Source organism: Peristeroidobacter agariperforans (assembly GCF_004138335.1).
GTDB lineage: Bacteria > Pseudomonadota > Gammaproteobacteria > Steroidobacterales > Steroidobacteraceae > Steroidobacter > Steroidobacter agariperforans.
In genome coordinates this window covers 1-57,177 of the sequence record NZ_RYFW01000009.1, presented here as the reverse complement: position 1 = coordinate 57,177, position 57,177 = coordinate 1, and the positions used below count along the sequence as shown (strand labels likewise).

Annotated in this window: 53 protein-coding genes and 3 tRNA genes (1 of these 56 only partly in view); 29 read left to right on the top strand and 27 right to left on the bottom strand. The window is 61.6% G+C overall.

The window, feature by feature from the left end; translation table 11 throughout:
* Positions 1-420, top strand: partial view of a right-handed parallel beta-helix repeat-containing protein gene (locus EK373_RS32590; protein WP_129649553.1) — the 3' portion only. 603 nt of this gene lie to the left of the window's left edge; only the last 420 of its 1,023 coding nucleotides appear in the window; its start codon lies beyond the left edge, outside the window; the stop codon is at positions 418-420.
* Positions 421-494: 74 nt separating this feature from the next.
* Positions 495-584, top strand: a tRNA-Ser gene (locus tag EK373_RS32585).
* Positions 585-597: 13 nt separating this feature from the next.
* On the opposite strand, the gene EK373_RS32580 is transcribed toward EK373_RS32585, so the two are convergent.
* A complete protein-coding gene (locus EK373_RS32580; RefSeq protein WP_129649552.1) occupies positions 598-1,185 on the bottom strand; it encodes a PEP-CTERM sorting domain-containing protein in 588 nt (195 codons plus the stop codon).
* 182 nt (positions 1,186-1,367) lie between these two features.
* The gene (locus EK373_RS32575; protein WP_157994645.1) at positions 1,368-2,276 is read right to left on the bottom strand and encodes a M55 family metallopeptidase; all 909 of its coding nucleotides are present in this window, start codon (positions 2,274-2,276) and stop codon (positions 1,368-1,370) included.
* A gap of 140 nt (positions 2,277-2,416) precedes the next feature.
* Between EK373_RS32575 and EK373_RS32565 the strand changes: the two genes are divergently transcribed.
* Positions 2,417-4,012, top strand: coding sequence for an N-acyl-D-amino-acid deacylase family protein (locus EK373_RS32565; protein WP_157994644.1), 1,596 nt, complete (start codon positions 2,417-2,419; stop codon positions 4,010-4,012).
* 96 nt (positions 4,013-4,108) lie between these two features.
* Complete coding sequence (locus tag EK373_RS32560; protein WP_129649548.1) at positions 4,109-5,929, top strand: DUF885 domain-containing protein; 1,821 nt, start codon at positions 4,109-4,111, stop codon at positions 5,927-5,929.
* Between the two features lie 45 nt (positions 5,930-5,974).
* On the opposite strand, the gene EK373_RS32555 is transcribed toward EK373_RS32560, so the two are convergent.
* On the bottom strand, positions 5,975-7,183 hold the full coding sequence (locus EK373_RS32555) for an RtcB family protein (protein ID WP_129649547.1): 1,209 nt from the start codon (positions 7,181-7,183) through the stop codon (positions 5,975-5,977).
* A gap of 404 nt (positions 7,184-7,587) precedes the next feature.
* On the opposite strand from EK373_RS32555, the gene EK373_RS32550 reads away from it, so the two are divergent.
* Positions 7,588-8,103 carry a hypothetical protein gene (locus EK373_RS32550; RefSeq protein ID WP_157994643.1) on the top strand — a complete coding sequence of 172 codons (516 nt, stop codon included), beginning with the start codon at positions 7,588-7,590 and terminating at the stop codon, positions 8,101-8,103.
* Here the strand turns inward: EK373_RS32550 and EK373_RS32545 are convergent.
* The 4 genes from EK373_RS32545 to EK373_RS32530 form a co-directional block, all read right to left on the bottom strand.
* On the bottom strand, positions 8,043-9,329 hold the full coding sequence (locus EK373_RS32545) for a cation:proton antiporter (protein ID WP_129649545.1): 1,287 nt from the start codon (positions 9,327-9,329) through the stop codon (positions 8,043-8,045). The two genes, EK373_RS32550 and EK373_RS32545, sit on opposite strands and share 61 nt — an antisense overlap.
* Before the next feature lie 130 nt (positions 9,330-9,459).
* On the bottom strand, positions 9,460-10,950 hold the full coding sequence (locus tag EK373_RS32540) for a tryptophan halogenase family protein (RefSeq protein WP_129649544.1): 1,491 nt from the start codon (positions 10,948-10,950) through the stop codon (positions 9,460-9,462).
* A 6-nt stretch (positions 10,951-10,956) separates the two neighbouring features.
* Positions 10,957-11,928, bottom strand: coding sequence for a hydrogen peroxide-inducible genes activator (locus EK373_RS32535; RefSeq protein ID WP_129649543.1), 972 nt, complete (start codon positions 11,926-11,928; stop codon positions 10,957-10,959).
* 143 nt (positions 11,929-12,071) lie between these two features.
* On the bottom strand, positions 12,072-14,027 hold the full coding sequence (locus EK373_RS32530) for a hypothetical protein (RefSeq protein WP_129649542.1): 1,956 nt from the start codon (positions 14,025-14,027) through the stop codon (positions 12,072-12,074).
* Positions 14,028-14,344: 317 nt separating this feature from the next.
* Between EK373_RS32530 and EK373_RS32525 the strand changes: the two genes are divergently transcribed.
* From EK373_RS32525 to EK373_RS32505, 5 genes are all read left to right on the top strand, one after another.
* Positions 14,345-14,572, top strand: a complete 228-nt coding sequence (locus tag EK373_RS32525; protein WP_129649541.1) for a hypothetical protein — start codon at positions 14,345-14,347, stop codon at positions 14,570-14,572.
* A complete protein-coding gene (locus EK373_RS32520; RefSeq protein ID WP_129649540.1) occupies positions 14,569-14,946 on the top strand; it encodes a helix-turn-helix domain-containing protein in 378 nt (125 codons plus the stop codon). The genes EK373_RS32525 and EK373_RS32520 overlap by 4 nt, the downstream gene beginning before the upstream one ends.
* Positions 14,943-15,137: a hypothetical protein gene (locus EK373_RS32515; protein ID WP_129649539.1), complete on the top strand. Its 195-nt coding sequence runs from the start codon at positions 14,943-14,945 to the stop codon at positions 15,135-15,137. The genes EK373_RS32520 and EK373_RS32515 overlap by 4 nt, the downstream gene beginning before the upstream one ends.
* Positions 15,138-16,080: 943 nt before the next feature.
* Positions 16,081-16,980 (top strand): integrase domain-containing protein, encoded by a 900-nt coding sequence (locus EK373_RS32510; RefSeq protein WP_198683838.1) that lies wholly within the window; start codon positions 16,081-16,083, stop codon positions 16,978-16,980.
* A gap of 420 nt (positions 16,981-17,400) precedes the next feature.
* Positions 17,401-18,336, top strand: a complete 936-nt coding sequence (locus tag EK373_RS32505) for an SDR family oxidoreductase (protein ID WP_129649537.1) — start codon at positions 17,401-17,403, stop codon at positions 18,334-18,336.
* Between the two features lie 54 nt (positions 18,337-18,390).
* Here the strand turns inward: EK373_RS32505 and EK373_RS32500 are convergent, their stop codons facing one another.
* The 6 genes from EK373_RS32500 to EK373_RS32475 all read right to left on the bottom strand — a co-directional run bounded on the left by EK373_RS32500 (position 18,391) and on the right by EK373_RS32475 (position 23,925).
* Positions 18,391-19,965 (bottom strand): PQQ-dependent sugar dehydrogenase, encoded by a 1,575-nt coding sequence (locus tag EK373_RS32500; protein ID WP_198683837.1) that lies wholly within the window; start codon positions 19,963-19,965, stop codon positions 18,391-18,393.
* A 236-nt stretch (positions 19,966-20,201) separates the two neighbouring features.
* Complete coding sequence (locus EK373_RS32495) at positions 20,202-21,410, bottom strand: tyrosine-type recombinase/integrase (RefSeq protein ID WP_129649535.1); 1,209 nt, start codon at positions 21,408-21,410, stop codon at positions 20,202-20,204.
* Positions 21,411-21,573: 163 nt separating this feature from the next.
* Positions 21,574-21,648: transfer RNA gene (locus EK373_RS32490), tRNA-Asn, on the bottom strand.
* Between the two features lie 153 nt (positions 21,649-21,801).
* A complete protein-coding gene (locus tag EK373_RS32485) occupies positions 21,802-22,251 on the bottom strand; it encodes a MerR family transcriptional regulator (protein ID WP_129649534.1) in 450 nt (149 codons plus the stop codon).
* Positions 22,248-22,673 carry a nuclear transport factor 2 family protein gene (locus EK373_RS32480; protein WP_129649533.1) on the bottom strand — a complete coding sequence of 142 codons (426 nt, stop codon included), beginning with the start codon at positions 22,671-22,673 and terminating at the stop codon, positions 22,248-22,250. The genes EK373_RS32485 and EK373_RS32480 overlap by 4 nt, the downstream gene beginning before the upstream one ends.
* Before the next feature lie 55 nt (positions 22,674-22,728).
* Entirely contained in the window at positions 22,729-23,925 is a 1,197-nt protein-coding gene (locus EK373_RS32475; RefSeq protein ID WP_129649532.1) for a pyridoxal phosphate-dependent aminotransferase, read from the bottom strand.
* A 192-nt stretch (positions 23,926-24,117) separates the two neighbouring features.
* Between EK373_RS32475 and uvrB the strand changes: the two genes are divergently transcribed.
* Both uvrB and EK373_RS32465 read left to right on the top strand, forming a co-directional pair.
* Positions 24,118-26,154, top strand: a complete 2,037-nt coding sequence (gene uvrB / locus EK373_RS32470) for an excinuclease ABC subunit UvrB (protein ID WP_129649563.1) — start codon at positions 24,118-24,120, stop codon at positions 26,152-26,154.
* Between the two features lie 75 nt (positions 26,155-26,229).
* Positions 26,230-26,304, top strand: a tRNA-Val gene (locus EK373_RS32465).
* Between the two features lie 184 nt (positions 26,305-26,488).
* Here EK373_RS32465 and EK373_RS32460 read toward each other — a convergent pair.
* From EK373_RS32460 to EK373_RS32430, 8 genes are all read right to left on the bottom strand, one after another.
* Complete coding sequence (locus EK373_RS32460) at positions 26,489-27,214, bottom strand: MOSC domain-containing protein (protein ID WP_129649531.1); 726 nt, start codon at positions 27,212-27,214, stop codon at positions 26,489-26,491.
* Positions 27,215-27,544: 330 nt separating this feature from the next.
* A complete protein-coding gene (locus EK373_RS32455; protein WP_232831452.1) occupies positions 27,545-29,509 on the bottom strand; it encodes a peptidase domain-containing ABC transporter in 1,965 nt (654 codons plus the stop codon).
* Entirely contained in the window at positions 29,502-31,658 is a 2,157-nt protein-coding gene (locus tag EK373_RS32450) for a peptidase domain-containing ABC transporter (protein WP_198683835.1), read from the bottom strand. Before EK373_RS32450 ends, EK373_RS32455 begins: the two co-directional genes overlap by 8 nt.
* Positions 31,655-31,864, bottom strand: coding sequence for a hypothetical protein (locus tag EK373_RS33565; RefSeq protein ID WP_198683834.1), 210 nt, complete (start codon positions 31,862-31,864; stop codon positions 31,655-31,657). Before EK373_RS33565 ends, EK373_RS32450 begins: the two co-directional genes overlap by 4 nt.
* Before the next feature lie 14 nt (positions 31,865-31,878).
* Positions 31,879-35,142 (bottom strand): lantibiotic dehydratase, encoded by a 3,264-nt coding sequence (locus EK373_RS32445; RefSeq protein WP_129649528.1) that lies wholly within the window; start codon positions 35,140-35,142, stop codon positions 31,879-31,881.
* A 3-nt stretch (positions 35,143-35,145) separates the two neighbouring features.
* Positions 35,146-36,423 carry a lanthionine synthetase LanC family protein gene (locus tag EK373_RS32440; RefSeq protein ID WP_129649527.1) on the bottom strand — a complete coding sequence of 426 codons (1,278 nt, stop codon included), beginning with the start codon at positions 36,421-36,423 and terminating at the stop codon, positions 35,146-35,148.
* 51 nt (positions 36,424-36,474) lie between these two features.
* Entirely contained in the window at positions 36,475-36,663 is a 189-nt protein-coding gene (locus tag EK373_RS32435; RefSeq protein ID WP_129649526.1) for a hypothetical protein, read from the bottom strand.
* Positions 36,664-36,890: 227 nt separating this feature from the next.
* Positions 36,891-37,595 (bottom strand): NYN domain-containing protein, encoded by a 705-nt coding sequence (locus EK373_RS32430; protein WP_129649525.1) that lies wholly within the window; start codon positions 37,593-37,595, stop codon positions 36,891-36,893.
* Positions 37,596-37,822: 227 nt separating this feature from the next.
* Here EK373_RS32430 and EK373_RS32425 point away from each other — a divergent pair, with 227 nt between their 5' ends.
* The 4 genes from EK373_RS32425 to pth2 all read left to right on the top strand — a co-directional run bounded on the left by EK373_RS32425 (position 37,823) and on the right by pth2 (position 40,087).
* Entirely contained in the window at positions 37,823-38,146 is a 324-nt protein-coding gene (locus tag EK373_RS32425; protein ID WP_129649524.1) for a hypothetical protein, read from the top strand.
* Positions 38,147-38,273: 127 nt separating this feature from the next.
* Positions 38,274-38,834 (top strand): GNAT family N-acetyltransferase, encoded by a 561-nt coding sequence (locus tag EK373_RS32420; protein ID WP_129649523.1) that lies wholly within the window; start codon positions 38,274-38,276, stop codon positions 38,832-38,834.
* 163 nt (positions 38,835-38,997) lie between these two features.
* Positions 38,998-39,435, top strand: coding sequence for an acetyltransferase (locus EK373_RS32415; RefSeq protein ID WP_129649522.1), 438 nt, complete (start codon positions 38,998-39,000; stop codon positions 39,433-39,435).
* 286 nt (positions 39,436-39,721) lie between these two features.
* Entirely contained in the window at positions 39,722-40,087 is a 366-nt protein-coding gene (gene pth2 / locus EK373_RS32410) for an aminoacyl-tRNA hydrolase (RefSeq protein ID WP_198683832.1), read from the top strand.
* A gap of 4 nt (positions 40,088-40,091) precedes the next feature.
* Here pth2 and EK373_RS32405 read toward each other — a convergent pair whose 3' ends face one another.
* Genes EK373_RS32405 through EK373_RS32395 form a run of 3 tightly spaced genes read right to left on the bottom strand, consistent with a single transcriptional unit; the run spans position 40,092 to position 41,988 of the window.
* On the bottom strand, positions 40,092-41,012 hold the full coding sequence (locus tag EK373_RS32405; protein ID WP_129649520.1) for a LysR family transcriptional regulator: 921 nt from the start codon (positions 41,010-41,012) through the stop codon (positions 40,092-40,094).
* Between the two features lie 14 nt (positions 41,013-41,026).
* Positions 41,027-41,653, bottom strand: a complete 627-nt coding sequence (locus EK373_RS32400; protein WP_129649519.1) for an FMN-dependent NADH-azoreductase — start codon at positions 41,651-41,653, stop codon at positions 41,027-41,029.
* Positions 41,650-41,988: a DMT family transporter gene (locus tag EK373_RS32395; RefSeq protein WP_129649518.1), complete on the bottom strand. Its 339-nt coding sequence runs from the start codon at positions 41,986-41,988 to the stop codon at positions 41,650-41,652. Before EK373_RS32395 ends, EK373_RS32400 begins: the two co-directional genes overlap by 4 nt.
* Positions 41,989-42,177: 189 nt before the next feature.
* Between EK373_RS32395 and EK373_RS32390 the strand changes: the two genes are divergently transcribed.
* Positions 42,178-43,089, top strand: a complete 912-nt coding sequence (locus EK373_RS32390) for a hydroxypyruvate isomerase family protein (RefSeq protein ID WP_129649517.1) — start codon at positions 42,178-42,180, stop codon at positions 43,087-43,089.
* Positions 43,090-43,106: 17 nt separating this feature from the next.
* Here the strand turns inward: EK373_RS32390 and pdxR are convergent, their stop codons facing one another.
* The gene (pdxR, locus tag EK373_RS32385; protein ID WP_129649562.1) at positions 43,107-44,528 is read right to left on the bottom strand and encodes a MocR-like pyridoxine biosynthesis transcription factor PdxR; all 1,422 of its coding nucleotides are present in this window, start codon (positions 44,526-44,528) and stop codon (positions 43,107-43,109) included.
* 93 nt (positions 44,529-44,621) lie between these two features.
* Between pdxR and EK373_RS32380 the strand changes: the two genes are divergently transcribed.
* Both EK373_RS32380 and EK373_RS32375 read left to right on the top strand, forming a co-directional pair.
* Positions 44,622-45,104 (top strand): carboxymuconolactone decarboxylase family protein, encoded by a 483-nt coding sequence (locus EK373_RS32380; protein WP_129649516.1) that lies wholly within the window; start codon positions 44,622-44,624, stop codon positions 45,102-45,104.
* A gap of 14 nt (positions 45,105-45,118) precedes the next feature.
* On the top strand, positions 45,119-45,763 hold the full coding sequence (locus tag EK373_RS32375) for an HD domain-containing protein (protein WP_129649515.1): 645 nt from the start codon (positions 45,119-45,121) through the stop codon (positions 45,761-45,763).
* Between the two features lie 46 nt (positions 45,764-45,809).
* Here the strand turns inward: EK373_RS32375 and EK373_RS32370 are convergent, their stop codons facing one another.
* Both EK373_RS32370 and EK373_RS32365 read right to left on the bottom strand, forming a co-directional pair.
* Positions 45,810-46,805, bottom strand: coding sequence for an AraC family transcriptional regulator (locus EK373_RS32370; RefSeq protein WP_129649514.1), 996 nt, complete (start codon positions 46,803-46,805; stop codon positions 45,810-45,812).
* Positions 46,806-46,908: 103 nt separating this feature from the next.
* Positions 46,909-47,946, bottom strand: coding sequence for a proline racemase family protein (locus EK373_RS32365; RefSeq protein WP_129649513.1), 1,038 nt, complete (start codon positions 47,944-47,946; stop codon positions 46,909-46,911).
* 378 nt (positions 47,947-48,324) lie between these two features.
* Here EK373_RS32365 and thrS point away from each other — a divergent pair, with 378 nt between their 5' ends.
* From thrS to EK373_RS34510, 10 genes are all read left to right on the top strand, one after another.
* Positions 48,325-50,250 carry a threonine--tRNA ligase gene (thrS, locus tag EK373_RS32360; RefSeq protein ID WP_129649512.1) on the top strand — a complete coding sequence of 642 codons (1,926 nt, stop codon included), beginning with the start codon at positions 48,325-48,327 and terminating at the stop codon, positions 50,248-50,250.
* Between the two features lie 3 nt (positions 50,251-50,253).
* Entirely contained in the window at positions 50,254-50,778 is a 525-nt protein-coding gene (infC, locus tag EK373_RS32355) for a translation initiation factor IF-3 (RefSeq protein ID WP_129649511.1), read from the top strand.
* A gap of 139 nt (positions 50,779-50,917) precedes the next feature.
* On the top strand, positions 50,918-51,115 hold the full coding sequence (gene rpmI / locus EK373_RS32350) for a 50S ribosomal protein L35 (RefSeq protein WP_116810930.1): 198 nt from the start codon (positions 50,918-50,920) through the stop codon (positions 51,113-51,115).
* A gap of 11 nt (positions 51,116-51,126) precedes the next feature.
* Positions 51,127-51,495 (top strand): 50S ribosomal protein L20, encoded by a 369-nt coding sequence (rplT, locus tag EK373_RS32345; protein ID WP_116810929.1) that lies wholly within the window; start codon positions 51,127-51,129, stop codon positions 51,493-51,495.
* An 89-nt stretch (positions 51,496-51,584) separates the two neighbouring features.
* Complete coding sequence (pheS, locus tag EK373_RS32340) at positions 51,585-52,613, top strand: phenylalanine--tRNA ligase subunit alpha (RefSeq protein ID WP_129649510.1); 1,029 nt, start codon at positions 51,585-51,587, stop codon at positions 52,611-52,613.
* 34 nt (positions 52,614-52,647) lie between these two features.
* Positions 52,648-55,029, top strand: a complete 2,382-nt coding sequence (gene pheT, locus EK373_RS32335) for a phenylalanine--tRNA ligase subunit beta (RefSeq protein ID WP_129649509.1) — start codon at positions 52,648-52,650, stop codon at positions 55,027-55,029.
* Between the two features lie 15 nt (positions 55,030-55,044).
* Entirely contained in the window at positions 55,045-55,344 is a 300-nt protein-coding gene (ihfA, locus tag EK373_RS32330) for an integration host factor subunit alpha (RefSeq protein ID WP_066919939.1), read from the top strand.
* Complete coding sequence (locus EK373_RS32325) at positions 55,325-55,681, top strand: MerR family transcriptional regulator (RefSeq protein ID WP_129649508.1); 357 nt, start codon at positions 55,325-55,327, stop codon at positions 55,679-55,681. The genes ihfA and EK373_RS32325 overlap by 20 nt, the downstream gene beginning before the upstream one ends.
* 308 nt (positions 55,682-55,989) lie before the next feature.
* Complete coding sequence (locus tag EK373_RS32320; protein WP_129649507.1) at positions 55,990-56,544, top strand: RNA polymerase sigma factor; 555 nt, start codon at positions 55,990-55,992, stop codon at positions 56,542-56,544.
* A 93-nt stretch (positions 56,545-56,637) separates the two neighbouring features.
* The gene (locus EK373_RS34510; protein WP_129649506.1) at positions 56,638-57,048 is read left to right on the top strand and encodes a transposase; all 411 of its coding nucleotides are present in this window, start codon (positions 56,638-56,640) and stop codon (positions 57,046-57,048) included.
* Positions 57,049-57,177: the final 129 nt, after the last annotated feature.

Sequence of the window (57,177 nt, the reverse complement as noted above, 5' to 3'; positions counted from 1 at the left end):
CTGGATGAGCATGCGCATCTGCGCCTTGCCAACGCGCTCATTCGCGGGAACGATTCGGCCGGCATCGCGGCGTATAACAACGCATCCGCTCATGTCGAGAACTCGGTGTTCGATCGCAATCTCGATGACGGGCTCTATGGCGAGCAGGAGGCAACCATCTACGCGACGAATTCCATCTTCCTGAACAACACGCCGTACGTGGCGCGCGCGACGGAGAACAGCAAGATCTGGGTCGGATACAGCGCGCTGTTTGGCAACGAAGGCGGGTTGGTTGCGAAGGATGCGGCAGTCGTGCGGAAGGGCGACAACGTCATCGAGCAGGATCCGAAGTTGGACGCCGAATATCGGCCGCAGGCGGGATCGCCGCTGGAGGGGAAGGGGGATCCGGAGTTCGGCGGGGCGACGATCGGCCTGCGCTAGGTCCCGGCGCTCACCCCCGATCCATGCTAGGATGCGCGCCCTCCGGCTCCTCGCCCGGGGGCGCCGTCATGCGTGGAAGGGTGGCAGAGTGGTCGATTGCACCGGTCTTGAAAACCGGCAGGCTCTCACGAGTCTCGTGGGTTCGAATCCCACCCCTTCCGCCAAATCACACCACTCTCACGAGTTTGGACGCAGCCGTCGATCAGCGAGTCCAAACAGCATCAATGCCAAGCCAAACAATCCAAGAGTGGCAGGCTCCGGGACCTTGATCTCGCGTGCAGCGGTGATGGTTCCGAATACGATGATGTCCTCGAAGTTTTGATTCAGGATCCAGAAGATGTCCCAATTGCCGAGCAGGGCCGACGGTGCGAGTGATTCCTGCAGCACGGAATCGATATCGATAGCCCACGCAAGTTCTGAGGACAGCCAGGAAGGGTCAGTTACATTCGAGAAAGGGTTGAACTCCATGATGCCCCCTCCCACACAGCCCCGCGGGTCGATCGACTGGATGACCACCTCATCGATGTTTAACTCATAACTGAATGCGTTGTCCATGCAAGTGCCGGCGACCACCGTAGCCGATTCGGGCGTATAGACCAGCGTCCCAGACACAAGGTCTCCTGCAACGATAGGTACCGTCTCACCACTGGCGCTCGGGATGACCTGGCGAATGAAGCCGGAGATTTCGAAGACCTGTATTGCGTTCGCCTGGCTCGCAAGAAGTGACATCGAGCCGAAGGCGACCAACAGCTGTGCGATGTTCATGACAACACTCCTCTGTTTCTGGCCAGCCGTTCTCGCAGTGAGAGATGCTCAGGCGCTGAGGGTGCAAGAAGCGTGACATCTCCGCAGAACAGCGACTTGCGAAACAGCGTTATGAAACATGTAAGCGCAGCCGGCATGCCTCACCGCAGCTAGATGCGGTGCGGTCGGCGGTTCGGGGCAGCTCATGGATCCATGTCTGCTTCGTACGTCACCGCGAACTCGACGAACTTGGACGCGGCGGGCATGTCCTTCGCGATGTAACGAACCGTGTGCGAGTCGATGCGCTCGACGATGGGTAGATAGCTCAGCATGTCGGCCTGGCGATAGCTCTTGAAACGCAGGTCGAAGCGCACGGGTGTTGCGACCTTGTAAGGCTTGAAGCTCTTGATTCGTCCGAGCGCGCGTTCCGTCGCCGCGCGAATCACCTCGTTCGCTTCGGTGGGGGTGAGCGTACGGGCGGAATGGAAGCCATGTGCCCATTTGACGACCGCGCCTTCGACGTTGCCGAGTGAGCCTTGCAACTCTTTCACGAGCTGATCGTCGCCGGTGACCAGGATGACGGGCACGCCAAAGTGTCCCGCGATGGCGGCGCTGATCTCGCCTTCGCCCACTTGCCTGTCATTGATGCGAACCTCCGTCAGCCGCGCGCTCGAGAGCGTATGCGCGCGCACGCCGGCCTCATTGTGGGTGCTGGTGTGATAGCCGAGCAGCACGACGCCCGCGAAGGACTCATCAATACCTTCCATCATCATCAGTGGCCGCGGCCACGAGCGCACGACCGAGACCTTCTTTGGAAATTTCTCGATCAGCAGGTTTTGACCGTTGCCATGGGAATCGCTCACGACAATTTCGGTGGCGCCGGCCGCGAAGGCGGCGTCGATGACGGTGTTCACTTCGGCCGTCATGAACTCGCGAAAGCGCGAGTATTCGAAGCCGCTCGGCAGGATCTGCTGCTCGGAGACGACGCCGGCGACACCTTCCATATCGGCCGAGATGTAAAGTTTGAAGGGCGTCTGTGCCGCGGCGGGGCCGGGCAGCAGCGCGAATGTGAGCAGGGCCAGCAGGGTGTATAGAGATGGGCGATCTTTCATCGTCGGACCTCGATGCGGGTGGTTGGTTATCGGTGGCCGCCGGAGCCACCCATCATAAAAGGGTGAGGCTCGTGGGCACATCCCCACGGCTGGCTGCGTTTAGCATGCTGGGGCTAGTCACGGGGTAATTCGTGCAATCGATGACATTACAGTTCGCGCTTGCCATCGGCTGCCTGCTGCTCGGGGTCGGATCGCGCGCTTCGGAGGAGGCACCTGCCTATGATTTGTTGATTCGTGGCGCTCGCGTGCTCGATGGCACGGGCACGCCTTGGTACTACGCGGACGTCGCGGTCGCCGGTGATCGAATCGCCGCGGTCGGCAAGCTGCCGGCGAATGCCGCATCGAAACGGATGATCGAGGCGAACGGCCAGTACCTGGCGCCAGGCTTCATCGATCCACACTCGCATGCGTGGCCCGCCATTGGCGAGGATGCGCTCGGGAGCGCCGAGCCGCTGCTGACCCAGGGGATCACCACGATCGTGCTGAACCCCGACGGCGGTGGGCCGGTGGACCTTGCGACTCAGCGCCTCCGGATCGAGCAGGCGAGGCCGGGTGTGAATGTTGCGCTACTCGTGCCTCACAACTCGATTCGCATTCAGGTGCTGGGCTATCGCAATCGAGCGCCCACCGCGGAAGAGCTCGCACGGATGCAGTCGTTGGTGCGCGCGGGCATGGAGGCGGGCGCGTTGGGGTTATCGGCCGGGCCGTTCTATCCACCCGGCAACTTTTCCAAGACGGATGAGCACATTGCGCTCGCGCGGGTGGCCGCGCAATTCGACGGCATCTACACCAGCCACATTCGCGATGAGAGCCGCTACAACATTGGCTTGATCGCCGCGGTCGATGAAGTCATTCAAGTCGCGCGTGAAGCCCGGCTGCCCGGCATCGTGACTCATATCAAAGCGAGCACGCGGGCGTGTTGGGGCATGTCTGCCGAAGTCATTCGCAACATCAACGCCGCGAGAGCCGAGGGTGTGGAGGTGTTCGCCGATCAGTATCCCTATGATGCATCCGGCACGTCATTGTCCGCGGCGCTGATCCCGGGCTGGGCCATGGAAGGCGGCGAGAGCAAACTGAGAAGGCGCCTCAAGGATCGGGCGCTGCGAGCGAAGATTCGTGCGAGCGTCGCGGCGAACCTGGAGAACCGGGGCGGCGCGGAGTCGATTCTGATCAGCTCCTATCGGCCCGACAGGCGGCTCGAAGGTCTGCGGCTCGATGCTATCGCGAAACAACGCAAGGCCGAAGCCGTCGATGTGGCGATCGAGCTGATTGCCAGCGGCTCGCCGACCATCTTCTCCTTCAACATGAATGAAACTGACGTGCGCGCCTTCATGGCGCAGCCATGGACGATGACATCGACGGATGGGTCGCTGTTATCCGAAGACAACGGCATGCCTCATCCGCGCGCCTACGGAACATTCCCAAAGAAGCTACGGCGCTACGCCATCGACGATCCGGTGCTCACGCTCGAGCGGGCGGTTCATTCGATGACGGGCTTGACGGCCTCGATCATGCGACTGCGGGATCGTGGTGTGATCCGCGCGGGCGCGCGAGCGGATCTCGTTGTCTTCGATCCGAAGACGCTTCGAGACAATGCGACCTATGAGAATCCGAGGCAGCTCTCAACGGGCGTGACGTTCGTGGTGGTGAACGGCGTGGTTGCAGTGAGTGCCGGGAAGATTACCAAAGATCGCGGTGGACGAGTGCTCGGCCGCGCTCGAGGCACCCTCATGTAAACCAACGGGGGTGAGCGTGCGTCGAACTCTTCAACGTGCTATTGGTAACTGATACCGTTGACGAGGAGCTTTGCGTTGAGCGACCGGCGTTCGTTTTTGAGATCCGCTGTATACACTGCAGTCGTAGCTAATTTGCCCACGCTTGCGTTCTCACAGAGCGCGCCGGCGAAGACCAAAGCCGAAGCAGACCTGCACGCCCTCATGGATTACATCTATGAGGAAGAAGTGATGGCCAATCCGGAAGCACGCACCACGTACGGTACGGACAAAGGAGCGCATGCGAGTGCGAAGCGCAAATTGCTCGATCGCTCACCCGCCGGCATCGAGCAAGATCACAAGGTCATCCGCACGGCCTTCGATCGATTGCAGGCGATCGATCGCAACGCCTTGTCGGCGCAGTCCAAAGCTGACTACGACTCCTTCGAGTATCTGTTCCGCGTGATCGTGAGCGGGTACGACAATTTCAACTACGGCACCTTCAGTTGGCCTGAGCCGTACAGCGTGCACCAGCTCGGTGGCACGTATCGAAGCATTCCGGACTTCCTGCACAACCAGCACACAATAGAGAAGCGTGAGGATGCCGAGGCGTATGTATCTCGCGTCGTTGCTTTCGCGAAGGAGCTCGACAATGAGACGGGGCGGCTGAAGTCCGAGTACGCCATGGGCGTCATTCCGCCCAACTTCGTCGTAGATCGCACGGTCGCGTTGATGGATGGCATGCTGGCCCAGAAGCCGGCAGAAACGAAGCTCGTGACGTCCATTGACACTCGTACGCGTGCGAAGGACATCTCTGGCGACTGGGCCGCGCAGGTGACGCGAATCGTCGAGCAGCAAGTTCATCCGGCCTTGCAGCGTCAGCGCGAGTGCATCGCTGGCATTCGGCCGAAGTCGACGAGCGATGCCGGCGTTTGGAAGCTGCCCAAGGGAGATGAGTACTACCAATACGCCTTGCGTTACTCGACCACGACGCAGCTCAATGCCGAAGAGGTCCATCGGCTGGGGCTCGAGCAGATGGCGGAGCTGAGCGCTCGCGCGGACAAGATTCTCAAGAGCCAGGGCATGACCCAGGGCTCGGTGGGCGAGCGGCTGCGGGCGCTCGCGTCCGACAAGCGTTTCGTTTATCCCAACACCGATGCGGGCAAGCAGGAGATACTCGACTATCTCAATGCCGGCATGGTCAAGATCCAGGGACAGCTGCCGAAGTATTTCGGTCGTATTCCGAAATCCAAAGTGGAGATTCGGCGCGTGCCGCCGGATATCGAGGCGGGCGCGACCGCCGGCTACTATCAACCGCCGGCGCTCGATGGCTCGAGGCCGGGCGCCTATTACATCAATCTTCGCAATACGGCGGAGACGCCGAAGTGGGGCTTGATGACGCTGACGGCGCATGAAGCCTCGCCGGGGCATCATCACCAGATTGCGCTGGCGCAGGAGTCCACGGCCGTCCATCCAGTGCGGCGCCTGGGCTGGTTTATCGCCTACAGCGAAGGCTGGGGACTGTACGCCGAACAGTTGGCGGACGAGATGGGCGTCTACGAAGGCGATCCGTTCGGCCAGATCGGCTACATCAAGTCTTATATGTTCCGAGCGGCGCGACTCGTCGTGGATACCGGCCTGCACCACAAGCGTTGGACGCGAGAGCAGGGCGTCGACTACATGGTCAAATCGCTCGGCGAGCTGCCATCAACGATCACCACCGAAGTGGAAAGATACTGTTGTTGGCCTGGTCAGGCGACCAGTTACAAGATCGGCCAGACGCAGTGGCTGAAACTGCGCGAAGAGGCGCGAAAGAAACTCGGCGCACGCTTCGACATTCGTCAGTTTCATGACGCGGCCCTTGCCCAGGGCACCGTGCCGCTCGCCGTGCTGGAACGTCTCGTCAACGAATGGGTGGCGAGCAAACGAACCTCAGCTTAGGCCGGTTCGTGCGGCTGGCTCCGACGTTCGGAGCCAGCCCTTTTCCTATCCCTTGATGCACATCACCTGCTTCAGCGTGTGCACCACATCGACCAGGTCCGACTGGTTGGCCATCACCCCGTCGATGTCCTTGTAGGCTGCCGGGATCTCATCGAGCACGCCGCCGTCCTTGCGGCACTCCACGCCTTCGGTCTGCTTGGCCAGATCGAAACGGTTGAAGCGGCGTTTCGCCTCCGTGCGGCTCATGCGACGGCCCGCGCCGTGCGAGCATGAGCAGAACGACTCGGGATTGCCCTTGCCGCGCACGATGTACGACTTGGCACCCATGCTGCCGGGGATGATGCCCAGCTGTCCTTCCTGTGCGCTGATCGCACCCTTGCGAGTGATGAACAGCTTCTCGCCGAAGTGGCGTTCCACCGCCACGTAGTTGTGGTGACAGTTGATCGCCTCCCCATCGAGCTTGAACGGCGGCAGGTGCGGCGCGAGTGCATCGAGCACCAGCTTCATCATCATGCTGCGATTCAAGAGCGCGTAGTCCTGCGCCCAGTCGACCGCCTCGACGTAGTCGTCGAAGAGATCGGAGCCTTCGCTGAAGTAGGCGAGGTCGCGATCCGGCAGATTGACCTGATGACGACGCATGTCCTTGCGCGCGGCTTCGATGAAGTAACGGCCGAACACATTGCCGACACCGCGCGAGCCGGAGTGCAACATCACCCAAACGCGCTGCTCCTCATCCAGGCACAGCTCGATGAAGTGATTGCCGCCACCGAGCGTGCCGAGCTGACACACCCAGGTCTGCGCGAACCGACGTTGCATCTTCATCACCCCAGGGTGCTTGCCGACGATCTTGTCGAGACGATCATCGAGCACGCGGCCTTGCCGGGCGTGCGCACTGCCACGCACCTTGTCGGAGTCGTGCTGATTGAAGCCCACCGGCACGCGCGCCTCCACGGCGCTGCGCAGCTTCGCGAGGCTCTCCGGCAAATCCTTCGCGTGCAGCGTCAGGCGAACGGCATTCATGCCGCAGCCGATGTCCACGCCGACCGCTGCAGGAATGATCGCCTGCTTGGTCGGGATCACGCTGCCTACGGTCGCGCCGATGCCGTGATGGACGTCAGGCATGGCGGCCACATGGCCGTGAACGATGGGCAGCTGCGCCACATTGAGCAGCTGCTGGATGGCGTCGTGCTCGATGTCCTGGGTGAAGACCTTCACCGGCACCCGAGCCTTGTTCAACGTAATTTGCACTGGCATGAGATTTCTTCCTGAAATGAAAAAGCCCCTGGTCGGTTTCCCGGCCAGGGGCTTTTAAGCGGAGCCTAAGCTACGCACCTGACTTGGGGAGCAGGCGTGCTCCGCAAGTCATCTTGCGGATCAACGCGCGTTGTTCATATTCGTTTCAAGATTTTGGGGTGCGAGCATGTCCGACTCCGGTAGACCCGGGTACAGCCCGGGGGCGCGCATATTACTCGGCGTCGGCGTGGTGTCAACAACTGCAGAAGTTTGCTGACATCGCCTTAAGCGAATGAAGACAAACCCACGCGCTGTCACCCGGCTGCCGCAATGATGACCATTACATAACCGCGATCCGACTGACATGAGATGGCGCGCCGACGCATCCTGAACCCACTGCCGAAGTGGGCGATTGGAGGAGCGAGATGCTGCAAATGTCAGTCAACCGTGAATACGGACTGGATGCCATCCATGCGATCGCGTTGTCTTCGACCGAGCGGCTGCGCCGCTGGTTGGGCGGACGCTGGTCGCTGCTGTTCTCACATCCGGAGGACTTCGCGTCTCACGGCTTCGAGGCGGATCGTTGGGTGTCCTGCCTGTCCGAGGAGCTCGAACGATTGGACCTCGCGGTGGTCGCCTCGGGTGGCAGCTATCGTCGCAGCTGGGTTTCGCACGTGGGCGGACGTTTCCTTCCCTCGTACGAAGTAGATGAGCTGTTGCCGGGCGACTGGCGCGTAAACCCGTACGAGCACTTCGTGACGATCCTGGACGGCGACATGCGCGCGCGTCGTACGATCGTCTATGCAGCGGGAACGGCGCTGCCTTCGCCGATCGACCTGGCGCAGACCGCTGCCGGTCTGCGCGCTCGCGGCCTGCCGCGTCAGTTGGCTGCGCTCTGTAGAGCGTCGAGCTCGCCACGCGCGCGAGCGTCGCGGCCGTAGACGTGCTCGAAGAGTGGCGATGCCATCAGCGTTGTGACGATCGCCATGAGCACCAGGATGGAGAAGAGCGCGGGGCCAATGACGCCGGCCTGCAGGCCGATGTTGATGATGATCAGCTCCATGAGGCCCCGGGCATTCATCAACGCGCCGATGCCGAGCGCCGTGCTGTTGTCCTGACCGGACAGGCGCGCCGCCGCCCAGCAGGCGCCAAACTTCGCAAGGACGGAAGCAGCCAGGATCACGGCGCCCATCAGCAACAGCTCGACGCTGTTGACCATGGCCAGTTGGGTGTTGAGGCCGGAATACGTGAAGAACATCGGCAGCAACACCACGACCGTGAACGGTTCGAGCAGGCGTCGCAAATTGTCGGCGAGGGCGCCGCGAGGCATGACGGTGCCCAGCAGGAAACCGCCGAATACCGCGTGCAGGCCGATGAAGTCGGCAACGTAGGCGGACAGCATGAACAGCATCAGCACGATCGAGAGCAAGGTGGGACTCAGCGACTGGGTGATCGCCTGTTCGCGTTCAGCCGTGCGCCCGAGCCGGGTGAGCAGCTTCGGCACGATCAGAAGCATGCAGCCAGCGAACACGATGCCGCCGCCGATGGCGGTGAACGCGACGCCCGAGCCTGCGCCGAAGCTCGCAAGCACGATCGCGAGCACGCACCAGGCGGCGGCGTCATCGATCGCACCGGCAGAAAGAGACAGCGTGCCGAGCGATGTATGACTCAGTCCTCGCTCGTGAATGATTCGGGCCAGCATTGGAAACGCCGTGATCGCAATCGCCGCGCCCATGAACAAGGTGGCGTCGAAGCGCGTCGCGGTGTCGGCGAACAAGCCGGGCACGGTCATCAGCCACGGCGTGCCGATGATCGCGATCAGAAATGGCGCCGCCATGCCTGAGATGGAGACCGCTGCAGCCTTGCCCAGGCTGTGCCGGAAATGATCTGTCCTGAAGCCGAGCCCGACCAGGAACATATAAAGCCCGACGCCCAGCTGCGCGCCGACATACAACACACCCTTCGTCTCGGTTGGAAAGACGGCTTTCTGGATCTCGGGCAGGAACAGACCGAATAGCGAAGGACCGAGAATCACGCCGGCGATCATCTCGCCGACGACCTGCGGTTGTTTCAGATAGCGGCGGCCGATCCAGCCGACCACGCGACAGGTCGCGAGGATGACAAACATCTGCAGAAAGAAAGCCACCGACAGCTTCGCGACCGACATGCAAGCCCCCGTCTTTGTTATTGGTGGGCGGCAGGCCAGTCGGCAGTACGCCCTCGGAGGCGGGTTTTATAGAAGAGCGGCGCGGGGCGCTCAATCGAACGCCGATTGATTCTCGCTATGACAGCGCGTGTCAGCTGGCCTGGCCGCCCAGGAACTGCTCGTGGGTCGGCAGGTGTTCGACCATCCCCGCGATGGCGGCCTTGGCCGTGCGCAGCGTCGCTTCGATGTGCGCGTAGTCGATGTTGTCGACACGCGGAGAGTAGGCGCGCGGGCGAATGCCCATGCCCTCGAACACGGATTGCCAGCTCGATGCACGAAACAGCTCATCGACACCTTCGCGCATGGCGCCCTGACTCTTGAAGAGCTCGATGCGCTCTTGCAGGGAATCGGGCAAGGGCAGGTGCTGACAGGCCTGCCAGAAGGGGGAATCGTCGCGATTTGTCGCGCTGTAGTGGAGGACGATGAAGTCGCGCACCTCTTCGTAATCGGCCGTCATGCGACGGTTGTACTCGCGGGCGAGCGCCGGATCGCACTCGCGATTCGGGAAGTAACGCAGGAAGAAATCGATGCCACGCGCCATCAGATGGATGGCAGTGGCCTCCAGCGGCTCGATGAAGCCGCCGGCAAGTCCAATCGACAGGCAGTTGAGCTTCCAGAACTCGCGGCGATGTCCGGTCGTGAAAGGAATGATTCTGGGCTCGTCCAGGCAGGCGGTATCCACGTTGCGCAGGAGCGTGGATCTTGCGTCCGCATCGGTGCTGAACCGACTGGAATATACGTAGCCCTGGCCAACCCGGGATTGCAGCGGAATGCGCCACATCCATCCTGATTTCTGCGCGGTGGCGCGAGTGTAGGGAACGAGCGGGCCGCTGTTTTCTGTTCTGACGGTGACGGCGCGATCGCACGGCAAGTACGGCGCCCAGTCGATCGACTCGACGCCCAGCGTCTTGCCGATCAGCAACGCGCGCGCGCCGGAGCAGTCGATGAAGAAATCTCCCTGGACCTTCGTGCCATCGGCGAGCTCGATGTGATCGATGAACCCATCGTCGCGCCGGCGCACGTCGGTGACGAGACCTTCGGTGCGTTTGACACCGCGGCCTTCGCTGAAGTGGCGTAGATATTGGGCGACCCGGTTTGCATCGACGTGCAGCGCATAGTTCGCGCCCCCGATGGGCGTGTTACGTGCGCGAGACGGAGGAAAGAAACGGCCGTTTTCCGCCATGACATGGCAAGGGGAGAAATCCTGCAGGGCGGAGCTGTCGCCCTGGGCGCGGGCTTTGAGCCAGCACTGATAGAAGTCGTGCGTGCCGATCGGTTTGCCGATGGCGCCGAACGGATGGAAGTAGGTGTCCGTGCGCCGCTGCCAGCCGACGAACTGGATGCCGAGCTTGTAGGTGGCGTCGGTGGCGCGAATGAATTCCCGCTCGTCGATGCCGAGGCGATGGATCAGCCCGACGAATGGGGGCACGGTGGACTCGCCGACACCGATCGTGCCGATTTCCTCGGACTCGACCAGCTCGATCTCACACAGCTCGCGCTTCAAATGATGGCGAAGCATGGCCGCGGCCAGCCAGCCCGACGTGCCACCTCCCACCACCACGATTTTGGACAACGGTCGCATCCGGCGTTACCAGTCCCGGTTCTCGATCATGACGCCGGGCGTTGCCGGCTCGCGCGCCGTATTGTAATTCCAATAGGCGGCGCTGCTGGCCTGAATTGCCCTTCGGAGCACGTCGATGGCCTTGTGCCGGGGATAGCTTACACGCCAGGCGAGCACCAGCGTGCGCTTCGGCGCGGGTTCGGTAAAAGGCCGGGTCACCAATATATCGGACGAGTAGAGCGGGGCATGCGCAGCCGTCTGCGGCAGGAGGGTGATGCCCAGGCCCGAGGCCACCATGTGGCGCAGTGTTTCAAACGTGCTGCCCCTCATGGAACCGCGCAGATTCGGCTCGGCATCGGCGGGCCGAAGTTGTGGAAATGCCGCGAGCACCTGCTCGCGAAAGCTGTGCCCCTCATCCAGGAGCAGCACCTCGGACGGGTCCAGATCGTTCACGTCGATGCTGGTTTTGCTGGCGAGCCGATGTCTCGCCGGCAGCATGACGGCGAAGGGTTCATCGAAGAGCGGCTGCGTCACGATATCCGGTTCGCTGAACGGCGCCGTGATCAACAAGACATCGAGATCGCCATTGCGCAATTTCGCCGCCAATGTTTGCTGACCGGCCTCTTCGACGAAGAGCGGCATGCCGCTCGCCATTTCTCGCAGTAAAGGAATGAACTGGGGCAGCAGATACGGCCCGACGGTGGGCAGCGTTCCCAAGGCCAGGGGGCCTTGCAGCTGATTGGCGTCGCCCGCGGCCACGTCCTTGATCTCGGCCGTCCGTTCCAGGACGGCGCTCGCCATCGCAATGATCCGTACCCCGAGCGGGGTGACCAGCACGCCTTGCTTGGCGCGCTCGAACAAACTGACGCCGAGCTCGTCCTCGAGCTTTTTCACCGCGATGCTCAGGGTCGGCTGACTGACATTGCAGCGCTCGGCCGCGCGGCCAAAGTGCTGTTCCTGCCCGAGGGCGACGATGTAACGAAGTTCGGTGAGCGTCATGGCCGAGATCGTTGGTGGTTGGCTGGATCATACAATCCTGCCGGGGACAGCGCCCATCGATCTCGTGCCGCTACGGGGCTTTCTGGCGGGATTTCTTGCGTCGATGTGGGCAGCTTGCGCCTGCCGCATCAATAACGGGTGCGTCAGCGCTCGAATGAGAGTTGCGGTCGCGCAGCGCGAGTTCGGCCGGATATTTCTTCCAGCCAGTGTCGCAGTCGCTCCGGCACGATCAGCCGGTGCTGGGCCCGCGTGACCGCCACGTAAAGTGCAGCGCTCGCGGCCGCATAGTCTTCTTTGCGCGCCTCCCATACGCCATCGACCAGTTCCGGCACCAGCATGACGCCGGCGAACTCGCGGTTGCGCACATCTTCGATCAAACCGAGCGCGAACTTGCCCTGGGCGACGAAACGATCGGCCGTCCTCGCCCAATCCTTGATGTCGTAGCCACGCTGGAGCATGCGATCGATGCGTTGAAAGCCGGGGCTTTTCTGATTGTTCTCGGCCAGTGTCTGCCACGATTCGTAACGGAAGATCTCGCCATGGCGCGGGCGGACGCCATTTCGACGCAGCTCGATACAATCGCTGACGAACATGTTCAGCTGTTGCCGATTGCTCAACAACTCGACGTCCAGATTCTCCGCCGCCAGCCGCTGCGCCCACTCGAACAAGCCCCAAGTGTCGCTCACCAGGATCGCCGCGGGATGCTCCGGTATGCGGGGGCGATCGTAGTAAACGATCTCCGTCCGGTGCAGCGGATTGCCGAGAAAGCGGTCTTTCGTGGCGCTCGGGTGCGCAGCGATGATCGGGTTGACGACGGCTTCGAGCAACTGACCCGAGCGCACCGACGAGGTGACGGCGCGCTGTCTCACGACATGGGTGCGTCGCTGTGGGAAGCCTTGCAGATTCTGATATTCATCGCCCAGGCTGATCACTGCCTGAGGGCTGCCATCGAGAATCTGCAGCATCGGCTTCTTCAGGTCGTGACATTCATCGATGAGCACATGGGTGTAGCGCGCTGGGATCCGCCAGCCGCGCAGCGCGGCCCATTTGATTCGATGCTCTCGTCGGATGGGCGGCTGGAAGTCGCGCGATGTCGGCATCAAGATCGCGTTCCACAACTCGGTTGCGTGGTGAAGCACGAGGCGCCTTTCGGTCGGCTCCAGCGCAGGGAGGTTGCGAACCGGAATGTGAACATCGTCGATCTCGGCATCGCTGCTGGCGCAGAAGCGCGCGACCGTGCGTCGGACGATCGCAACGAGATCGCGTTCGAGAAGGGTTCCGCTCGCGCGGATTCCCAGATGTCGGATGATGAGCTCATCGGAAATGGGTGCGGCCGCGGAGTAGGGCTGACTCATGCGAAGGTTGGTTGGATCGGTCAGATCCGCCGGCACCATCTCGCGCGCCAATACATCGAAGCGCCGAGGGTAGACGTGAGGCAGGTTGCCCATGCCCGCGAGCAATGCCTGCAGTTGTGTTTGTCGCTCCGCCAGCACCAGCACGCGCGCGTTACGCAGCGTCCCGAGCAGGGACTTGATCAGATAGGACTTGCCCGTCCCGGCATAACCCTGCACATGGATGTGATCGTCGGCCTGCGCCGAGATTTCCCGATAGATGCGCGTCTGCTCCCGCGTCAGGAAGCTCATCGCGCCAGAAGGCAACACGACTTGCTCGCGCACCTCGTGATCGCGGGCGTGATAGCGATCGCGACTGCTGCTGTCCCACGCGTCATCGGCCGTCAGGAAATTCTGCTGACCAATTTGCTCATCGCTCAGAAGGGAGATTCCGAGATCGCCGAGCAGACCATGACCCGCTCGAATTTTCGCACGCTCCAACGACCCGATGGCTTCCTCGACCAACGCGCTCGCGCCTTCTCGCGCGACTTTCGCCTGGCCGGCCTTGATCGCCTCCATGAGGATGCGCTCGGCGACCACCGCGCCGTGTTGCGCCATTTTGGGCAAGGACTGCAGGAGCATGAGCGCCCCGAGCTCGGGCGCTTTCAAGCCGGCGAGGGTGGTCGCGAGGCTGTGCGCTTCATTCAATATCCGACTCAGCGCTTGTTCGCTAATGGGCAAGTACAGCGCGGGATCGGTTCTAGCCATGCGACCGCGTGGTGCGCTTGAGCGCTTGAGCCGTTGTGGCTTGAAGATTAGGTGGCTCCCGGGCCGGACGCCAAACGACGCACAACCTATTGATCAGAAAGAACTGAGCTGGGCGTTCTCGTTTTAAGTACCCCCAGTAATACCCCCGCATCCTACCAGTGGTCGCAAGAGCGCCGCCAGCCATGGGTGCAACCACGGCTGGCGGCTAACCAAAACCTGCACATCTGAGAGGTGCAAGTCATGGCTGCTGGAGATTCTATCCCGTCGCCGCTGACTGCCTGCGCGCCGTCCATCGTCGGGCGGCGAGGCGGGCCGGCATGAGCGATCAAGAGGTATCCGTTCGGGAACGCCTAAACGGTCAGCTTCGGCGTCTGCAGAGAGCTGCCGCTGTCCTGGCGTGTATTCAGTACGTCGCGGAGTACGAGGAGGACTTTAAGTTCAGCTTGGCCGACGCGGTCAGCGTCGTGGTGGAGATGATCGAGGACGTGGCGGACGCGGTGAGCTTCATCGCGTCCGAGGTCGGCGACACGGAGGTGCGGCCATGATTAAGCATGAAAGCCGCGCCTACTTCAAAGCACTGGGCGCGCACGTCACGGCGCTCCGCAAGTCGCGAGGCATGACGCAGGCCGAGCTGGCCCGCGGTCTCGGTGTCTCACAGCAGGCCGTGTTCGCGTACGAAATTGGCGAGCGTCGCATCTCGGTGCTCGTGCTTGCCAAACTGGCGAAGGTGTTCTCGGTCTCGGTCGAGGAAATGGTTGGCCTGTCAAAGCCCATACGCGTTCCAAAGGGGCGACTGTCTCCGCGTTGTATCAGGCACGCGGGGCGGTTGCAGGCACTGTCGAAGACGCAACAGCGCTTCGTCATCAGGATCATCGATGTACTCGAAGACAGCAACGGCCGTCGGGGGTACGCGCGATGACACCCCGGCCGATTACGGATGAGCTGGTCTGTCTGAAGCAAGCCGTCGATCTCCTCAATGTTGCGGAGGACTTGGTGCAACCGGAAAACATCGAGAACTACCCAGGTGCTATCGCGTCCGTCATCCGGACGGCTCGAACCCTCGTCGAAGAGGTCATCGAGGCGCTGGCTGCACACTTCGCGAAACGGTGAGTCATAGACCGCGCCGATGGCGGTCAATGGCAGGGTGGCTCCGTCGCGTGGCGGGGCCGCCCTTACTTCTGCCAGCGAGCGGTTCTCGTATTGAGCACCGAGCCTTGCCGCAGCCGGAACCAAGAAGGTTTTCCAGGGCAGAGAGTCGCTAATTGGTCCACGCCGCGGCTGTGGCCTAACGCAGCGCCTGCGCAAAGTCTGGCGAGCTGACTCGCCAATTGCCCGCCGTGCGGTTTCCATGGAACTCAACAGACGCAGAGCGCGCGGACTCACGATGATAGTTTGCAGATGGCTCGTCGCGGGTGCATTCTCGGCGCTGAACGGATTTCTCCCTGACGACGATGGCATCGTCGTAACCCCCGCCTGCGTTGCAGGCAACCCCTAAGCAGCTTCAGGCCAGGCAGAGCTGCGCAGCCGATCAGGTTGTGGTCATGACTCATCACTCGGGCGCTGACGCCTTTCTTCTCCAATCCGCTGTCCAGCGGTCGCATCCTGCGGCAACCATTCTTCTAACGACGTAAATACACAAAGCTGCGCCAAACGCAGTATTCCTCCACGCGTGCGTCACTGTCTTCGGCGAAGCCGAGAAAGTGACGCACACGGCCCACTGCCGCAACTCCTTGTCACAGCAGCGTATCTCACCGACACCGAGCATGTGACACCGCGTCCGCAACGGACGCAATCAATCAAAGCTTCGCAATGAAGCTCCCTTCGTCGATGTCAGCCACCGCGAGCGGCCCTCTATGGGCAGCCTCGATCTCGCGCTCACGCGCGAGCTGCAACACATGCCACCGGCACGTGCTGCGGTGAGGCCACGAAACTAACCCGACCGGATCAATGCACGTCCGGCCGCTCGCGATGGAGAAAGGCGGGAATGTTTCCTGCTGGGAATGTCCGGATGTGCGCGTTTGTGAATTGGCGGAATCGCTGTGGAACGGGAGTGATGAGCAGAAAGACCGAACTTCGAGCCGATCTCCATCGGATCGGATATGAGCTGAGCGGTGCGCATCTCACGCGTGAAGCCCGCTGCGGCACGTTCAATACGTTCGCTCGAATTATGCGTGAGCTGGGCTATGGCATCCAGGCAGCATCTCAGATCGGTGGCCGGCATTTGCAGGCTTTTACCCAGCGCCGAACTTCCGAGGGGATCGCCGCGCGAACGCTCGCTAATGAGATGAGCCACCTGCGCGCCGTGCTCAAACACATAGACAAGCAGGGACTGGCGACCAATCCCGCTTACAACAATCGGGCGTTAGGCATCGGTCGTGGTTCCCGTCTGGGCACTAAGCAGCCGCTTTCCGATGACGCCATTCGCGCGTTTCAACAGCGGATGGAGCGACTCGGGCGTCCGAGCCTCGGCGTCCTTCTGGAACTCCAACGTTCCCTTGGCTTGCGCGAGGTGGAGGCTATCCGCGGGGGCCAAATGGAACCGCTGACCCGCTGGCAGCGCGAATTGGAGGAGCATGGCTCCGTGCGCGTGATCGCCGGCACCAAGGGCGCGCGACCGCGAGATGTGCATCCGGCGAATGTTGGTCGAGCTCTGGCAGCAGTGCGGGCCGCCCTAGCATTCCTGGAAGCCAGCGGACAACGATATCTTGTAACGCGCGTCGATGGTGCAGGCACCACGGGCCTTAAACAGGCGATTAGTGTTTATAAAAATGTTTGCGATCGCGCCGGCATTCAAAGTCACAGTGCCCGTTACGCATTCGCGGCCGAGCGCATGCAGGCGTACCGCGCCGAAGGATTTAGCGAGCGCGAGGCCCGCGCGGCAACATCTCTGGACTTAGGTCATGGCGACGGGCGAGGGCGCTACGTTGCTAGTGTTTATGCGCGCAGTCTATGAGTAGGCGAGGTTTTAAGCTAAGGCAGCGAGCGGGCTTTTTTTTTGCATGAACCAAATATGCGCAGTTTGACACGCACTGGTGATCTTAGTCCGGCTGCTATGTCTTTCGCTCTCTCTACTACGCAAATCCTTGGCGACACTGCGGCATTCTTCGATGAGATTCGCTGCCGTGCCGGCGCCGTAGACCGTTGCCGCTTGTGAGCATGATGTGCCAGGGCGACCATGTCTTGGCGCCATCAAGGAGCAGCTATGGTACACGACTCGGTTTTCAGTCGCGCGCGTCGCGCCTTCTTGGTGCGCGCATCTCTCGTCAGTGCGGGAATTGGGCTGGTGAGTGTCGCGAATAGGGCGGCGGCACAGGGCGAGCCCGAGCCAAACAAGCCTCGATCGCAAGAATGCGCAGCGAACGCACGGGCACCCATGCGAGACGTGAAGGGAAAAGTGGCGTTCATTACCGGTGGATCGAGTGGCGTCGGTCTGGGGATTGCGCGCGCATTTGCGGAAGCTGGGATGAAGATTTGTATAGGCTATCGAACCCAACGTCACGCGGACACGGCACTCGAGATTCTTCGGTCAGTGACTGATGCCGTTCATGCCATTAACGTCGACGTAACTGATCGTGGCGGTATGGAAGGAGCGGCAAAGGAAACTGCACGAGTGTTTGGAAAGATTCATGCACTGGTGAACAACGCAGGGGTGGCGACACTTGGGCCGCTTAGCTCGGCAAGCTATAAAGACTGGGATTGGGTGATGCGTGTGAATGTCGACGGAGTATTCAATGGCGTGCATTGCTTTCTTCCGTACCTTCGATCTCACGGCGAAGGCGGGCAGATCATCAGCACATCATCGATCGCGGGACTGGCTGCCGGCACTGGCACTGGAAGTTATTCACTCTCGAAATTTGCGGTCGTTGGAATGATGGAATCGCTGCGAATGGGGTTCGACGATACTGATATAGGTGTTTCCGTATTCTGTCCAGGTGTGGTGAGATCAGATATGCCAAACGCAGATCGCAATCGTCCAGAAAATCTGACAAACCCAAAAACGCCATTGAGTGATGAAGAGAAGGCACGGCAGGTTTTATTTGTTAAGAGTCATCAGAATGGTATAGATCCGCTCGTTGCTGGACGATTGGTATTGGCCGGGATGCGAACCAACAGTTTGTATATATTGAGCCATCCCGAGCATGGCGAGGTAATCCGCGCTCGCGCAGATGCGATGTTGGCTGCTGCGGCTGTGAGCGGGAGCGTAGACGAAACACAACTAAAATTGACGCGGGAGTGGCTCAGCAAATCAGTCTATGCCAAAGAGCGGGACCGAGCGCTTTGTGGATTGGGAGCAAAAGCAGTCCGATGAGCCGCTCAATCGGGGTCGCCGCCGTGCTCGGCGCTTGATCGACTTGGCATAAGGTTATGGCGAGGGTTGCGATTCACTCCTGAGGAATTCAATGAGGTGGGCGCGCAGTTCCGCATCGACTATTGGCGCGGCTGACATTGCTGTTCCAGGTAAGTAGGCCGCAGGATCGATTAGAAAGGCATTGAGTGATTTGTAATCCCAATCGTGCTGCCAATTAGCCATCGCTGACGAGTACGCGAAGTTCTTCTGCGCTCCGGCTTTTCGTCCGTAGACTCCGGCAAGATCGGGGCCCACTCGTCCTCCTTGAATGAATGTCCCGACGCTATGACAGGCCGCGCAGGCTTCGACAAATGCTTGTTTGCCAATCGCTGCGTTACCCGGCACGGGGGACCGATCCGTGAATGCAGGCTGCGGAAGTGGTCGAGCTATGCGGCTTTCTAGAGCTTCCGGCGGTGCGCCGGGGTTAATCCTCAGGATCCGCCCATTGTGATGGTCGGTGAGAACATAGAGGTGATGATCGGGCCCGACGGCAATAGTTCGAATCCGCTCATTGAGATCGATTAGAAGCCGCTCTTGAAGAAGAACTTTGCCCTCATTGATGCGCACACGCATCAGTGCTTTGCCGGTAAGGCTTCCAATAAAATAGTCACCTTGCCATTGCGGATAAATCTCGCCTTGATACCGAACGATGGATGTGGGCGTGATCGACGGTGTCCAGACCAAAGTGGGATCTTCAAAGCCGGCATTTGTTTGCGTCGGCGCGACTAAAGCGCCGCTGTAATCGAATCCCCAGGTTGCTTTTGGCCATCCATAATTGCGACCTGCTTTCAGGATGTTCAGCTCGTCGCCTCCTCGTGGACCCGCCTCCACCTCCCAGATTGTGCCTGCGGCCCGGTCCTCGTAAAGACCCATCGGAACACGATGTCCGATGCTCCAGATCTCCGGAAGTGCGCCTGGTGATCTCAGGAAGGGATTGTCGGTGGGAACAGATCCATCGCGATGAATGCGAATGATCTTGCCAATATGCGAGTCGAGCTGCTGCGCGGCGGGTGTCATGGCCGTCTCGCCGGAGACCGGCAACGCGACGAGCAGTGTGTTGTCGGCGAGAAAGAGCAGTCGTCCAGCTACTGGACCGCTGTTAGTTTCTTCTTTGCTGCGGAAGATGCGCTGCACGTCACGTAACGTCGTCTGCTCAAGTCTAGCGCGATACACCGCGGCGTGATGAGAGGCGACAGTGCCTTCGGCAATCAGGATGTAGAGCGTTCGAGTGACATTGAAATCAGGATCCAGCGCGATGTCTTTGATACCGTTTAGCAGATCTTGAACGCTTGGCGGTGTTCCAGAGATGGGATCAGCATCAAGTGTACCTTTTCGGAGAATCCGCAACCCGCCCTGACGTTCGCTGATCAAAATGCCGCCATCCGGAAGCCAAGCAATCGCGGACGGAAATTTCAACCCATTCGCCAGTTGCTCGACCCAATACGATGGCTCGCCGTTGTCACGCTTCGAGACATTCGCCGTCGCGTGGGTGGTCTCTCCGAAGAGCATGGTCAGAATGACAGTCCAGGCGTTGGCGAGGCAGAATCGACGGCGGAGGGCGGGCCGTGGAGGACCGGACGGGTAGAGCACTGCCGATAGCCTCTTGTTAATCATCTAACGAGAAGATCGGCGCTCTGTTTGTTATTGCCCCTATTGGGATCCGCGGCACGACACATTGAAGAGGCGGGCTAGCCGAGATTCCGGCGTCTAACACCCAAAGGGATGGGTCAGCTCAGGCCAAGTCGCGAACAGAAACTGTTTTGCCGGATGAGTTCTCGTCGAGATGCCGTCCGTAGCAGGTTAGCCGCGCACGCTAGTTTGAGTAGTCATTTTGTCGCCCGTCGGAAGGCGATAACTTCCGCACCGGTGCGCAGCGCGTCGAGGTAGTCCGCCCACGCCTGCATCATCTTTCGTCGTTCGGCGAGGCGGGTAGCACGGTTGTACGCTGCACGAACTTTGTTGCGCTCGGCATGCGCCAACTGAAGTTCAATCAGATCCGGGTGCCAGCCTTGTTCGTTCAAACATGTTGAGGCCATCGACCGAAATCCGTGCGACACCATTTCATCGCCCGTATAGCCGAGCCGACGTAACGAGGCGTTCAAGGTGTTGTTGCTGATCGGTCGGTCGCCGCCCCGAAGTGACGGAAAAAGGTAGCGACCTGCGGCAGTCAGCGGCTGCAAGTCACGGAGAAGGGCGACAGCCTGGCGAGCGAGCGGCACGATGTGCGGCTCGCGCATCTTCATGCGACTCCCCGGAATCCGCCACTCGGCAGTCTCCAAGTCGAACTCCGACCACTCAGCGGCCCGCAGTTCACCTGGACGCACGAACACGAGCGGCAACAGCTTCAATGCGTATTCCGTCGCTGGCTGACCTTGGTAGCCGTAAATGGCCCGTACCAGCTGGCCGATCTTCATCGGTTCGGTGATGGCGGCGTGGTTGCGAACGACGACCGGCGCGAGCGCGCCACGTAAGTCGCCGGTCGGATCGCGCTCCGCGCGCCCGGTCGCGATGGCATAGCGGAACACTTCGCCGCATTCCGCGCGCACTCGATGCGCCGTCTCGTGATTCCCGCGTTCCTCAATCCTGCGCAGCGCCGCTAGCAATTGCGGTGCCGCAATCGACGTGATCGGTAGCTTGCCGATGAAAGGGAAGGCGAACGCCTCGAAACGGCCAAGCTTCTTGGCAAACGTCCGCGCGCTGAGGTTCTTCGACTTCAGCTCCAGGTATTCGCGCGCGATCGCCTCGAACGTGTCGGACGTAGCAGCGCGCTCAGCTTTGCGCTTTGCGCTCGGATCAACGCGAGCGGCGATCAGTCGTCGCGCTTCGTCGCGACGCTCGCGCGCACTCTTGAGTGGAACGTCGGGGTACTGACCGAAGCTGATGAGCTTCTCGCGCCCATCAACGCGATACTTCATTCGCCAAAGGCGAGCGCCATTTGGCTTCACCAGCAGGTATAGACCGCCACCGTCGAAGAGCTTGCAGGCTTTTTCGGGCGGTTTAAGGCTGCGAATCGCCGAATCTGTCAGCGGCGGCATCTGGGGGTACCACTCCGAGCGCTGTAATGGGTACCCCTAGCAGTACCCCCAAATATGGTACGCTGTCAACGGATCGCTGAAGATGTGGCGGATCAGAAAACGCTGGATTTATAGGTCTTTGCAGCGTTTGGTGACCTTCCTTGGACCTCCTTGGATCAGGAGGTGGCTCCCCGGGCCGGACTCGAACCAGCGACCAACGGATTAACAGTCCGTCGCTCTACCACTGAGCTACCGGGGAACAGGTGGGTCAAATCGAAGGCGCGGGATTTTGCGTAATGCGCCGCGGCCGTGTCAAGGAATCGAGGTGACTTCGGTCGCAACTTTTTGAGTTGACATCCTTTCCGGAAACCCGACGGTGCGTTGCGGCGGGTCGGCATCGGCTGACAACGGCCTACGGGGCCGCCGCACGGGCGGTTCGGCGCGGGGTGGGGCGCTCGCCCAGGTCGAAGTCGCCGGGCCGGCGGTCGTCGGTCAGCCATTTCAAGTAGTAGGCCTGCTTGCGCTCGACGAAGCGCAGCGCCGCCTGAAGTTCGGCGATATGCGCCGTCGTGCGGGCATGGTGCGCTTCGAGCAGTTCCAGTCGTTGGCGAATGGTCTTTTTGCCCTGGACAGCGAGGCTCGCGTAGCGGCGCATCTCGCGCACCGTCATTCCTGCGTAACGCAGCCGATCGAGAAACAGCAACCAACCGATGTGCTGCGTGACGTAAACGCGCCGGCCGCCCGGATCGCGCGTCACGCCGGGCATCAGCCCCTGCTTTTCGTACCAGCGAATCGTGTGCACGCTGCGGCCGGTCTCGCGAGCGAGCCGGCCGATGTGAAAGCGCGTGCTTTTCGGACTCATGCGGTTTTCGCCCAGGCGGGTGGCTCGAGCGCCGAGGTCACGAGCTCCGTGTCCAGATATTCGGTCAGCTCCGCCATCTTGCCCTCGTGCATCCGGATGACCAGGCAGTAGGTGTTGCAGTAACGCTTGCCCAATTTGGTCGTCACGTTGCCCCAACTCTCGACCACGACGAAATCGCCATCGGCGAGGATGCGCTTGGGCGTGTTCGTGTAGTGACTGCCGAACTGGGCGAACAGCGGTGTGAACAAACGCTGCCGTACATCGGCCTTGCCCCGGTATTTGCCCGACCAGGCGGTCGTGCCGATCATGTTCCAGGTGAAGTCGTCCGCCATCGCGTCGGCGAAGGGCTGGCGCTCGCCGCGCGAGAGCGCCTCCATGATGCCGGTGACGATGGCCCGATTGCTCTCTGTAATGCTCGTCATGGGTCGCCTCCTCAAGGTTGCGACCCAGGTTCTAACGGCTAGAGCGCACTCTAGATCAAGCGGCCTGTGCGGCTCGCAGCGTCTTTTCCATGCGCTTCAGCGACTCTTCCAGATTCTTCATGCTGGTCGCGAACGACAGGCGCATGTGATTGGGCGCACCGAAACCGCTGCCCGGCACGACCGCGACGCCGCCGTGCACCAGCAGATGCTCGGCGAACGCATTGTCGTCCTTCACCCCGACGATCTTCATCGCCTTTTCCACGTGAGCGAACGCGTAGAACGTGCCTGCGCCTTCGAGACACGTGACGCCAGGCAGCTTGTTCAAGCCCGCAACGACGAAGTCGTGACGCTCCTTGAACGACTTGTTCATCTCGCGCACGCAGTTTTGATCGCTGTTCAACGCTGTGATCGCGGCCTTCTGCGCGATCGAGGAGGGATTCGAAGTGCTCTGACTCTGAATCGTCGACATCGCGGTGACCAGCTCGATCGGTCCACCGCAGTAGCCAATGCGCCAGCCCGTCATCGCGTACGCCTTCGACACGCCATTGGTCGTCACGACGCGGTCGTACAACTCCGGACACACCTGCGCGAGGCTGACGAAGGGCTCCTTGCCCCAATAGATGTGCTCGTACATGTCATCGGTGCAGATGATGACCTGCGGATGTTTGACGAGCACATCGCCCAACGCGCGCAGCTCGGCTGCGCTGTACGCAGCACCGGTCGGATTGCTCGGGCTGTTCAGAATGAAGAGACGCGTCTTCGGTGTGATGGCGGCTTCCAGCTGTTTCGCCGTGAGTTTGTAACCCTGCTCGGGCCCGGCGTAGGGCATGACCGGAACGCCATCGGCGAGCAGCACCATGTCTGGATATGACACCCAGTAGGGCGCGGGCACGACGACTTCATCGCCCGGATCGACGACCGCGAGGATCAGGTTGAAGATGGTCTGTTTCGCGCCGGTGGACACCAGGATTTGATTGCGCTTGTACTCGAGCCCGTTCTCGCGCTTGAACTTCGCGATGATTGCGTCCTTGAGCTCGGCGACGCCTTCGACCGGCGTATAGCGAGTAAAGCCTTTGCGAATAGCCTCGACGCCGGAGTCTGCGATGTGCACCGGCGTGTCGAAATCGGGCTCGCCGACGCCCAGGCTGATGATGTCTTTGCCTTCGGCCTTCAGCTGCGCGACCCGGCCGGTGAGGGCCACGGTCGGGGAGGGCTTCACACGCTGGACGCGCTTCGAAACTGGTAGACTCACGGCGACACCGAGTGACTGCGAAAACGGAAAATCCCTGACAAGCGCCGGGATGTTTTCGTGCGATTGTAGAGTGATTCAGCCTCCGGCTCTATACGCACGGCCTGGAGCTTAGCGTGACGGCCTGGAAAACCGCCGTCCGAGTCCCAACCCTCCGGTTCCGCTATGCCCGTTTCACCGCGCTCGCTGCAAACCATGACCGAAAAGCCGCCCCAGACACCGTTCCAGCTGAAGGGCGAGTTCAAGCCCTCGGGCGATCAGCCCACGGCCATCGCCAAGCTGATCGACGGGATCCAGGCGGGCCTTGCACACCAGACGCTGCTCGGCGTGACGGGCTCGGGCAAGACTTTCACGATCGCGAACGTGATTCAACAGATCCAGCGCCCGACGCTGGTGCTCGCGCATAACAAGACGCTCGCGGCGCAGCTGTACGGGGAGTTCAAGGAATTCTTCCCCGACAATGCGGTGGAGTATTTCGTCTCGTATTACGACTACTACCAGCCCGAGGCGTATGTGCCGTCCTCGGACACTTATATCGAGAAGGACTCGTCCATCAACGAGCACATCGAGCAGATGCGACTGTCCGCCACCAAGGCGATTCTGGAGCGGCGCGATGCCATCATTGTCGCGACGGTGTCGGCCATCTACGGCCTGGGCGCCCCGGAGACGTACTTGTCGATGGTGCTGCACCTGTCGCGTGGTGAGCACATCGATCAGCGCGCGATCCTGCGTCGCTTGACCGACATGCAATACAAGCGCAACGAGCTCGATCTCACGCAAGGCACCTATCGAGTGCGCGGCGATGTGATCGACATCTTCCCGGCCGAATCCGAGCGCGAGGCGCTGCGTGTCGAACTGTTCGATGACGAGATCGATTCATTGCTGTTGTTCGATCCGCTGACCGGCGAGATCAAACGCAAGATTCCGCGTTACACGGTGTTCCCGGGCACGCACTACGTGACGCCGCGCGATCGGCTCGTGCTCGCGGTGGATCAGATTCGCGATGAGCTGCACGATCGGCTGATCGAGCTCAAGAACGCGGGCAAGCTGCTCGAGGCGCAGCGCCTGGAACAGCGCACGCGCTTCGATATCGAAATGATTCGGGAGCTCGGCTACTGCAACGGCATCGAAAACTATTCGCGCTTCCTCTCCGGGCGCGAGCCGGGCGAGCCGCCGCCGTGCTTGTTCGACTATCTGCCGCAGGACGCGCTGTTGGTCATCGACGAAAGTCACCAGACCATTCCGCAGCTGGGGGCGATGTTCAAGGGCGACCGCTCGCGTAAAGAAACGCTGGTGGAATACGGCTTTCGCTTGCCTTCGGCGCTCGACAATCGACCGCTGCGCTTTGAAGAGTGGGAGCGGCTGGCGCCACAGGCCATCTTCGTCTCGGCGACGCCCGGGCGTTATGAGCTCGAGCATTCCGGCGGCGATGTCGTCGAGCAGTTGGTGCGTCCGACGGGTCTCGTCGATCCGGAAGTCGAAGTGCGCCCGGTGCGCACGCAGGTGGACGATGTGCTCTCGGAGATCAAACTGCGGGTCGAAAAGGACGAGCGCACGTTGATCACGACGCTCACCAAGCGGATGGCCGAGGACTTGACCGAGTACCTCGATGAGCACGGCGTGAAGGTGCGCTATCTGCACTCGGATATCGACACTGTCGAGCGCATGGAGATCATTCGCGATCTGCGCCTCGGCAAGTTCGACGTGCTGGTCGGCATCAACCTGCTGCGCGAAGGTCTCGACATGCCCGAGGTCTCGCTCGTCGCCATTCTCGATGCGGACAAGGAAGGCTTCCTGCGATCGGAGAACTCACTGATTCAGACCATCGGCCGCGCGGCGCGCCATCTGAACGGCAAAGCCATCCTCTACGCCGACAGGATCACCGGCTCGATGAAGAAGGCGCTGGATGAGACCACCCGTCGCCGCAACAAGCAGCTCGAGTTCAACGCCGCCAACGGCATCACGCCTCGCGGCATCAAAAAGGCGGTGGCGGACATTCTGGAGGGCGCGTATTCGGAGGCCAATCGCGGCCCGGCCCGCAAGGTCGCCGAGGACACGCCCGATTACTCGAGCCTCACGCCCGATCAGGTCATGCGCCGGATCAAGAAGCTGGAAGCCGAGATGCTCAAGCACGCGCGGAACCTCGAGTTCGAAGAGGCGGCGAAGCTCCGCGACCAGATCACAAACCTGCGCAAGTCGAGCCTCGGGCTCGCGACATCGAAGGCCGGGTAGGGGAATCGACGCATTGTTGCTTGCACCCATCACGACACGCCGCTATTCTTCCGCCCCCTTCGATTCGCCCCGGATGCGCGCGTAGCTCAGCGGTAGAGCACTACCTTGACATGGTAGGGGTCACAGGTTCGATCCCTGTCGCGCGCACCAACAAATTTGTTCTGATTCAATAACTTGCCACTGCCCATAATCGCTGGGGTGGTCGCGACTGCAGGTAATTGCCAAGTGACCCCGTCACCTGAAGTTACTGCTTGCCGCATCCCTCCAGCCGCCGGGATGGGCCTCGTGCGCGATTTCCACCCGGGCCGATCGCGCTTCCAGCTGGGCGGGTATTCTATTCGATGATGAGCACGTCATCGTCCAACGCGATCCGACCCGGCGCGACAGTCGACCCGTAGACGCCGGCGCAACCCTGACGTTGCCGCACGACTGCACGCAGCACGCTAGGTTCTTTTTGCGATGTCGCAGGATCGATGGTGATGACCGCGCAGCGGCCATCCCGCTTGTCGACACGCATTCGAAGGTCTCCGATCCTCAAGATGCGGCCGACCCACTCGTCCTCAGCGAACGGCGCATCACTTGCGGCGTCGATCAACAGATTGGGCCGGAAACGTTGGACATCGAGCGGCGTACTCACCATGCCTGCGAGCGCTTCGATCGTCTGTCTCGTGATAAGTGACAGCGGAAAGGTATCGAAGACACCGCGGTCGTGTTTGATCACACGCGCGCCGTCCGGCCACAACTCCGCCGCAAGCGTAGGGTCTGTGACGTCGAACGTGACTCCCCCGGGCGTGCGCACCAATGTCGAAGATTTGTCCGGTTGCGTTGGGTCGACGAACGAAGGCAGGTAATGATTCATATCGGCCCGCTCTCGCAACGTAAGCCACGGAAAGCCGCTTTGCGCGACGCCGTCACGGACGAACGCCCACCGTCGATCGCCAGCCAAGCCATGCCAAGAAACATTGACTTCGTTCAGTGCCTCGCCACGCATGGACTTTACCGGATAACGCCACAAGCCAACGACGCGGCCGACAAGCCCGCCATTCCCATGTATGTGCATAGGGGAGCCTCTCTTAAGAGGCGCCCTTGTTTGAGAACCTGCATCGAGCGTGACGGAGGTGAATCCGCTGCAGCGCCTCTCGATGAGGGTGCGCTACCGGCGGCAGCGCAACGCAAGACAGGCTCTCAGCAGAGCAAAAAGGCCAGGGCATGTCAACAGTCGAGGGTTGGCTTGAGAGCCCTCGAGCTCTTGGATGTTTGAGCGCTACCGCCAGCTGAGCAAGTCCGGTGCTGGTTGAGCCTCGTTCGAGCACAGTCATTTCAATACGGCTTCGATTTCGACACGTGTCGGCCTCATAAGCGCAGCCGTCAATGGGAACCGGAGGTGCACTCAGGCGCGGACGCGCGATGTGCTGGCCGGAACCCGTTGCAAGTCGTGACCCGCATGCACAACGGTTCGTCCCTCGAAGAGCGGGCTTTCCAGAAGGCGTCGCGCTGAGGAGGCGTCGAGGTTGGCTGTCGCCTCATCGAGGAGCAGGACGGGTTTGTCGGAAGTGAGCGCCGCGGTGAGCGCGATGAGCTGTCGCTGTCCCCCTGAGAAATTGGCGCCGCCATGCGCGAGCAACGTCTCATAGCCCATGGGCAGCTCTTGGACATGCTTTGCCAGGCCCGTGAGTTCGGCCGAGCGCATCAGCTGAGCGAACTGCGCTCCACCGGAAAACAAGACCAGGTTCTCGCGCACGCTGGCATTGAATGTGCGGACGTGCTGCGGAACGAAGATCATGTCGTCTCGAGCCGCTTGCGGCGGCCGGCCGCCGATCAGGATTTCTCCTTTGCAGGGTTCATATAATCCGGCCACGAGCTTCAGCAGCGTCGACTTGCCGAACCCGGAGGGCCCACGCAGGTGATGAATCTCCCCCGCAGCAATGACGAGATCCAGCCCCTCGAAAACCCAAGGACGATTTTCGCCGTAGCGAAACCAAAGATCTCGTACCTCGATGTCAGGCGTCGAGCGCCGCGCGCTGCGGCGGTATGTGGGCACGACCGGCTGTTGCGCCAGGAGGCACTCCGTTTCAGTCACCTGCGCTTTCAACTCGCGGAGCTTGACGAAGGATCTCGCGACGCGCCCCGTGGCCGCGTGAAACAGTGTCGCCATCGCAGTGAACGCGATCAGCTCTCCGAGCTGCAGCGCGCCTGCGAGCACACGCAGGCCACCCCAGATCCACAGCGCCTGCAGCTGCACCTGTCCGAGCACATCGATGGACACTTGACAGGCGAGCGTCAGCCGCTCGTTCTGTCGGATCAGAGCGCGTGAGCGTCGTAACAGAATGAGCCAGCGCTCCATCGCCCGACCGGCAGCTCCGGCAGCCTTCAGCGTCGTGATCCGACCGAGAATCTCCAACGCGCTCTCGCGCTCGCGGACCGAAGCGTCAACGACTTGCCGCTGCAATCTTTCTTGCCGGCTGCCGAACACGACGGCGAGGATCGATGAGGCAGCGCCGACCGCGACTACGAGCAGCGTCTGCACGGGCATCATCAAGGACATCGCGACGAGCAAACAAAGCCCGGTGAGACTGCCCAGCGCAATACCGAGCACATCCACGGTGAGTGCAGTGCGCGCCTGCGTGATTCCCATGAATCCCTGGATGATCTGTCCCACCGACTTTGCTTCCAGAAAGCGATAGGGCAGCCGCAGCACATGCGCCAGCAGTCCTCGTTCGAGACTGGCATCGAGGTGGACCTGCATGAGCTGCACGATGCATTGTTCCAGCCAGCTCGCCGCGGAGCGCAGCAACGCAATGAGAAACATGCCTGCCAGGATTCCATAGATTAACTCCGTGGAGTCTTGCGGGAGTGCGTCGTCGACGAGCATCCGGGTAAGTTGCGGGCCGAGCAGGCTCAAACCCTGCAATAGCAGGACGAGCGCCACCACGGGATACAGGGCTCGCCGGTGCTGCCACATCAGGCGCGCTATTCGTGACAGAACGGTGCCGCCGGTCGGCAACTGCGGCGTCCTGTCGAATACCATGCCTGCGAATGACTCACTCACCGCTCGAAACGAGAATGTTTGCTCGTGGCCGTGCGAATCTTCGACCACGATTCGTCCATGACGGACTGTCGTGACCAATAGCCAGCGACGGTCCCTCAGCAGAATGAGAGTAGGGCCATCGAGCTGACGCAGATCCTCGTTCGCGATCCGTGTGAGACGTCCGTGTACGCCCTGACGTTCAAGGCGAGCAAGCAGGCTCAGCGCTGATTCGGGTTCATCCGGCTCATGCGGTAGGCGAAGCCTGCAGAGCAGCCGTCGCGTGGCCAGCTGCTCATCGAGGCCGGGAAGCGACGTTCGCTCAGGCATGCAGGAGGGCCCCTGCATCGACCAGATCGCGGAACACACCCGCTTCGCCGAGCAGCGATTCGTAGGTCCCTTGCTGGACGACACGTCCACGATCCATGACGAGGATGCGATCGGCATCGCGTACGGTTGCAAGGCGGTGCGCGATCACGACGCGTGTGCAGGCGAGGCCGCGCAGATTCCTGTGAACGCGTCTTTCGGTGTCCACATCCAGGGCGCTCGTCGCTTCATCCAGCACGAGCACGGCGGGCCGATGCACAATGGCGCGCGCAAGGCACAGGCGCTGCCGTTCGCCCCCCGAGAGCTGCACTCCGCGTTCACCGAGCTGCGTGTCATAGCCGAGCGGCAGGGCGTCGATCACGTGATCCACGCACGCAAGACGAGCGGCCTTTTTCACATTCGCCACGGGCACGGAGCGATCGTTCAGCGCAATGTTCTCTAAAATAGTGGTCGACAGCAGCTCGTTCTCCTGCAGGACCGCGCCCATTCGCCGCCGCAGCTCATCGAGGTCGTAGTCGCCAATATTCCGACCGTCGAACTTCACGCTGCCAGCACCTGGCATCAGCAGGCCCAGGAGCAAGCGGGCCAGCGTGCTCTTGCCCGAGCCGGAAGAGCCCACGATGGCGAGCATCTCGCCGGCGCGTACGTGAATGCTCACTCCCTGCACGCTCCACTCGGCCGCGGCGGAATATCTGAAGCGCACGCCTTCGAGGCGGATTTCGCCGCGCAGATGAGCGGCGGTGGCGCGTCCGCCGCGCTCGGGTTGGGCGTCCAGCACATCGTCGAGGCGCGCAAGGTGGGAACGCAGATGATGCAGCTGTTCGATGTTTTTCATCAACGTCCCGACCGGCTCCAGGAACAGCGCCTGCAGCGTCAGGAATGCGGAGAACACACCAAGCGACATCTGACCGGCGAGCAGTTCGGCGCTGGCCACGGCGGCGACGGTCGCAAAGCCCAGAGCGCTCAGCAGCGTCGTCGCCTGCGCACTGATATTTTCCAGTTCCATGCGAGGCAGACTGGTGCGTGCCCGCTGCACGACGGCATCGCCCCAGCGGCGCAGGGCAAAGGACTCGGCCGACGCAGCCCGCAATGTTTCAATGGCATCGAGGGAGGCGACCAACGCGCCACCCGAACGGCTCAGTGCGCTGAGCTCGGCGGCGCTGACCTTGCGATTCAACCCACCCAGCAGGATCTGTAGCAGGACCCGCAGCAGCCCGATGCCAACCACGATCAGCGCCAGTTGCCAGTGGTAAACAAACATCAGTCCGGCGTAGCCGAGGATCAACAACACGTCGAGAAACGACGTAACGATCTCTGAGCCGAGAAAGGCTCGCAGCCTGCCATTGCTCTCCAGTCTCTGCAGCAGATCGCCGGGCGAGCGCTGCAGAAAAAAACCGATCGGCAGCCGGATGGCGTGCTTCATGAAATTCCCGAGCAGGCCGACATCCAGGATGGCCTGCAGGTTGCTGAGCACATACCCCCGTGCAAAGACGAGTGCGAAGCGGACCAGTGTGGCCGCGAAGAGCGCAGCAGCAATCCTCCACAACAGGTGCGTGTCGTGCGAGCCAAGGGCGCGATCAACCAGGATTTGCTGACCGATCGGAAACGCCAACGCGAGCATCTCCAGCAGCACCGAGCACAACAGGATCAACCCGATCGATCTCACATTGTCGCGGATCCATTCACGATAGCGGCCGAGGTTGGGTTGCTTCGGCCGACGCGGCTGCAAGCGGGGCGTGGGCGAGAATGCCAGGATCGCACCCGTGAACGAGCTGGCCAGTGTTTCGGCGCTGACGGTGCATCGACCGCCGGCCGGATCGACGAGCGTGGCGCCGCCGCGCTCGTGCAATCGTTCCAGCACGACGAAATGATGAAAGTTCCAGTGCAGGATGGCCGGCAGAGGCACCGCAGGGAGCTGCTCGATGCTGACGGTGTATGCCGTCGCCTCCAATCCATAGCGCTCCGCGGCCCGCAGAATGGCGAGGGCGTTGACACCGTCGCGCGAGACTCCGCAGGCTTCCCGCACTTCAGGTAGCGGCGCGTGATGACCGTGATATGCAAGCACCATCGCAAGACAGGCTGCGCCACACTCGAGGGCCTCGAGTTGCGCAATGTAGGGAACTTCTCGTCGCCCCCGGCGCATGCCGATCATCGAAGCAACCGCTCCAAGAGCACATCGACCACGGCATCCGCTGCAACGATGTACACGAGCGTCGCCGCGGCGAGCGTCAGCAAAGCTGCGATCATGAGCCCGGTCCAACGAGGTCGCGCGTTCGTCACGCCGCTGCTCTCCGGCTCGTTGAAATGGTAGTCGATGGCTTGCTGGCGAAAGAGATCGCGATTCAGGTGAGATGACATGGGTGGGGGTGGTCTCAGTCGTGAACCGAGCTGCGTGCCGGCGCGCGGCGTCGAGCCGACTCGGAGTCATACAGTCGGGTCAGAAACTCATAGATCACGAGTTCCTGCTGACGCTGTGAAGAGCGCATCAGCCGATTTACGAACATATGAATTACGCTGTGCGCGATGCTTTCGAGTGAAGTCGACAGCAGGCCGCGCTCGTGCAGGTCGCGCATGCGTGAGATGAGCGGCGCCACCCCCAGGCTGCGTCGTTCCAGAGCGTGTAAGCCGGCGAGGATTGCCGGTTCGGCCGGCGCGGGAGCTTCGGCAATCAACGGTTCGATCGCCTTACGTTGTGCGCGGAAGGTTTCGGCGAACCATTTCTGTGTCGCCTTGTGTTGCGCGTTGAACTCGCTGCTGTATCCATCGCGAGCCTTGCGCGCGAAGACTCGGCGGGCTTCGAGATCCAGTCCGAAGTCACGCAGCCAGCGATCCACGCCTGCCAGTGCCAACTGCCATCGGAAAGTCGCGCCCTGATCACCTTGGCAAGCGGCGATGATTGCAAGTGCCGCCTCGCTGTCGAGGCCGAACAAGCGCTCGGCGCACTCGATGCTCGCAGGTCCGCCGTATCGGTGTGTTTCTCGCTCGTAGGTTGCAAGCTCCAGCCGCCACAGGCGCCGGCTGGTGAGCATCGGGCTCAACACGGCGTGCATCCTGGTCAACGCCTCGGCGTTCAGCCGCTCGGGGTCGCCGTGCAACCGTATTCGTAAATGCGTGTCGGGATCGCCGTAGCGGATGAAGAACCAATTGTCGATCACGCCGCGGTCACGCAGTTCGGCAACGACGGATGCGATGGCTTCGGTCAGCACGCCGTCAGCGGCGCCGTCGCCACCGTAAAGCTTGTAGAACAGCCATTCGGAACCTGCCGCGAAATTCTCCGTCACCTGCATTGCGCTTTTGGGTGGCGGGCCTGCGACAGCGCGGGGCGGCGGCCCAGCGTGTTCTTTAAGCAGCGGCACCACGAGCTCATGTGTAAAGCGGCCTTCTGGGCCATATACAGCGAGCTCGTCCACAGCGGGTACGCATTCCTCGAGAGTTACGATCGGTTTGTTCTTCACCAGATCGCAGAACGAATCGATGCTGAGTATGTTGTCGAGATCGATCAGCAGCTCGTTGTCGACTTCCATCACCAGGCAGAAGCGGGGCAGCCCGCGCTCCTGCCGCAGCGCCTGCACTCGGCGGAGCCGCTCGGCGTCGCGAGCGCCGAGGATCGGCTCGAGATCGATTGCTTTCAGATTCCAGGCGGCGCGCGCCAGAATCGCGCGAGCGCTCGACACTCGGGGCAGAAAAGGCTCATGGCTCAACCTGCCCCAGTTCCAGCCCAGCGAGGCGCGAATGTTTTGTCGGCTCAGGGCGCCGAGAAAATGGCTGACGGCATTGGTAATCGTGAAGTTCAAGGCGGTGGTCTGGCGCGCAATGACCTCTTTGCCGTGAGCGATCGAGTGCAACACGAGACGATCCCCGACCAGCCTCACCATCAGATCCGAGAGCTTGATCTGCTGCTCGGCTTGGGCGCCGGAGCGACCCAGAAAGACGATCTCATGCTCGCGCAGCACGGGTCTTGCGATCAGGTTGCCGGCGCGTCCCTGCGGAAGGTGCACGACCTCCGCGAAGATGACATCCGGTCGATCCTCCGTTTCCTTGCGCAGCAGCTCGCGCGTTTTCTCGCTCAGCTGATCGTCGCCGTAGCAGAAGCGCCCGAGCATTCGGCCTGCCGAGCTATAGCAGCCGTGCACCTGCACTTTGAAGTCGTCGGTCTCGGCTGCGCTATTGCAGGGGGCGATCAGCCGTACGATGAGATCGTAGGAATCGGCGAGCGTCTGCGCGCCCGCCTTGGAATCGAGCGCCTGAAGATCGGCCTCCTCCAAGCGCCACTCGCGGATGTTCTGCGCGCGCAGCGCTTCGAGTCTGCGCATCATGTAAGCGTCCCGAGCGCTCCACAGGGGCTCGGATTCGCTCGCACCGGTGTTGAGGACCAACCCCGCAAGCAGAGACAAATCATCGGTTGCCGAGCGGGCGCCCACGGGAAATCCAATACCTGTTTCGGGGTCGAGCGCTTCCATCAGAGGCACCCAGCGCTCCTCGTAGCGCCTGCGAAAGGCCTCCCGGAAGGCATGCAACGGATCCTGATCCGGCAGCGGGGCAATTCGCTGCAGCAGTGAGACGCATTCTTCGAGTGCGCGCGCGACCTGCGGGCCCAGCGCGAATCGATCGGCCGCTTTGAAGAGATCCACCTGCCACAGGCTCGTACGAGCGGTCGGCACCGGCAGCTTCGCCACCTGCTGCGTGATGGCTTCGTACCGCGAAGCGCAGTTGCCGATGCCGGCCTGATCCAGCTCGTGCATTCGGGACAAAACATCCTGAACGATGTGCCCGATCTCGTGGGTTTCTGCAGAAGCCTTGAGCCTATGGACGAGGGCACCGATCGCATCAGGCCCGGTGATCGGCAGCTCCAGATCGAGAATCAGAATCTGGGCGTCGATCAGCTCGTGGATATACGCGCTCGCCTCATCGACGCTCACGCCCGCTTCGGCGGCAAGCGCGGTCGCGAGCTGCGCGATGGTGGCGCCGACGCTCGCACGCGCCAGCACGCTCAACAGATAGGAATCTTCGGTGACGGCTACCAGCCGGTAGTTTCGGGATCCATGCTCATCCACGGTGTATTCAACGTATCGCAGGCGGTCCGCCGTTCGATAGAGGCTCGTGTTTGGATACACGGTGGATGACTCACGCAGTGCGCGCGACTGCTCGAGGTGGTGCACCAGTTTGCTGGTCAGGCCACGATCGATTCGCGTGCGACGCCAGCTCCTTTCAGCGGGCTCGAGCTGCAGGCAGGTGTGCGGCGCGAATCGACCCAGCGCGTGGCCGGCAAAGAGTCCGAACGGCGTGCATCGATGCGTCATGCGATGGAAGTAACGGACGAGGACGAGCTCCGCCGCAAGGCCACGCTCGCTGTCGGGCTCTTCGAGCCAGTGCGCGAGGCTTCGATCGAGGGAGGCCGAGGCGAGCAGCAGGGCCTCGCGAATCTCGGGGCGGGCGATCAACGCACGCAGCCGCCCGCGCAATGTTTCCCGATCGGTGCGCAGCGCAGGCTCGAGAGGCTCGCCTGCATCGAGCGCTCGGGGTGCCTCGAGATTGGTCGCCCAGTGCAGATATTCCGTGAAGGCCAGCAGCGGTGTTCTGAGGCCGAAGAAACCCGCCACGCGATAGCGCGGCGACGGCGAGGCATCGCTCGACATGATTCAGCCTCCTGCTGCCGGAATGTCGACCATCATGAATTCATCCCAGGCGGGCGGGACCTGCGTCAGAAATCCCAGCAGCGCAAGGCCGATGCCGCCGATGCCTTCCAACAGGCCGTAACGGGGGATCCAGGGGTCTCGCGTGGGCTCATCGGGTTGCGGAGGGAACCACGTGAGGAACCCGGCAGCGGGCGCGCCTTCCTTGCGCATCGCAAGTCCTGCCTGCAGCCAGCGAAGTGCGGCCTCGTGCAGGCAGCGTTCGCCGCTTGCGGCATGAAGTCTCGCGAAGATGTGAGCATTGCCGAGGGCGCCGTGACACAGGCCCGCATCCATGACGTCTCTGTCGGGCGCGGGACGATGCGCCAACGCTCGAGCCAGATCGAGCGCGACGGGCTCCCACTCGGTGCGCCGTGCGTGTCGGGCAATCTGCAAGAGCGCTGCGCACACACCGAGATCGCCATAGCACCACGCCACCTTCGAGCCTTCGATCTCAGGTTGCCGATCCGCCGCCGGCAGCACGGAAAAACCAAAGCGAGATCCGTTGCTGAAGGCGCGCTGTTGAAGAAGCAGCCAGTGCCGCGCCTCGATCAGCAATGCCTGCGCCCCTGGCACGCCGTGTCCAGCCGCTTTGGAAAGGAACACCAGGGCGCCAGGAACACCGTGCGACAGGCCCAGATTGAAGTAACCCTCGGGCGCTTCCTTCAAACCATTGGCCGAGAGGTGTTCGGGGGAGTGAAACCAGGTTCGCAGTCCGCGATCCAGGACGGCGCTTTCTTCCAGCGCGCGTACGACGCATTCGACGATCTGTCGGCCCGCCGGACGATGCCAACGGGCCAGGCCATAGACACCGATGCCGCTCAGGCCGAAGATCAGCTCGCAAGGCAGCGAGCTGCCGTGCTCGCGCAACCCTTCGAGCACTGCCTCATCGGCAGCGTCACACAGATCGTCGCTCTCCGGCAGCACCTCCATCGCATGCGCGTGATTGGCCGCCCAGGCCACACCGACGAAGCTCGAGTACAGGTCCAGCCGCGAAGCCGGGGCGGGCAAGGCAGCCACGGCCGATTGCAGATGCTCGAATGTGAGCTCGAGGTGTCGCTGCGATGTTTCGGGCGGCAACAGACCTGATTTCGCAAGGTACGCGTGAAAGATCGCCAACCCCGCTTCGCCGCCCGCGAGCGCGGGACTCTTGGTTTGTCCAGGCAGCGGCAGGGCCCGCACGATGTCGAGGAGTGCGTCACGTGCCCCTGCGCGCAGATGTTCGTTCACGATCGTCTCGGTCATATATGCGCCGGAGTCACGGGGAAGCTTGTGCTTCCCCGTGGGTCACTTCAGTTAGCAGGCACTGGCGGTGGAATAGGGCGGGCAAGTCATCGTGCAGTACTTGCCGCCGCCATCGGAGCAACCGGGCGGCACACTGAATTCCCGCGGCTGTCCACCCTGAACCTGGCGGGCGTCCGAAGGGCTCAGGACCTTCAGCGTTTCGCGATTCAGAACCAACTTCTTGGTCATGACGTCTTTCACAAAATCTCTCCTTTGACTCAATGTTGCGCAGATGGCGGATGCCACCAGGGACTCACCCGGGCGCGACAAAGCGCTGGCCGTCGCCGCTTCGGAAATGGGTCTCCTATGTAGTCAGCGGATTTGCGGCGGAAAGTGGCTCACGCGCGTCGACCTCCGAGCCCAGGGCGGCCGGCGGTTGATGGGTGTGATCGCAGGGGGGCGTTGAAAGCGAACGTGCCGAAGTGCTTTTAGTTTTCTGGGCGCCGAAAGCGAGGTTGACGGTTCTCTCCGGGGCTCTCCTCGAAATACTCGGTTGCGCGAATCAGATCCGACCAGCGCGCGTAGCCGTAGTTCTTCGAGCTCAAGGAGGAATGGTTGGAGATGTACTGGCCGATGCGGCCCATTGGCGCGAAGCCGTTCTCATCCTTCATGCCTTCGACGGCGGCGCGCAGTACGTTCATCAGCTCGGTGTCCCCGCGCAGTTCGTTCTTCGTCCTTCGCGCCATCATCGATGGCAGAGGGTGCTCGGGGGAGGGCTCCTTGAAGCTGTCGGTGTGAATGAATTCCGAGCACGCCCGCACGAACGGCGCCGGCGTCTTGCGCTCGCCAAAGCCGATGACCGTCTTGCCCTTGGAGAGCAGTTTGAGAACCAGCGGCGTGAAATCGGAGTCGCTGGTTACGAGCGCAAAGCAGTCGACCTTTTCCGTATACAACAGGTCCATCGCGTCAACGGTCATGCACATATCGAGCGCATTCTTGCCTTTGGTGTAGGCAAACTGCTGGATGGGCTGAATGGCGAAGGGATGTAATTTTGCTTCCCAGCCGGGCTGATTCTTCCAGTTCCCATAGCCGCGTCGAATGTTGATGATGCCTTTGGCGGCGAGCTCGCCCAGGATGCCGTCGATGGAGTCGGGACTGGCGCTCTCGCAGTCGATCAAGAGGGCGATTTGCATGGGGTGCTCCCTGCCGAGTCAGATTCGTGTCCCGCGAGCGAAGTGGGGCATGTTTGTCTCCCGGAATCACTTGACGGCTCTCACAAATCTCGATCAAGGTAGCCCTGCGAGTTCTCACAAGTGAGAGGTGAGTAACAGGTGCCGCGGCTCGCCGGGCACATGCTTGCCGTGGAGCGATCGAACAATTAGCCGTCTCATTTGCGCCGGGGCGCAACAGGACTGCAACCATGAAAAATTCTCTGGGGGCCACTCGGCCGTTACCGGCTGTGGTGCTGGCGTTAGGAATCACTCTGGCCGAGCTGGGCGCGGCCCAAGAGCCTGCGGCCGCGGACTTCGTCGTGCCCTCGACGGACCGACAGTGCGATGAGTTCAATCGCTCCTGGGTGGTGAGCAGTCGCCATACCCACTTGAGCATCAAGGTGCAGGTCAGATGGTCGGCGGTCGGAGCCAAGGACATGCAGGAAGAGTTCATCCTGTCGCCGGGCGGGTCCAGAGCCATCGGCTGCGCCTCGAAGCTGGAAGTGATATCAGCCGAGATCATGCAGTTCTAGACAGCCCTGTCTGTGACACGCGCGGCCAATCGCGCTGACGCGATAAGTGGCCTTTTGCCTCTTGCGCTGCGGATCGTCAGTCGGCGATCTTTCCTGCAATCGTCACGTCATCGCAGTTGGCCGAGCAATGCGCCAGTTCATCGAGCACGAATCGCCGCGTCTGCGTTTGATCGCCTGGCGCGAGCGACACATTGCACCGTTCATCGCCATGAATTCGGATCCGGAAGTCATGCGGTATTTTCCCTCGCTCATCTCTGAGGAGCAGTCACGCGCGAGCGTCGATTACTGGCTGAGCCAGTTCGGCGAGCACGGCTGGAGCAATTGGGCGGTGGAGCTGAAGGACAGCGGCGAATTCATCGGGTTCGTGGGCCTTTGGATCCCGAAACAGGAACTGCCCTTCTCGCCGTGTGTCGAGATCGGCTGGCGACTTGCGCGGCGCTTCTGGGGCCAGGGGTATGCTACCGAGGGCGCCAGGGCATCGCTGAGCATCGGCTTCGAGCAGTTGGGCCTTCCCGAAATCGTCTCCTATACGGCGTTGATGAATACGCCGTCGCGCGCCGTCATGGAGCGCATCGGCATGCACAACACGGGGGAGGACTTCGACCATCCGGCGGTGCCGGTCGGCAATGCTTTGCGAAGACACTGCCTCTACAAGATCACTGCCGAAGAATGGGCCAAGCGTCGCTGAAGTGGCGGATGGCGCGGTCGGAATTGGGGGCTACGGTTCTGCTGGTTTGCCATGACAGTTCGCAGATGACCTTCGGGGATTGTTGATGTCCTTACTGTGCGGCTACTTTCTTGAATTCATCGAGTTTCCAGTACGCCGCGCTTCAAATCTTCGGGAACCAGCAATGATCCGCATTCGACCCAATCGACCAGAAGACCTGCCGCGCCTGTTCGAGATCTGGCGAACGGCAGTTGAGGCGACGCATGGATTCGTAAGTCCCGAGCACCTGAGGATGATCGGTGCACAGGTGCGCGAGCAATATCTGCCCAACGCTGTGTTGCAGGTGGCCGTGGATGCTGAGGATCATCCGATGGGATTCATGGGAGCTGCCGAGGGCCTCATCGACAGCTTGTTCGTCGATCCGGCTTATCACGGCCGTGGCGTCGGACGATGTCTGGTTGAGACCGCGAGAACATCGGGTCGCACGCTCAGCGTCGATGTCAACGAGCAGAATATCGGCGCGCGACGATTCTATGAACGACTCGGTTTCAAAGTCATCGGCCGTTCCGAGCTCGACACCGCGGGGATGCCATATCCGCTGCTGCACCTTCGTGAGCAATGACGACACAAAAGATCTGCAGGTCTGCGTGCCACCCAATAAATGTTTTCTGGGGGTTTGGGCCGCTACAATCGAAGCCGGATCGGCCGTGACGCCACGCGACCCTTATGGATGGTTGCGCGAAATGCAGCCCAGGAGGTCATTGTCGACCTCAAAGGCGTCGTTCTCTGGTCGTGGCTGCTCGTAGATTGGTTTTGGGTAGCAGAGCAGCCGCGCCGCCAAGGCATTGGCTTGCGGTTGCTGCCTGCGCATGAGGCAGATGTCGAGGTGCGCTGTGGAACACAAACAAGTGATCGTTCTGCGCAAGGACCTGAACATGCGCAAGGGCAAGATGGTCGCGCAGGGCGCCCATGCGTCGATGCGCGCGATCTTGCAGCTTGGCCATGCCGAGCAGGGAAGCTTCGTCATTCCGCTCGATGCCCGGATCGAGCCTTGGCTGCTGGGGCGCTTCAAGAAGATCTGCGTCTCGGTGAACTCCGAAGAGGAACTGCTGGCGTTACACGATGCTGCAAGGGCGGCGGGACTCATTTCTGCCCTGATTCAGGATGCCGGGCTCACGGAGTTCGGCAATGTTCCGACGTACACTTCCGTCGCCATCGGCCCCGATCGGGAAGACCGTGTGGACGCCATCACCGGAGGGTTGCCGCTGCTGTAGGCGGCTACATTCTCGGTCGCTGTCCTTCGAGCAGCGGCCTTTGGCGACCGAGCTCCGTCGACAGATGATCCATCAACAAGCGCACGCGCGTCGTACGAGCGAGGTTGGGGTGGGTCAGGATCCACAGCGCGGTCGTCATCGCGGGAATTGGCGGGCGAATACGCGTGAGTCGAGCATCGGAATCACCGAGGTAACAAGGCAGCGCGGCGAGACCTGCGCCCGCCGCGCAGAGTTCACGCAACGACACGAGTGAGTCTGCTCGAATCTCGGGTCGAACGGACGGCATCTCACTGCGCATCCAGCGGGCCACGCTCGTGCTAGCGAGCGTTTCATCCGGCCCGAGCCAACGATCGCCAGGCGCTTTCACGGTCGATCGGGGCTCCTCCGCCGTCGCTGCCGCGTACACCGCGAAGGCCACGGCGCCGATGCGCCGGCCGACCAGAAATTCCGGCGCCTCGGCCACCGGGCGGATGGCGATATCGGCATCGCGCTTGGACAGGTTTGCGATTTCATTCGATGTCGCCACATCGAGCGTGATGCCCGGGTGCTGGCGCTGGAACGTCGCGAGTGGCGCCTGTAACACCGAGGCGAGCAGCGTATCCGTCGTCGTGACTCGCACCAGACCTTCAGCGCGCAGATCCTGGCCCGCAAGCCTGCGCTCGATCTGCATCAGCGCGCTCTCAAAACCGCGCGCAGCCGCCAGCAACTCGTTTCCGGCCTCGGTCAACAAGTAGCCCGTGCGCAGGCGCTCAAACAAACGAACACCGTGCTTACGCTCAAAGGCATTGATCCGCCGCAGGACCGTTGTGCGGTTGACCCGCAGGGCGCTCGCTGCGTCGTTCAACGAGCCGGAGTCGGCGAGGGCGAGCACATACCTGAAGTCATCCCAATCGATGGGCCGGTGCGGCGAGAGTCGTTTTGCCATGACAGAAGACTACATCAGAAATGCGATGCAAGTTCTGTCGCGCTCCTGATCGCCTCCGCTCGCAATACCTGCAATGTCGCCGGGTCCGACAGTGTCGGCGCGAGCGTGATTTCCTGCACGCTCTCGATGCCGATGAATCGAAGCCAGCGGCGCATGAACGGCTTTTGAAAATCGTCGGCGTCAGCGCCTGCATCTGCGTGCAGATTCGCGCTTGCATAGATGGCCAATGCTTTCTTGCCCGATACCAACGTTCCGTAGCCTGTCGTGGGTGACCAGGTCCAGTTCTCACCCGGCAGGGTCACGACGTCGATGTAGTGCTTCAAGACGTATGGCACGCCGAAATTCCACATCGGGACGCCGAACACGTACTTGTCCGCCGCGTTGAAGTGGCGCGAGACGTTTCGGACGGCCTGCCATCGCGCCAGTTGCTGCGGCGTGAACTCATTGCTTCTGAGGACCGCGAATTTCGCTTCGATGGTCTGCGCATCGAACGGCGGCAGGCTCATCTGCCAAAGATCGAGCGTCTCGATCTCATCGTTCGGGTGCGCCGCTCGATATGCCTGCTCGAACGCCCGGTACACCGCGATGGTGTGCGATCGGCTCTTGAGCGGCGCAGACTCGATGTAGAGGAGTTTGCTCATGGCAGGTGTCCTTCGAGCCTGGCGTCGATCAGGTGCAGTCCGATCATTCCTGCGAAGATCGCGACGAGACACGCAAGACGTAGGGGGTGCGCGCTGTCCCCATATAGGGCAATGCCAATCAACGACACCCCAATGGCGCCGAATCCGGTCCACACCGCATAGGCGGTGGTCACTGGCAGTCGCGTGACGGCAAATGTGAGGAGGACGACGCTTACGAGCGCGGCGCCCAATCCAAGAACGCTTGGGCCCAAACGGGTCCAGCCTTGCGCGGACTTGAGCGACATCGCCATGACAATCTCCGCGATGCCCGCGGCGAAGAGAAGAAGCCATGCCATCTTCGAGTGCCTTCGATCGATAGGTAAGTGCATCCATGATGGATTGGCTGTTGGCACTTACAACTTGAAGTTGTGCACTCCGCGTGTGCAGACTTGCACACCCAATTCAACGAGGCGTTGCCGCCCGACCGCGCAACCGCCGCTTGATTGCCGGACTCCAAACAACTCACGACCCGCTTGGTGATGCTCATGATTACACGCCGCACCCTTGTGCATACCGCTCTTGGCGCCTTCGCACTGGCAGCGGCGCCATCGCTGTCGGGTGCGTCAGCCAAGCGCCGGTTCAAGCTGAAGCTCGCGCCGCACCTGGGCCAGTTCACGGCGCATGCCGGCGCAGGCGTCGTGGACCAGCTGAAGTTCATGGCGGACGAGGGCTTCACGGCGCTCGAAGACAATTCGATGATGCAGCGTCCGGTCTCGGAGCAGGAAACGATCGCTCGCACGTTGCAGCAGCTCGGCATGTCGCTGGGCGTGTTTGTCGTCGCGGTCGGTGGCAACCAGAACAAATTGTTCACGACGGGTGAGAAAGACAATCCGAAGACGTTTGCCAAAGCCTGTCAGGAGGCGGTGGGCGTCGCAAAGCGCGTGAACGCTAAATGGATGACCGTGGTTCCCGGGGTGTTCACGCCCCGGTTGCCGATCGGAATCCAGACGGCCAACGCGATTGACGTGCTGCGCGCCGGCGCCGAGGTGTTCGAGCGCGAGAATCTGGTGATGGTGCTGGAGCCGTTGGCCGACTCGCCCGATCTGTTCCTGCGCACGGCCGATCAGGCGTATGAGCTCTGTCGGGCCATTGATAGTCCCGCCTGCAAGATCCTCTTCGACATGTATCACCTGCAGCAGAACCAGGGCTCCATCATCGCGAGCATCGATCAGACCTGGAACGAGATCGGGTATTTTCAGATGGGCGATGTGCCCGGTCGGCTCTGGCCTGGCACCGGTGAGATGAACTACGGCAACATCTTCAAGCACATCACGAGCAAGATGCGGGAGAGCGGTCGAGAGTTCATCTTCGGCATGGAGCACGGCCCGTGGAAGGCCGAAAAGGCAGGTGAGCGAGCCTGCATCGAGTCATACGTCGCAATCGACGCTGCTTTGTAGAGGTCGCGTCGGCAGCTCTAGCGGCCGGGGTCTGCCTGTTCGGCTAACTCGACCAGACGACGGCAATCTGCCGCCAATCGTCGTTCATCGAGATTGGTCACGCCGAGCAGCAGTCCGCGCAACGGCGGAGATTGTATCGACCATGGCGAGAGCGGCGTGGGCGCAAGACCAAAGAGCAGAGCGCGTAACGCCACATCGACATCGCTTACCGCTCGAGGAAGAGAGGTGACGATTGCGAGGCCTGCGCTCGCTTGCACGGTCACGGTGTCCGAAGCCACATCCCGCAAGCATCGAAGCAATGATTCTCTTTGAGCATGGTACAAGCGCTTCATGCGGCGCAGATGACGAAGGTAGTGGCCTTCGCGCAAGAACGCGGTGACCGCGCGTTGCACGGTGGCGGAGGGCGCCGGCGCAAGAGATGCCGCGACATCGGCGAACTTACTTGCCAAGGGCGACGGGAACACCACGAAGCCCAGGCGCAACGCCGGGCTGATCGTCTTGCTGAAGCTGCCGATGTGCAGCACTCGTCCCTGATGATCCAACGAGGCGAGCGCGGGGGCGGCGCGCCCTTGCAGCTGCAACTCGCTGAGATAGTCGTCTTCGATGATCCAAGCGTCGTTGCGCCCGGCCCATTCCAAAAGGGCGAGGCGACGTGCAAGCGACATCGTCATTCCGAGCGGCGCGTGCTGACCGGGCGTGGTGATGGCGAGCGCCGCGCCAGGCGCTCTTTGAATGCCGGCGTTCACATCCAAGCCTTCCGCATCGACGGGCACACCCGTGACGCTCATGCCGGCGAAGCGAAGGGCAGTGCGCGTGAGTGGAAAGCCCGGATCTTCCATCCAGGCCTCCTTGCCTTCGAGCTGAAGCGTACGTAGCACTACCCCGAGTGCACCCGAGAATCCACTCGTGATCAAGATCTGCGATGGCTTGCAGTGAAGACCACGAGCGATGGCCAGATAGCCTGCGATCTCCTTGCGCAGCTCCGGCTCGCCGCGTGGATCGGGATAAGAGACCGGCGCAGCCGCAGCCGCTCGACTCGCTCGAGTGAGCATGCGCGACCACAGCTTGAAAGGAAACGCAGCCTGAGAGGGTACGCCCATCTGAAACGTCAGCGGCATCGTGCCGAAGTCGTGGAATAGCTCCGGTACCGGAGTCCCCTCGGCCGAGCGGTCGGGCGTAGACGAGGACGCGGGTCTCTCGGCGACGCGTGTTCCTGCCGCGCCCATGCCAATCGCGAACTGCTCGTCCATCAGGCGTTCGTAGGCGCTGCGCACCGTGCCGCGAGAGACACCGAGCTGTGATGCGAGATCCTGCCACGAGGGCAACTTCGCGCCCGACGCGAGGCGTCCGCTTTCGATGGCGTCTCGAATCGCGCCATAAATCTGTGTGGCCAGCGGCATCGCTCTGCCGCGGTCGAGCTCGATGCGCAGGTCCGGCATGGCCGGATGGTACAGCCGGAAATGCCAATCTTGGTACTGTTCGATGCCCCATGCGCGGAGCATCTTGTAGCCACTTCGTTCGAGAGGTGTGAGATGACACAACGTCTGGACTACAACGCGACCGCGCCGGCCGGCATGAAGGCGCTGGGCGGCGCCTATGGCTACGTCATGCAAAGCGGCTTGCCCAAAGAGCTGGTGACCCTCGTTTTTCTTCGTGTATCGCAGGTCAATGGCTGCGCGTACTGCATTGACCTGCACTCGCGCGATCTGCTCAAAGACGGCCTCGCGACCGAGAAGCTGGTTCTGGTTCCGGCGTGGCGGGAGAGCGGAGCGCTGTTCGTTGAGACCGAGCGCGCCGCGCTTGCCTGGGCGGAAAGTGTGACCCGGGTTGCCCAGACCGGCGTGCCCGATGCGGACTATGAAGCGGCCGCCGCCGTTTTCGAGCCGAAAGCGCTTGCGGATCTGACGATCGCGATCGGTCTGATGAATCTCTATAACCGGATGGCGATCAGCTTTCGCACGCCGCCTGCCGCCGCCAAGCAGGCTTCGACTGCAAAAGCGCACGAGCAGGGCTGAGAAGGGAGAGCGTCGTGAGGCACAACGATATCTTCGGCGTGCGCATTCCCGACAGCGCCTTCGCGCGTGAGGCCACGCAGCTCATTCGCGATACCGAGAGCGAGCTGCTGTTCCGGCACTCCACGCGGGTTTACTTTTGGAGTGCGCTGCTCGGTGAGCGCAAGGGCCTCAAGTTCGATTCCGAGCTGCTTTACATCGCCGCCCTGTTCCATGACATCGGCCTCACGCCGAAGTATGGAACCAGTCAACTGCGCTTCGAAGTCGACGGTGCGAATGCCGCTCGCGAATATCTGCGCGCTCAAGGCATCGCTGCAAGCGAGATCGAAAGAGTATGGCTTGCGATTGCTTTACACACGACCCCAGGCATTCCAGAGCATCTGCATCCAGAGATCGAGTTGCTGCAGGTCGGAGCAGCAGTGGATGTCGTCGGGCGCGGCTATGAACAATTGACGGCGGAGCAGCGTGAGGCGGTCACGGCTGCCTATCCGCGCGGCGAGGATTTCAAGCAGAGAATGATCGATGCGTTCTATCAGGGCATGAAGCATCGGCCTCAGAGCACCTATGGAACGTTCAACGATGACGTGCTTGCGTACAAGGATCCGGGTTTTAAGCGCGGGGACTTCTGCAGCCTCATCTTGAGAGCGCCCTGGTCGTCTTGAGTGCGAGACGTCCCGAGCAACTTTTTTCTGTGACAATGCGCGCGGCCTATCGCAGCGGCTGATCGTCCTGGAATATTCGCGACGCATACCGAAGCCAGCCGACGTGCATCCGATCCTGAGATTCGGCGGGCGCTCTGTGCAGGGTTCGCGACGGCGTTTCACCGAAGAGGATTTTGTAGTTGCGAGCGAGCAGACTCGGGTCGAGAACGCCGAAGCGGGCCGCGATGTGAGTGACGGTATCGTCCCCGGGCTGCGACCTCAGCAGCGCCGCGCGGATTTCGTGAAGCTGGCGAATCTTCAGCAGGCGCATCGGGCCGACACCGAAGTATTCCTGAAAGATGTTTCGCAGCGCTCGCTCGCTGACCTGCGTGGCCCGACACAGGTCGTCGATGAACAGGGGCTGGCTGGGATTGGCGTCGATGAGTGCCAGGGACTTCGCAATGACGGCAGAGCGCGACAGCTGCGGACGGCCAGCATTCCGGGCGGGGCGCACCGGAAGACTGTGTTCCAACGCATGCATGAGTGCCGTGGCGAGCGCGCTCTCGAGGGCGTGCTGTCCAGCCACCTCCGCGGCGAGGGCCGAGTCAATCAGCTCCTTCACCTCGTCCAGGAAAAGTTTCGGTGTGCGTCGATGAACCGTGTGATCGACGCTTTCGCCAGCGAATGCCACGACGGCCTGCGCGGCCAATGTATGATTCGAAGGAAACGTCACCGTGGCCCATCGGCAGGCGTCGCTGCCTGTCCAGACGAGCGGACAGTCGCCGTGCAGAAATAGAAACGCGTTGGATTCGAGCGATTGCCCGTTGATTCGCACGCGACCGGGATCCGTCAGCGGCACCTGAAAGGTGAGGGTTCCCTCGGCGCCGGTTCCTGCGAAGGTAAACGGGCCACCCGTCTGGAGTTGCTGCATCGAGGAGGTCGCAAGCTCGATGCCCTCGATCCACCAATGCGTCGCGGCAGGCGCGGTCCGAACGAAACACCCGGCGGTGCCCCGCATTGCCTCTGCGAACTGATCGATATCCTGGTAGACGATCCTGGTCACGGATGATGAGCAGATTGCGGCTCTATAGGGGAGCGCTGCAGTTTGTTACTGTGAAATGGCAAATGCCATTAGCGGTTCCCCACAGTGCGCCCGTTGGCCTGTACTACCGAAAGTTGAAGCCTCGCCCGAGCGGGTCGTCTGGATTTAGATACAACTCATTGCGACCGGTGATGTGCGCGGTGCCGCTCACTTCCGGAATGATCGCGGCGTGGGGGCCGAACGGCGTCGCCTCGGCAACGCGCACCGTCATGGTGCTGCCCAAAATGCTTTCGATCGTGATGGGCGTACCCAAGGTGAGCTCGCCTCGGGCGTAATGGAGTGCCGCCCGTGCGCTGACTCCGGACCCGGTGGCGGACCGGTCGACCTCGCCATCCGCGAAAATACAAACATTCCGACTGTGATGACCGGGCTCCTGGGCCGGTCCCGTGAAGATCGTGCCATAGAGGAAACCGAGATCCGTTTCGAACGGGTGCTCGACGGGAACGCTGGCCATCACTGCATGTTTGATGCGTCGACCCAGATCGATGAGACGATTGAACTCGCGGGGCTCGAGCGTGAGATCGAGGGGCGCGGCCTCGACGATGGCATAGAAGGCGCCGCCATAGGCGATATCGAATCGCACGCGACCCAAGCCCGGCACGTCGACGTGCTGGTCGCGTCGATAGACGAAGGAGGGCACATTGCGGAAGGACACGTATCTCACGCGCTCGCCGTCCATGTGGGCGATGGCGTGGATGCGCCCAGCGGGCACATTGAGGCTCAGCTCGCGTCGTTCGCCGGAGCGTTCGATCAATGCTGTCTCGAAGGCGAGCGTGGTGATGGCGATGATCGCGTGCCCGCACATGGTGCTGTAGCCCTCGTTGTGCAGGAAGAAGACGTCGAGGTCGGCGTCTCGCGAGGGCGTGATGACCGCGCCGTACATATCCGAATGGCCGCGTGGCTCCCACATCGTCGCGGTGCGAAGGTGATCGAAGTGGTCGCGGAAGTAGCGACGCTTATCTAGTACGGTCTCGCCCGGCAGCTCGGGAAGCCCCGAGGTGAAGATGCGCAGCGGCTCGCCGCCGGTGTGCATTTCGAGGGTCGTGATGCGTTGAAAGTGCGCGGGCGGCTGCCAGCGCCATCGATCGAAGATGAAGCTCATACCTTGCCTTTCCTCCGGCCTCACTGCGGCCGTGAGGCGGCTAGATAAATACACCCATGACTTAGGGCCTGTCCGCTCCAGTGCTCTGCGCTCGCCAAAGCCGATATGGAGGAAGCGGGCGATCAACTTCAGGGTCCCTTGGGGCGAGGCTGATGCCGCCGACGGGCCGGCTGATGCCTCCGAGGCTACTAAAGGAAGCGTCCGTAAGTCTTTGTCACCGCTGGATAATTCTTCACAGAACGCGGCTCGAAGCTGCGCTGGGTAGGTCCTCATCCTTTCCGGCTCGGCTCGTCGTCCTCGCGGTTGCCTGCCATAACGCGGCCGGGCATACTGCGCGTCCTTTTTTCCTGCCGCTAACGGCTTGAATTCTCTCGTCTCATGCCTGTAATCACCCTGCCGGACGGCAGCCAGCGTACCTACGCAGAACCGGTTTCGGTCGAGAAGGTTGCCGCAGACATCGGCGCCGGTCTCGCCAAAGCGGCGCTGGCGGGCAAGGTCGATGGCCGTCTCGTCGACACCTCCTACGTCATCGATAAGGACGCGCAGCTCGCCATCGTCACGAGCCGCGACGCCGACGGCGTGGATGTCATTCGGCATTCGACCGCGCACTTGCTCGCCCAGGCCGTGAAGCAGCTGTTTCCGGAAGCGCAGGTCACGATCGGCCCGGTGATCGAGGACGGCTTTTATTATGACTTCGCCTACAAGCGCCCGTTCACGACCGAAGATCTGACGGCGATCGAGGCTCGCATGCACGAGCTCTCCGACGCGGATCAGAAGGTGTCCCGTCGCGTGATGAGCCGCAATGACGCGGTGAAGTTCTTCCAGGACCAGGGCGAGATCTATAAGGCCGAGATCATCGCCAGCATTCCGGAGAAGGAAGACATCAGCCTGTACGGGCAGGGCGACTGGGTCGACCTGTGCCGCGGCCCGCACGTGCCGAGCACCGGGAAGTTGAAGGCCTTCAAGTTGATGAAGGTCGCCGGCGCCTATTGGCGCGGCGATTCGCGTAACGAGATGCTTCAACGCATCTACGGAACTGCCTGGGGCGATGAGAAATCGCTCAAGGCGTACCTCACTCGCTTGGAGGAGGCCGAGAAGCGCGATCACCGCAAGATCGGCAAGGAACAGGACCTGTTCCACTTCCAGGAGGAAGCGCCCGGCGCCGTGTTCTGGCATCCGAAGGGCTGGACGCTGTTCCAGACCCTGATCGCCTACATGCGTCAGTACCAGAGTCGCGCCGGCTGGCAGGAAGTGAGCGGTCCGGAAGTCATGGACGTGAAGCTCTGGGATGCCTCGGGGCACCTCGCGACGTTCGCCGAGAACATGTACTTCACGGAAGTGGAGAAACGGAAGTTCTGCTTGAAGCCCATGAACTGCCCGGGCCACGTGCAGATCTTCAACCAGGGCCTGCGCAGCTATCGCGATCTGCCGCTGCGCTTTGCCGAGTTCGGCAAAGTACATAGATATGAGCCGTCGGGCGCGCTGCATGGCCTGATGCGCGTTCGCGCGTTCACCCAGGACGACGGCCACAGCTTCGTCGCGATGGACCAGCTGTTCGATGAGGCCGTGAACCTCACCAAGCTGATCCTCGGCATCTATGCCGACTTTGGCTTTACTGACGTGCGCATCAAGTTCTCCGATCGTCCGCCCAAGCGGGTCGGCGCGGATGAGGTGTGGGACCAGTCCGAAGCCGCGCTCAAACAGGCGGTTACCGCCGCGGGCCTCGAATACACCTTGAATCCGGGCGAGGGCGCGTTCTACGGGCCGAAGCTTGAATTCGTGCTTCGCGACGCCATTGGTCGGGACTGGCAGTGCGGCACCCTGCAGGTCGACTTGAACATGCCCGGTCGGCTCGGCGCGCACTACATCGGTGAAGATGGCCAGAAGCACACCCCCGTGATGCTGCATCGGGCCATGTTCGGCTCGCTCGAGCGCTTCACCGGCATTTTGATCGAGCATTTCGCGGGCAAACTGCCGGCCTGGCTCGCGCCGGTGCAGGCTGTGGTGATGAACATCACGGACGGGCAGGCCGAGTACGTGCGTAGCATCACTGAAACCCTGAAAAATCAGGGGCTTCGCGTGACTTCAGACTTGCGCAATGAAAAGGTCGGCTTTAAGATTCGCGAACACACCCTGCAGCGGGTGCCTTACCTATTGGTGGCGGGCGATCGCGAAGCAGGTTCGAATTCTCTGGCCGTGCGCACGCGTAATGGCAAGGATCTCGGGGCTATGCCGGTTGAGGTATTGGCCGCGAAGCTTGCCGAAGAAGTCGCGAGCCGCGGCCGGACTAGTTTGGAGGTATAACGCATCGCTGCTCCCATAGGAAAACGCGTTCGTCGCAACGAAGAGATCACGTCGCCTCAGTTGCGAGTGATCGATGCTGCCGGCGAACAGGCGGGCGTCATGAGCCGCTTCGACGCGCTGGAGATGGCCAAGGCCGCCGAACTCGATCTGGTTGAGGTATCGCCGACGGCGGAGCCGCCGGTCTGCCGCATCATGGACTTTGGCAAATACTTGTTCGAACAGAACAAGAAGGCCCACGCAGCGAAGCGCAAGCAGAAGCAGATACAGATCAAGGAAGTGAAGTTTCGCCCCGGCACCGAGGAAGGCGATTACCAGGTCAAGCTGCGTAATCTGATCCGCTTCCTGGAGGAGGGCGACAAGGCCAAGGTAACCATGCGGTTCCGTGGCCGTGAAATGGCTCATCAGGAAGTCGGCCGTGAATTGCTTGGGCGAGTCCAAGCCGATCTGGCGCCTTACGCCACGGTCGAGCAGAACCCGCTCATGGAAGGACGGCAGATGGTGATGATGTTCGGACCTAAGAAGAAGTAGGTCGTCGAACAACACAAGTGACCCTTCGGGGTCACGACAAGCGAACAGCAACGACTCAATAAAAGGTCGGCGCTGTCCCGCCTGACAGGGCGCCCATAACAGGCGTACCTCAAAGGCTAACAAGTAGTTGAGAAATGCAATGCCTAAGTTGAAGACCAACCGGGCAGCGGCGAAGCGTTTTCGCCAGACTGCCAAAGGGTTCAAGCGAGCCCAATCGCACCGTCGTCACATCCTCACCAAGAAGCCGAGCAAGCGTAAGCGTCAGCTGCGCGCGCCTTCGATGGTCGCGAAGCAGGATCTGGTCCGCATGGAGCAGTTGCTCCCGAACGCGAAGTGAGGAGATAAGTCATGGCACGCGTTAAAAGAGGCGTCATTGCGGGCGCCCGTCACAAGAAGATCCTCAAGAAGGCGAAGGGTTACTACAACGCCCGTCGCAAAGTTTTCCGCGCCGCGAAGCAGGCCGTCATCAAGGCCGGCCAGTATGCGTATCGCGATCGCAAGACCAACAAGCGCAACTTCCGCGCTCTGTGGATCACGCGCATCAACGCCGAAGCTCGCGTTCACGGCTTGTCTTACAGCAAGCTGATCGCTGGCTTGAACCTCGCGGGTCTGTCGATCGACCGCAAGGTGCTGGCCGACATCGCGATGAACGATCCGGCGGCGTTTGCAGTCATCGCGCAAAAAGCTCGGGACAGTCTGCTGAAGCAAGCAGCTTGATCCTCGGGCTCCACGCTCGATAAATGTTGATTGAATCGGGCGTCCACAGTGACGCCCGATTCGTCTCAAGACCCGGAAAAACCAAGGCTATGACCGACACCGTTCTTGATCTGCCCGCGCTCATCGACGCCTCTCGCGCCGAGATCGCGGGAAGCGCCAGCCTCGATGATCTCGAGCAGATCCGTGTGCGCCTGCTTGGCAAGAAAGGCTCGGTCACCGAGCTGTTGAAATCGTTGGGCGCCATGGATCCCGAGGCGCGGCGCACCGCGGGCGCGAAGATCAACGAAGCAAAACAAACATTGACGGGCGCGCTCGAAGAGCGTCGCGCGGCACTGGAAGCGGCGAAGCTCGCGGCGCAACTCGCAAGCGATGCCGTGGATGTGACGTTGCCTGGCCGCGGGCAGACGATCGGCGGCTTGCATCCCGTGACTCGCGTGCGTCGTCGCATCGAGCAGATCTTCCGGAACGCCGGCTTCACGATTGCCGATGGTCCTGAGATCGAAGACGACTGGCACAACTTCGGCGCGCTCAACATTCCGGAGAATCATCCGGCCCGCGCCATGCACGACACGTTCTATTTTCCGGACGGCCGGCTGCTTCGCACTCACACCTCCCCGGTGCAGGTGCGCTCGATGGAAAAACAACAGCCGCCAATTCGCCTGATCGCGCCGGGTCGCGTGTATCGCAACGACTCGGATATGACGCACACCCCGATGTTCCACCAGGTCGAAGGCCTGGTCGTGGATGAGGGCATCTCGTTCGCGAACATGAAGGCGATCTTGCACAGCTTCATGCGCGAGCTCTTCGAGAAGGACGTGAAGATGCGTCTGCGTCCGTCGTACTTTCCATTCACGGAGCCCTCGGCGGAAGTCGATATTTCCTGCGTGTCCTGCGGCGGGTCGGGATGCCGTGTGTGCAAGCAGACCGGCTGGGTGGAAGTATCCGGCTGCGGCGTCGTGCATCCCAATGTGCTGAAGGCAGTGAACATCGATCCGGAGCGTTACACCGGCTATGCGTTCGGCATGGGTATCGATCGGCTCACCATGCTTCGCTACAACGTGAACGACATTCGCCTGTACTTCGAGAACGACCTGCGGTTCTTGAAGCAGTTCGCTTGATGATGGCTGCCATTAACGCATTGGAACGCTCGCGATGAAGATCAGCTTGAACTGGTTGCGTGATTGGGTGGACACGGGCGATGACGTCCCGGCGCTTGCGCACGCGTTGACGATGGCGGGCCTCGAGATCGAGGGCATCGCCGCAGCTGGCCCGCAGCTTCCCGGAGTCGTCGTCGGTGAAGTGAAGTCCGTGACCAAACATCCCGACGCGGAGAAGCTGAACGTTTGCGTCGTGTCCACGGGGGCGGAAGAATTTCAGATCGTGTGCGGCGCGCCGAACGTTCGCGTCGGCATGAAGGCGCCGCTTGCGACCATTGGCGCGAAGTTGCCGAATGGCACCGAGATCAAGCGCGCGAAGCTGCGCGGTGTCGAGTCGGCCGGCATGTTGTGTTCGGCGCGTGAGCTTGCGATCAATGAAGAGGCGTCCGGCCTGTACGATTTGCCGGCGGATTTGAAGCCGGGACAGGACCTGGTCGGCGCGCTCGGTCTTGATGACACGATCTTCGACGTGAATCTCACGCCGAATCGTGGCGATGCCATGAGCGTGCAGGGCGTCGCGCGTGAAGTTGCCGCCGCGCGTGGCAAGCCGTTGCATCCGCCGGTGATCGAGCCGGTAGTGCCGACAATCACCGATACGTTCCCGGTTCGCATCGAGACGGGCAAGGCCGCGGATGCACCCGTGGGCTGTTACAAATTCGTCGGTCGCGTGATTCGGGGCATTCGCTCGCACGCCGCTTCCCCGTTCTGGATGCAGGAGCGCCTGCGTCGCGCGGGCTTGCGTCCCATCAGCGCCGTCGTCGACATCACCAATTACGTGATGCTCGAGCTCGGCGCGCCGATGCATGCGTACGATCTCGCCAAGCTGAGCGGCGGTATCAGCGTTCGCTTCGCGAAGCCCAACGAGAAGCTGAAGCTGCTCGATGGTCGCGAGATCGTGCTCACACCCGATGTGCTCGTGATCGCGGATGAGCGCTCCATTCTCGGCATGGCTGGAGTGATGGGCGGCGAACACTCCGGCATCGCCGATGGCACGGTCGATGTGTTCTTCGAATGCGCGTTCTTCGATCCGAATGACGTAGCTGGTCGCGGCCGTCGTTATGGGTTGATCACGGATGCATCGCAACGCTTCGAGCGTGGCGTCGACCCCGAATTGCAGGAGCGTGCCATCGAGCGTGCGACGCAGTTGCTGGTCGAAAGCGCGGGCGGCAAGGTCGGCCCCTTGGTCGTGACGCGCGCATCGCGAAGCTACCCGGCTCTCGCGCCCGTCCGCCTACGACACAGCCGGGTCGAGCGCGTGCTCGGCGCGAAGATCGATGCGTCGATCGTGCAGTCGCTGCTCGAGCGGCTCGGCATGGTGGTGAGCGGCAGTGCAGGGCAGTGGCAAGTCACGCCGCCGACCTGGCGGTTCGACGTTCGCATCGAGGAAGACCTGATCGAAGAAGTCGCGCGCCTGCATGGCTTCGAGAACATTCCCGAAGCTGCGGAGATCGGTGCGCACGAGCCCTCGCCCTGGACCGAAACGCAGATTCGCAACGAGCGCGCGAGCGATCTGCTCGTCGATCGCGGCTATCAGGAAGCCATCAACTACGCGTTCACCGATCAGGCGTATCAGTCGGCGCTGTGTCCGGAACCCGCCGTTGCATTGAGCAACGCGATCTCCGCGGAGCTTGCGGTCATGCGAGTGTCGCTATGGCCCGGATTGCTTCAGGCGGTCGGCAGCAATCAGCGCCGTCAGCAGCCGCGCGTGCGTCTGTTCGAAGTGGGGCGCCGCTATTCCGCGGCAGGCGAGACCGAAGTGATCGCGGGTGTCGTGACCGGCTCGGTGTTACCTGAGCAGTGGGGCGTGGAGTCACGCAAGGTCGACTTCTTCGACGTGAAGGCTGATGTCGAAGCACTGATCGGACTCACCGGCGCAGCGGATGCATTCCGCTTCGTCGCCGAAGCCCATCCCGCGCTGCACCCGGGCCAGTCGGCGCGAATTTACCGGGGCGACCGTCCAGTCGGTTGGCTAGGCGCCGTTCACCCCGAGCATTCCAAGCGCCTGGATTTGACATATCCGGTGTTCGTCTTCGAGTTGGAGACCGCTGCAGGCCTGGCCGCGGTCGTCCCTGAGTTCGAGGAGATTTCCCGATACCCCGCCATCCGGCGCGATATTGCGGCGATCGTCGACGAAGGGTTGCCCGTCGAGGCCGTTCGGGCCGTAGTGCAGCAGAGCGCTGGAAGGCTCTTGAAGCGCTTGACCGTGCTCTCGGTGTATCAGGGGCAGCAGTTACAGAAAGGCAAGAAAAGCATAGCCTTAGGACTGCAATTGCAGGATACTTCCCGCACGCTGACGGACAACGAAGCCGACGCCCTCGTGGCGCAGGTCGTCGAACAACTGGGCCGACAGCTGAACGCCACCCTCCGGGATCAATGAGCGGGACACAGCAGCATGGCACTGACCAAAGCGGAGATCGCAGAAGCACTGTTCGACCAGCTCGGTCTCAACAAGCGCGAGGCACGCGAGCTGGTGGACCTGTTCTTCGAGGAGCTGCGCGCGTCGCTCTCGACGGGCGAGCAGGTCAAGCTTTCCGGATTCGGCAACTTCGATTTGCGCGATAAGAACCAGCGCCCCGGGCGCAACCCCAAGACTGGCGAAGAAATTCCCATCAGCGCCCGTCGCGTGGTGACCTTCCGCCCCGGCCAAAAACTGAAAGCCCGAGTTGAGGCCTATGCTGGAAGCAGGCAATAACAGCGAGCTGCCGGCAATCCCCGGCAAACGCTACTTCACCATTGGCGAAGTGAGTGAGCTGTGTGGCGTGAAGCCGCACGTGCTGCGCTATTGGGAGCAGGAGTTTCCGCAACTCAAGCCCGTGAAGCGGCGCGGCAACCGTCGCTACTACCAGCGGCAGGATGTGCTCGTCATTCGACAGATCCGCTCTCTTTTATATGAGCAGGGCTTCACCATCGGCGGCGCTCGCAATCGCCTGCAGGGCGATGAGGCGCGGGACGATCTCACGCAGGCGCAGCAGATCGTGCGTCAGATTCGGGTGGAGCTCGAGGAAGTCCTGCGCATCCTGAGGCGCTGATTTTCTGAATTGAATCCGTTCGCGCCACGTCTCGCGTGGCGCCTCGATGGCCAACTCTGGCCCGTCCACGACAACTCTTCCAGGACAATTGCCGGCGCTGTGTCGCCTTCGCGCCAGCGCGCCAAGCGCTCCGTCTGAGTCGCTAACTGCATATTAGTCGCAGTCTCTAGTCCGCACTCGTCGGCTTCTCGCCACACGACCGCGCACGCGTGCGAACCGGCCTCCTTTCATTTGACTAATGTTCATTCTGCGATGTATATAAGTGAACAAAGTTCATTCGGCGGCGATGCGATAGGGGGACAGCTGCAATGAAACTCAATGTTGTTGGCGCGCGCGCGCCCGTCACCGTGGCCACCCCTGCCGCGCCGAAACGGTCCTTCACTTCGAGTTGGGAGGCCGTGGTGCGCCGCTGGCTCTGGGGCCGATCGTCAACCAACCTAGGCGACGTGTCTCAGGAAGTCTTCATCCGTTTCTCGGGGTATACCGATGAGACCTTGATGAGGTGCCCGCAGACCTTCGTGCTGAAGGTCGCGGCGAATGTGGTGGACGAGTGGTGTGGCGTGCCTGGGAATGAGTGGCTGGAGGATGAAGAAGAGTTGACTGGGAAGCAGAGTAGTGCAGCTCAGAAAGGGAAAGGGAAGTCAGTCAGCAAGGCGGTCGCGAAGCAGTTGCAGGCGGCGGTCGATAGGTTGCCGTTGAGGCAGCGCCAGGTGCTGTTGATGCATGTGAATGAGGGGTTGACGTACGAGCAGATCGCGCAACGCGTGAGGATGTCGCCGGGGATTGTGAGAAGGGAGTTGGTGAGGGCGTATGCGAAGGTGAGGTGTGAGATTGGGGAGAAGGGGATTGGGATCCTCTCTTGAGTGGTCAGCGCCTTTGGTGAAATTCCCTATGCGTGAGTTTCTGATTTTCAAGGTGTAGAGCCATGCACTCCGCTCCGACTCAAGGAGCGAGTGATGGCAAAAAATCATACAGCGCCGATTGCGGCATCAGGGTTTGATCAGCGACATCAATTCGCGCGGCATCCAAGACATCCTGATAGCGGGGGGGCAGACGGCTCAACGGGCTTTCGAGACGCGATCTCCGACGTGTTTCCCAACACCGTGGTGCAGACTTCCATCGTGCACCTGATCCGCGACTCACTGCAATTTGTTTCGTGGGCGGAACGCACACGGCTCATGAGGGCATTGCGCCACATCTATCATGCGACAAGCGCCGGGGCTGCCGCCGTGGCAGTCGAGCTTTTTGCTCTAGACAGGTTGCTCAGCGTGCGTGGAGGTCTGCTGGCCTGGCGACGCGATTCTTGTTCAGTCGCGCGGCCGCTTTCGCGGAGCAGGGGGGGGCTTTACGCTTGCGTGCTCCGGTGAGACGGTAATCCCCCCGTTTATAGCTGCAGCCAGAAGTGGAAAGGAACTAAGCAGCCATCGCCAACTTCTGTATCGGCGTGAACCCACCTAGCGCCATGTTGGGACGCTCATTGTTGTACGTCCAGAGCC

Coding starts and splice junctions, on each gene's coding strand:
- EK373_RS32580 (WP_129649552.1), bottom strand. CDS start 1,185: ATGAACATCGCACAGCTGTTGGTCGCCTTCGGCTCGATGTCACTTCTT.
- EK373_RS32575 (WP_157994645.1), bottom strand. CDS start 2,276: ATGAAAGATCGCCCATCTCTATACACCCTGCTGGCCCTGCTCACATTC.
- EK373_RS32565 (WP_157994644.1), top strand. CDS start 2,417: ATGACATTACAGTTCGCGCTTGCCATCGGCTGCCTGCTGCTCGGGGTC.
- EK373_RS32555 (WP_129649547.1), bottom strand. CDS start 7,183: ATGCCAGTGCAAATTACGTTGAACAAGGCTCGGGTGCCGGTGAAGGTC.
- EK373_RS32550 (WP_157994643.1), top strand. CDS start 7,588: ATGCTGCAAATGTCAGTCAACCGTGAATACGGACTGGATGCCATCCAT.
- EK373_RS32545 (WP_129649545.1), bottom strand. CDS start 9,329: ATGTCGGTCGCGAAGCTGTCGGTGGCTTTCTTTCTGCAGATGTTTGTC.
- EK373_RS32540 (WP_129649544.1), bottom strand. CDS start 10,950: ATGCGACCGTTGTCCAAAATCGTGGTGGTGGGAGGTGGCACGTCGGGC.
- EK373_RS32535 (WP_129649543.1), bottom strand. CDS start 11,928: ATGACGCTCACCGAACTTCGTTACATCGTCGCCCTCGGGCAGGAACAG.
- EK373_RS32530 (WP_129649542.1), bottom strand. CDS start 14,027: ATGGCTAGAACCGATCCCGCGCTGTACTTGCCCATTAGCGAACAAGCG.
- EK373_RS32525 (WP_129649541.1), top strand. CDS start 14,345: ATGAGCGATCAAGAGGTATCCGTTCGGGAACGCCTAAACGGTCAGCTT.
- EK373_RS32520 (WP_129649540.1), top strand. CDS start 14,569: ATGATTAAGCATGAAAGCCGCGCCTACTTCAAAGCACTGGGCGCGCAC.
- EK373_RS32515 (WP_129649539.1), top strand. CDS start 14,943: ATGACACCCCGGCCGATTACGGATGAGCTGGTCTGTCTGAAGCAAGCC.
- EK373_RS32510 (WP_198683838.1), top strand. CDS start 16,081: ATGAGCAGAAAGACCGAACTTCGAGCCGATCTCCATCGGATCGGATAT.
- EK373_RS32505 (WP_129649537.1), top strand. CDS start 17,401: ATGCGAGACGTGAAGGGAAAAGTGGCGTTCATTACCGGTGGATCGAGT.
- EK373_RS32495 (WP_129649535.1), bottom strand. CDS start 21,410: ATGCCGCCGCTGACAGATTCGGCGATTCGCAGCCTTAAACCGCCCGAA.
- EK373_RS32485 (WP_129649534.1), bottom strand. CDS start 22,251: ATGAGTCCGAAAAGCACGCGCTTTCACATCGGCCGGCTCGCTCGCGAG.
- EK373_RS32480 (WP_129649533.1), bottom strand. CDS start 22,673: ATGACGAGCATTACAGAGAGCAATCGGGCCATCGTCACCGGCATCATG.
- uvrB (WP_129649563.1), top strand. CDS start 24,118: ATGACCGAAAAGCCGCCCCAGACACCGTTCCAGCTGAAGGGCGAGTTC.
- EK373_RS32460 (WP_129649531.1), bottom strand. CDS start 27,214: ATGCACATACATGGGAATGGCGGGCTTGTCGGCCGCGTCGTTGGCTTG.
- EK373_RS32455 (WP_232831452.1), bottom strand. CDS start 29,509: ATGCCTGAGCGAACGTCGCTTCCCGGCCTCGATGAGCAGCTGGCCACG.
- EK373_RS32450 (WP_198683835.1), bottom strand. CDS start 31,658: ATGATCGGCATGCGCCGGGGGCGACGAGAAGTTCCCTACATTGCGCAA.
- EK373_RS33565 (WP_198683834.1), bottom strand. CDS start 31,864: ATGTCATCTCACCTGAATCGCGATCTCTTTCGCCAGCAAGCCATCGAC.
- EK373_RS32445 (WP_129649528.1), bottom strand. CDS start 35,142: ATGTCGAGCGATGCCTCGCCGTCGCCGCGCTATCGCGTGGCGGGTTTC.
- EK373_RS32440 (WP_129649527.1), bottom strand. CDS start 36,423: ATGACCGAGACGATCGTGAACGAACATCTGCGCGCAGGGGCACGTGAC.
- EK373_RS32430 (WP_129649525.1), bottom strand. CDS start 37,595: ATGCAAATCGCCCTCTTGATCGACTGCGAGAGCGCCAGTCCCGACTCC.
- EK373_RS32425 (WP_129649524.1), top strand. CDS start 37,823: ATGAAAAATTCTCTGGGGGCCACTCGGCCGTTACCGGCTGTGGTGCTG.
- EK373_RS32420 (WP_129649523.1), top strand. CDS start 38,274: ATGCGCCAGTTCATCGAGCACGAATCGCCGCGTCTGCGTTTGATCGCC.
- EK373_RS32415 (WP_129649522.1), top strand. CDS start 38,998: ATGATCCGCATTCGACCCAATCGACCAGAAGACCTGCCGCGCCTGTTC.
- EK373_RS32405 (WP_129649520.1), bottom strand. CDS start 41,012: ATGGCAAAACGACTCTCGCCGCACCGGCCCATCGATTGGGATGACTTC.
- EK373_RS32400 (WP_129649519.1), bottom strand. CDS start 41,653: ATGAGCAAACTCCTCTACATCGAGTCTGCGCCGCTCAAGAGCCGATCG.
- EK373_RS32395 (WP_129649518.1), bottom strand. CDS start 41,988: ATGGCATGGCTTCTTCTCTTCGCCGCGGGCATCGCGGAGATTGTCATG.
- EK373_RS32390 (WP_129649517.1), top strand. CDS start 42,178: ATGATTACACGCCGCACCCTTGTGCATACCGCTCTTGGCGCCTTCGCA.
- pdxR (WP_129649562.1), bottom strand. CDS start 44,528: ATGCCGGACCTGCGCATCGAGCTCGACCGCGGCAGAGCGATGCCGCTG.
- EK373_RS32380 (WP_129649516.1), top strand. CDS start 44,622: ATGACACAACGTCTGGACTACAACGCGACCGCGCCGGCCGGCATGAAG.
- EK373_RS32365 (WP_129649513.1), bottom strand. CDS start 47,946: ATGAGCTTCATCTTCGATCGATGGCGCTGGCAGCCGCCCGCGCACTTT.
- thrS (WP_129649512.1), top strand. CDS start 48,325: ATGCCTGTAATCACCCTGCCGGACGGCAGCCAGCGTACCTACGCAGAA.
- rpmI (WP_116810930.1), top strand. CDS start 50,918: ATGCCTAAGTTGAAGACCAACCGGGCAGCGGCGAAGCGTTTTCGCCAG.
- rplT (WP_116810929.1), top strand. CDS start 51,127: ATGGCACGCGTTAAAAGAGGCGTCATTGCGGGCGCCCGTCACAAGAAG.
- pheS (WP_129649510.1), top strand. CDS start 51,585: ATGACCGACACCGTTCTTGATCTGCCCGCGCTCATCGACGCCTCTCGC.
- pheT (WP_129649509.1), top strand. CDS start 52,648: ATGAAGATCAGCTTGAACTGGTTGCGTGATTGGGTGGACACGGGCGAT.
- ihfA (WP_066919939.1), top strand. CDS start 55,045: ATGGCACTGACCAAAGCGGAGATCGCAGAAGCACTGTTCGACCAGCTC.
- EK373_RS32325 (WP_129649508.1), top strand. CDS start 55,325: ATGCTGGAAGCAGGCAATAACAGCGAGCTGCCGGCAATCCCCGGCAAA.
- EK373_RS32320 (WP_129649507.1), top strand. CDS start 55,990: ATGAAACTCAATGTTGTTGGCGCGCGCGCGCCCGTCACCGTGGCCACC.
- EK373_RS34510 (WP_129649506.1), top strand. CDS start 56,638: ATGGCAAAAAATCATACAGCGCCGATTGCGGCATCAGGGTTTGATCAG.